The sequence below is a fragment of the Duncaniella muricolitica genome (assembly GCF_910574735.1).
In the GTDB taxonomy this organism is placed as follows: Bacteria; Bacteroidota; Bacteroidia; order Bacteroidales; family Muribaculaceae; genus Duncaniella; species Duncaniella muricolitica.
The window spans coordinates 1-57,671 of sequence record NZ_CAJTCF010000017.1 but is presented as its reverse complement, the minus strand read 5'-3'; the positions used below and the strand labels follow the sequence as shown (position 1 = coordinate 57,671).

40 protein-coding genes, 1 tRNA gene and 1 pseudogene (1 of these 42 running past the window's edge) are annotated in these 57,671 nt (G+C 53.9%); 17 read left to right on the top strand and 25 right to left on the bottom strand.

Annotation, left to right across the window (positions count from 1 at the left end; genetic code table 11):
• Window positions 1–466 carry the 3' portion of a C40 family peptidase gene (locus QGT73_RS05385; RefSeq protein ID WP_280121764.1) on the top strand. It extends 194 nt beyond the left edge of the window, so the window shows 466 of its 660 coding nt (coding positions 195–660); its start codon lies beyond the left edge, outside the window; it ends in the stop codon at window positions 464–466.
• 280 nt (window positions 467–746) lie between these two features.
• Here the strand turns inward: QGT73_RS05385 and QGT73_RS05380 are convergent, their stop codons facing one another.
• The 12 genes from QGT73_RS05380 to QGT73_RS05325 form a co-directional block, all read right to left on the bottom strand.
• Window positions 747–1,886 (bottom strand): glycoside hydrolase family 88/105 protein, encoded by a 1,140-nt coding sequence (locus tag QGT73_RS05380; protein WP_280121763.1) that lies wholly within the window; start codon window positions 1,884–1,886, stop codon window positions 747–749.
• Window positions 1,887–1,900: 14 nt separating this feature from the next.
• Window positions 1,901–4,543, bottom strand: coding sequence for a glycosyl hydrolase (locus QGT73_RS05375; RefSeq protein WP_280121762.1), 2,643 nt, complete (start codon window positions 4,541–4,543; stop codon window positions 1,901–1,903).
• 17 nt (window positions 4,544–4,560) lie between these two features.
• Window positions 4,561–7,686, bottom strand: a complete 3,126-nt coding sequence (locus QGT73_RS05370) for a DUF4450 domain-containing protein (protein WP_280121761.1) — start codon at window positions 7,684–7,686, stop codon at window positions 4,561–4,563.
• A gap of 57 nt (window positions 7,687–7,743) precedes the next feature.
• A complete protein-coding gene (locus QGT73_RS05365) occupies window positions 7,744–9,840 on the bottom strand; it encodes a hypothetical protein (RefSeq protein WP_425278386.1) in 2,097 nt (698 codons plus the stop codon).
• 923 nt (window positions 9,841–10,763) lie between these two features.
• Window positions 10,764–12,341, bottom strand: a complete 1,578-nt coding sequence (locus QGT73_RS05360) for a DUF6377 domain-containing protein (protein WP_280121760.1) — start codon at window positions 12,339–12,341, stop codon at window positions 10,764–10,766.
• Between the two features lie 234 nt (window positions 12,342–12,575).
• Window positions 12,576–18,146, bottom strand: coding sequence for an alpha-2-macroglobulin family protein (locus QGT73_RS05355; protein WP_280121759.1), 5,571 nt, complete (start codon window positions 18,144–18,146; stop codon window positions 12,576–12,578).
• A gap of 172 nt (window positions 18,147–18,318) precedes the next feature.
• Window positions 18,319–18,795, bottom strand: coding sequence for a Spy/CpxP family protein refolding chaperone (locus QGT73_RS05350; protein WP_280121758.1), 477 nt, complete (start codon window positions 18,793–18,795; stop codon window positions 18,319–18,321).
• 19 nt (window positions 18,796–18,814) lie between these two features.
• On the bottom strand, window positions 18,815–19,231 hold the full coding sequence (locus tag QGT73_RS05345) for a hypothetical protein (RefSeq protein ID WP_280121757.1): 417 nt from the start codon (window positions 19,229–19,231) through the stop codon (window positions 18,815–18,817).
• Window positions 19,232–19,282: 51 nt separating this feature from the next.
• A complete protein-coding gene (locus QGT73_RS05340; RefSeq protein WP_280121756.1) occupies window positions 19,283–19,843 on the bottom strand; it encodes an RNA polymerase sigma factor in 561 nt (186 codons plus the stop codon).
• Window positions 19,844–20,076: 233 nt separating this feature from the next.
• The gene (locus tag QGT73_RS05335; RefSeq protein WP_280121755.1) at window positions 20,077–20,583 is read right to left on the bottom strand and encodes an NUDIX hydrolase; all 507 of its coding nucleotides are present in this window, start codon (window positions 20,581–20,583) and stop codon (window positions 20,077–20,079) included.
• The gene (locus QGT73_RS05330; RefSeq protein WP_280121754.1) at window positions 20,580–21,878 is read right to left on the bottom strand and encodes a pectinesterase family protein; all 1,299 of its coding nucleotides are present in this window, start codon (window positions 21,876–21,878) and stop codon (window positions 20,580–20,582) included. The genes QGT73_RS05335 and QGT73_RS05330 overlap by 4 nt, the downstream gene beginning before the upstream one ends.
• 115 nt (window positions 21,879–21,993) lie before the next feature.
• Window positions 21,994–22,066, bottom strand: a tRNA-Glu gene (locus tag QGT73_RS05325).
• Between the two features lie 263 nt (window positions 22,067–22,329).
• On the opposite strand from QGT73_RS05325, the gene QGT73_RS05320 reads away from it, so the two are divergent.
• From QGT73_RS05320 to QGT73_RS05280, 9 genes are all read left to right on the top strand, one after another.
• Window positions 22,330–24,585, top strand: coding sequence for a hypothetical protein (locus QGT73_RS05320; RefSeq protein WP_280121753.1), 2,256 nt, complete (start codon window positions 22,330–22,332; stop codon window positions 24,583–24,585).
• A 216-nt stretch (window positions 24,586–24,801) separates the two neighbouring features.
• Window positions 24,802–25,683: an META domain-containing protein gene (locus tag QGT73_RS05315; RefSeq protein ID WP_280121752.1), complete on the top strand. Its 882-nt coding sequence runs from the start codon at window positions 24,802–24,804 to the stop codon at window positions 25,681–25,683.
• Window positions 25,684–25,696: 13 nt separating this feature from the next.
• Entirely contained in the window at window positions 25,697–26,884 is a 1,188-nt protein-coding gene (locus QGT73_RS05310; RefSeq protein ID WP_280121751.1) for a M24 family metallopeptidase, read from the top strand.
• A gap of 15 nt (window positions 26,885–26,899) precedes the next feature.
• Window positions 26,900–28,342: a CCA tRNA nucleotidyltransferase gene (locus QGT73_RS05305; RefSeq protein WP_280121750.1), complete on the top strand. Its 1,443-nt coding sequence runs from the start codon at window positions 26,900–26,902 to the stop codon at window positions 28,340–28,342.
• A gap of 109 nt (window positions 28,343–28,451) precedes the next feature.
• Window positions 28,452–28,787 (top strand): 6-pyruvoyl trahydropterin synthase family protein, encoded by a 336-nt coding sequence (locus tag QGT73_RS05300; RefSeq protein ID WP_280121749.1) that lies wholly within the window; start codon window positions 28,452–28,454, stop codon window positions 28,785–28,787.
• A complete protein-coding gene (locus tag QGT73_RS05295; protein WP_280121765.1) occupies window positions 28,784–29,350 on the top strand; it encodes a 7-carboxy-7-deazaguanine synthase QueE in 567 nt (188 codons plus the stop codon). Before QGT73_RS05300 ends, QGT73_RS05295 begins: the two co-directional genes overlap by 4 nt.
• Before the next feature lie 7 nt (window positions 29,351–29,357).
• Window positions 29,358–30,890 (top strand): bifunctional metallophosphatase/5'-nucleotidase, encoded by a 1,533-nt coding sequence (locus tag QGT73_RS05290; protein ID WP_280121748.1) that lies wholly within the window; start codon window positions 29,358–29,360, stop codon window positions 30,888–30,890.
• Between the two features lie 19 nt (window positions 30,891–30,909).
• On the top strand, window positions 30,910–31,284 hold the full coding sequence (locus tag QGT73_RS05285) for a DMT family protein (protein ID WP_123616396.1): 375 nt from the start codon (window positions 30,910–30,912) through the stop codon (window positions 31,282–31,284).
• A 10-nt stretch (window positions 31,285–31,294) separates the two neighbouring features.
• Entirely contained in the window at window positions 31,295–32,647 is a 1,353-nt protein-coding gene (locus QGT73_RS05280; RefSeq protein WP_280121747.1) for a C10 family peptidase, read from the top strand.
• Window positions 32,648–32,757: 110 nt separating this feature from the next.
• On the opposite strand, the gene QGT73_RS05275 is transcribed toward QGT73_RS05280, so the two are convergent.
• The 13 genes and pseudogenes from QGT73_RS05275 to QGT73_RS05215 form a co-directional block, all read right to left on the bottom strand.
• Window positions 32,758–34,101 carry a glucose-6-phosphate isomerase gene (locus QGT73_RS05275; RefSeq protein ID WP_280121746.1) on the bottom strand — a complete coding sequence of 448 codons (1,344 nt, stop codon included), beginning with the start codon at window positions 34,099–34,101 and terminating at the stop codon, window positions 32,758–32,760.
• A 38-nt stretch (window positions 34,102–34,139) separates the two neighbouring features.
• Window positions 34,140–35,132 (bottom strand): NAD(P)H-dependent glycerol-3-phosphate dehydrogenase, encoded by a 993-nt coding sequence (locus QGT73_RS05270; RefSeq protein ID WP_280121745.1) that lies wholly within the window; start codon window positions 35,130–35,132, stop codon window positions 34,140–34,142.
• Window positions 35,133–35,192: 60 nt separating this feature from the next.
• Window positions 35,193–36,722: pseudogene (gene lysS / locus QGT73_RS05265) on the bottom strand (lysine--tRNA ligase); the annotation flags it as partial.
• 168 nt (window positions 36,723–36,890) lie between these two features.
• Window positions 36,891–37,802 carry a class A beta-lactamase gene (gene bla / locus QGT73_RS05260; protein ID WP_280121744.1) on the bottom strand — a complete coding sequence of 304 codons (912 nt, stop codon included), beginning with the start codon at window positions 37,800–37,802 and terminating at the stop codon, window positions 36,891–36,893.
• A gap of 32 nt (window positions 37,803–37,834) precedes the next feature.
• A complete protein-coding gene (locus tag QGT73_RS05255) occupies window positions 37,835–38,458 on the bottom strand; it encodes a LysE family translocator (RefSeq protein WP_280121743.1) in 624 nt (207 codons plus the stop codon).
• Between the two features lie 111 nt (window positions 38,459–38,569).
• Window positions 38,570–38,935 carry a DUF488 domain-containing protein gene (locus QGT73_RS05250; RefSeq protein WP_280121742.1) on the bottom strand — a complete coding sequence of 122 codons (366 nt, stop codon included), beginning with the start codon at window positions 38,933–38,935 and terminating at the stop codon, window positions 38,570–38,572.
• A 60-nt stretch (window positions 38,936–38,995) separates the two neighbouring features.
• On the bottom strand, window positions 38,996–42,925 hold the full coding sequence (locus tag QGT73_RS05245) for a response regulator (protein ID WP_280121741.1): 3,930 nt from the start codon (window positions 42,923–42,925) through the stop codon (window positions 38,996–38,998).
• A 375-nt stretch (window positions 42,926–43,300) separates the two neighbouring features.
• The gene (gene glyA / locus QGT73_RS05240) at window positions 43,301–44,581 is read right to left on the bottom strand and encodes a serine hydroxymethyltransferase (RefSeq protein ID WP_123616405.1); all 1,281 of its coding nucleotides are present in this window, start codon (window positions 44,579–44,581) and stop codon (window positions 43,301–43,303) included.
• A gap of 77 nt (window positions 44,582–44,658) precedes the next feature.
• Window positions 44,659–45,225 (bottom strand): flavin reductase family protein, encoded by a 567-nt coding sequence (locus QGT73_RS05235; protein WP_280121740.1) that lies wholly within the window; start codon window positions 45,223–45,225, stop codon window positions 44,659–44,661.
• Between the two features lie 25 nt (window positions 45,226–45,250).
• Complete coding sequence (pyrI, locus tag QGT73_RS05230) at window positions 45,251–45,715, bottom strand: aspartate carbamoyltransferase regulatory subunit (RefSeq protein WP_280121739.1); 465 nt, start codon at window positions 45,713–45,715, stop codon at window positions 45,251–45,253.
• A gap of 12 nt (window positions 45,716–45,727) precedes the next feature.
• On the bottom strand, window positions 45,728–46,648 hold the full coding sequence (pyrB, locus tag QGT73_RS05225; protein WP_280121738.1) for an aspartate carbamoyltransferase: 921 nt from the start codon (window positions 46,646–46,648) through the stop codon (window positions 45,728–45,730).
• Between the two features lie 67 nt (window positions 46,649–46,715).
• On the bottom strand, window positions 46,716–47,276 hold the full coding sequence (locus QGT73_RS05220; protein ID WP_280121737.1) for a hypothetical protein: 561 nt from the start codon (window positions 47,274–47,276) through the stop codon (window positions 46,716–46,718).
• On the bottom strand, window positions 47,273–47,776 hold the full coding sequence (locus QGT73_RS05215) for an RNA polymerase sigma factor (protein ID WP_280121736.1): 504 nt from the start codon (window positions 47,774–47,776) through the stop codon (window positions 47,273–47,275). Before QGT73_RS05215 ends, QGT73_RS05220 begins: the two co-directional genes overlap by 4 nt.
• Window positions 47,777–47,923: 147 nt before the next feature.
• Here QGT73_RS05215 and QGT73_RS05210 point away from each other — a divergent pair, with 147 nt between their 5' ends.
• From QGT73_RS05210 to QGT73_RS05180, 7 genes are all read left to right on the top strand, one after another.
• Entirely contained in the window at window positions 47,924–48,853 is a 930-nt protein-coding gene (locus QGT73_RS05210; RefSeq protein WP_280121735.1) for an ABC transporter ATP-binding protein, read from the top strand.
• A 30-nt stretch (window positions 48,854–48,883) separates the two neighbouring features.
• Complete coding sequence (locus QGT73_RS05205) at window positions 48,884–50,197, top strand: ABC transporter permease (protein ID WP_280121734.1); 1,314 nt, start codon at window positions 48,884–48,886, stop codon at window positions 50,195–50,197.
• 116 nt (window positions 50,198–50,313) lie between these two features.
• The gene (gene argS, locus QGT73_RS05200) at window positions 50,314–52,101 is read left to right on the top strand and encodes an arginine--tRNA ligase (RefSeq protein ID WP_280121733.1); all 1,788 of its coding nucleotides are present in this window, start codon (window positions 50,314–50,316) and stop codon (window positions 52,099–52,101) included.
• A gap of 89 nt (window positions 52,102–52,190) precedes the next feature.
• Entirely contained in the window at window positions 52,191–52,916 is a 726-nt protein-coding gene (locus tag QGT73_RS05195) for a Bax inhibitor-1/YccA family protein (RefSeq protein WP_280121732.1), read from the top strand.
• Between the two features lie 78 nt (window positions 52,917–52,994).
• Window positions 52,995–54,191 carry a saccharopine dehydrogenase family protein gene (locus QGT73_RS05190; protein ID WP_123616415.1) on the top strand — a complete coding sequence of 399 codons (1,197 nt, stop codon included), beginning with the start codon at window positions 52,995–52,997 and terminating at the stop codon, window positions 54,189–54,191.
• Window positions 54,192–54,324: 133 nt separating this feature from the next.
• On the top strand, window positions 54,325–56,763 hold the full coding sequence (locus tag QGT73_RS05185; RefSeq protein WP_280121731.1) for a hypothetical protein: 2,439 nt from the start codon (window positions 54,325–54,327) through the stop codon (window positions 56,761–56,763).
• 107 nt (window positions 56,764–56,870) lie between these two features.
• Window positions 56,871–57,422 carry an IS1096 element passenger TnpR family protein gene (locus QGT73_RS05180; protein ID WP_123616417.1) on the top strand — a complete coding sequence of 184 codons (552 nt, stop codon included), beginning with the start codon at window positions 56,871–56,873 and terminating at the stop codon, window positions 57,420–57,422.
• Window positions 57,423–57,671: the final 249 nt, after the last annotated feature.

Below are 57,671 nucleotides of genomic sequence, written 5' to 3'. Positions count from 1 at the left end.
GCGCGAAAACTCACCTTTCGCAACCTTTGAAGGCGAGACAACCGCTTCGGACGATTCGACCGAACTCATCGACAAGATGAAAGATTTCGCAGCCACTTTTCTCGGCACACGTTATCGCCTCGGTGCGGCAGGCCCCAAACAGTTTGACTGCTCGGGATTTGTAGGCTATGTGTTCCGCAACTTCGGATTCAATCTCCACCGCGACTCACGCAGCCAGTATCTCCAGGGCGAACGCGTAGAGAAAGACGAGCTCAAGCCCGGCGACCTCCTCTTCTTTTCAAGCCGCTCAAGCGGCAAAGGCCGCGTAGGCCACGTGGCCATGGTGGTCGATGTCAACGAAGACGGCTCGTGCCGCTTCATCCACGCTTCTTCCTCCAAGAAAGGGGTAGTATACCAGAATTTCCCCGACAACGGCTACTACTCACGCCACTACATCGGAGCCAAACGTATCATCGGTTCCATCTGATCTCACCGACAACAGACATTAATAAAAACATAGAGAGAGTTTTGTAAGATGCTGTGCCAAGCCAGGTACAGCATCTTTTTTATATCTACCTTGAATTAGAGATACAAAAGGAGATACAAAAGTTTCAAAAGGACAAAAGAAACATAAGTTTTTTATTATGTCAATGAGGAGATAACGCAGAGGGAATATATAAAAAGAGCATCGGGCCTTGATGGCTTGATGCTCTTTTTATTCCTGAAACGGGAGCTCAGGTATGTTGTGATTCAGTCTGAGCGGTGTGTTACAATTTGTATACTTCCGAGCCGGCGAGGAGGAAGCAGCCTGTGCCGTAATCGTCAAAGTCGGGCTTGGAATCGTAGGCTACGGGCTGGCCGTCCTTGGGCTCTTTGCCGGTGCCCTGGACATAGCCGAGATAACCGTTGGGGTGCACGGCTTCTTTGGCCATAGCGTTCCACGCCTTGGTTATTACGGGCATGTATTTGTCACGGTCAAGAATGCCGTTGCGCACGCCATATGCCATGCCGTAGACGAAGAGAGCGGTGCCTGTCACTTCCTTGCCGCCGAAATTGGAGGGGTCGTGGAGCGATACGTTCCAGAAGCCGTCCTCACGCTGACATTTCACAAGCGCGGCACACATGTCCTGAAGGTCTTTCTCATACTCTTTGCGGTGGGGGTCATCAGCAGGAATCTCGTCAAGTACTCTCACGAGAGCAGCCACGACCCAACCGTTACCGCGCGACCAATAGCAGTCTTTGCCGTTGGGCTCCTTGTAGGGGGGCACAAAGTCGGCGTCGCGCCACCACAGGCCATCTTTCTTGTTGTAAAGACCGCCGGCGAGGGTGTTGCGGGTCCAGGAATACATCTCGTAGGCTTTCTCGGCATATCGGGGGTCGCCTGTAGTGGCCGAGAGTTTGGCGAGGATAGGCATGCCCATCTGTATGGCGTCAATCCATGTCCAGTCGTCAACCTGAGGAGTGTTAACGAGCATGTTCATTGTCGCCTTGGTCTTGGTGAGCATTTCGGGACGCGGGGTGAGACGATAGAGGTCGATGTAGACCTGTGCGGCGCAATAATTGTCGGCATTGCGGGTGGTGGAGTCATCACGACGCATGCCCCACTTGAAGCCGTCGGCCCACGAGTAGGCATAATCGTAATATCTGTTGTCGGGATATATGGAATGCAGGGCCATCAGTCCCTCGAAATATACCGCACGGGTCCAGATGTTGGCTTCATAGACCTTTTTACGCGAGTAATAGGGTATGCCAAGCAGTGGGTCGGGGTGTTTTTTCAGATAATGGTCATTGACTTTGACAAGAGTGTTGAGAATCTCGGCACGCGGCTGGAGCTCCTCGGCCATCACGGGCATCGCGGTCAGAAAGGCCACCGCAGCGATTAAACATTTGGATAGAATCTTTTTCATATGTATCGATTTTATTATTTGCTGTAATACAATGGTATCAGTCTCACGCTCGAGTTGAGTCCGGAGGGTACTGTGTCCCAGTCGCCGAAACTGAACGACTTGGCGTTGGTGACGCTGGCGATATTGGCATCCTTGAACACCCGCCACACCACGCCTCTGCGCTCATAGTCGGCTATGCGGTTGGCCTGGAGATTGGTCACATCGACCACTATCTCATTTTTGCCGGGACGAAGCAGGTGGCCGACCTCAATCTGCATCGGCACACTCCACACACATCCGGCCTCGCGGCCGTTGACTCTCACCCGCGCGCTTTCTCTCACATCGCCGAGGTCGAGCATCCAGCCGTCGGCCGAGAAAGTGTCGAGCAATTCGACAGTCACGCTGTAACGTCCTGTGCCGGCATTTATGGCGGCGCGGTCATCAGGCAGACGGGTCCAGTCGACAAGCGTATAGGTGGCAAAAGTCCCTTCTATGGGCGGGTCGCTCTTGGGGAAACTTATGCTCCAGCCCGAGGCTATCTCCACCGGCTCACCACGACGCTCAACATAACGCCAAGAATCGGCTTTGACAGGGGTCGGGAAAGTCTTCAGGAGCAACGACTGTCCGGCCTCCATCTGCAGGCGCACGTCGGTATATCCCTTCCCGGCGGCAGGACGGCTCTCGGCCACACCGCGACGGCCGGTCACGGGGTCGAATATCATGACATGGGGGGCATCTGTGGCTATTCTCACCCAGCCGTCTATGACGGTGTCGCGCAACACGGAGAGGAAATAATTATGACCGCCACACTCGTTGACACGGCGGAGCATAGATATACCCTGCTTTCTCAACGGTTCGGGATTAGCGGAAAGCGAAGCTGCGGCCGAAGCCACGTCGGACGTGAATATCACTTTGGCACCGTCGGCGGCCATCTGCCTGAGACGCTCCACTGTCGCGGCGGGCATATGCTCCACTTCGGGCACTATCACGGCCCGGTAGCGGTTGCCGCCGCGCGAGAGCAGCCGTCCGTCGGGTGTGACTGCAAGCGAGTCGACAAGACGGTCGGAGAGATAGTCCACATCATATCCGGCAGCCATTATGTCGGCCACCCATTGCTTGACGTCGGGCATCACGCGGTCCATCTTGTGAATATCAAACATCAGATAGTGTCCGCCACCGCGCCGGGTGATAATCTCCTCGTAAGGGAAATAGAGCAGCACATCGTTGTCGGGCTTGCCGGCACTCATGAAGGCCTGTATGCGCGAGATGTAGGCAAACAGTCCGGAGGCATCCTCCCACAGCGATGCGGTGGGCGACATGTTGATGGCGGCATAGAAAAGCCGACCGGGGAACGGAGCATCCTTGGGCGAATAGGCCGCTCCGTGAAAGTACACGTGGTTGACACCCGAGCAGAGCATCTGGTCAATCTCGGGCTTGCAGCGGGCGAGCGATGTGCGGAAATGCTCGGTGAGCCAGGTCAGGGTCTCGGCCGACGTAAGCGGCTTGCCGGCCAGATGTGCGGCCGAGGAGGCAAATTTCAGCACCGAGGGGGCCGCGTCGCTGGGACGTGTAGGTCCGGAGTCGGGGAGGCCGGGTATGTCAAAGGCTGTCTGGCCGAACGATTCGCACTCGGGGATGTCGACCATGGCATAGAGGTCTATGATATTGGCCGGCGAGCCGTGAGACTGATTGCGTATGCGCGCGCCGTGAGAGTGAGCCCAGTCAGTCCACACGCGGGTGAAGTTCTCCTCGAGTATGCGCGCGAGGGTCATACGGTAGTCGTGCAACAGTTTGGCTCTGCGGGGGCTCTCGCCGTTGTCGCCGAGCAGGTCGGCTATGCACAGCTCGAGTCGGTAGCCGTGTTCTTTATTGAACTCCTCAAGCAGTCCGTCGCTCCAGTCAGAACCGTAAACCTCGTATGAATCGTTGAAAAAAGTGTTGGGCATCATCCACTCACGGCCGGCAAAAGCCCGGTCGAAACGGTCGAGATAATGCTTGACGGCCACACTGTCGTAATGATTGACCACGAGCCCCACTCCACCCGGAGCGGCACGCTTCACTTTCTGATAGGTGCGGCCCGAGAAGATGGCATAGACTGTCCAGTCGGCACCCTTGGGTGCTTTCCACTTGAGAGTGCCTTTCTTGACTTTGCCCGAAATATCAAGCGAACGCGAGGCCGAGACGGCCACCACACGCTGGAGTGTCGCGTCGGGCTGCTTGTCGGGACGATCGAGTGTCACCTCGAGTGTAGAGCCCGGGGCCACACTCCACTTACGGGTAACGAGTTTGCGCGCGCTGTGTTCGGGAGTGACTTCGGGGCCACCGAAGGGCCAGCCGGTGCCGTTGTTCATGTCGACCTGCAGACCCAGACGCGCAGCCTCGCTCACGGTGTGGCCGAGCATGTCCATCCAACGGTCTGACAAGTAGGGTATATCGTTGGCCTCGTTGTTTTTCACCCCATAGATAGGGGTAATCTCGACTCCGCCAAGGCCCTGCCTGGCAAACTCCTCGAGATTATAAGTGATGCCGGTCGAGTCGACCGCGCTGCCATGCCACCACCATCTCACAAACGGGCGATTCTCGACCGTCTCGGGATACCAGTCCACGAGAGGAGAGGTGGCCGACAACTGGCTCGCGCCGAGCAGAGCGGCGGCATATGTCAAATGTCTAAGTTTCATTCCTGAAAAATTTTCGTTTACGGTCTTTGCAGACTCACGCTCATGATTCCGGCCACGACGTCGTGAGAGATTGTCTCAAACTCAAGTCGGTCGAGGGTCTTGGCCGGATCCACGGGGATGTCGAGCAGCACGCCGGCACCACCGGGAATATTGCGGTCATAGGGTCCCTTGAGCTTGAGTTTCTCGCCGAGATTGCGCGACACTTCGCCCGAACGCAGATGCACACGATAGGGAAGCGAGGCTCCGGCCGGCTGAGCGAAAGCATAGCGGTCGGTGTAGAAATCCTGCTCTATCGGAGCCCAGTTGACGGGATTGACCAGAGGCACCGTGTCGGACGAGCCGTCGGCGTAACGCACCGTGAGACGGGCGTTCTCCATGCCCCACTGCATATGGTTGGTGCTTCCGGCCATGAGCATATAGAGATGAGAGGCGTTTCCGTTCAACGGGATTACCGCAGAAGTCGGATAGTTGTCCCAAAGGGTCGTAAATAGCACATTGTGTCCTTCGGCCGGCATGGCAAACGGGATGTCGAGCAGATTGACGCGGCCATTGCCCTGCTGCGAGAGCTGACGCAGATTGTAGTCATCGACTACAGCGGTGAGCTTGGGGTGACACCATTCGCCGATGCCCTGCACGGGTATCTGAAGAGTGGTCACTTCGGGACGGGGCGAAAGATATTCGTTGCCGAAGATGTCGGTCACGGAGGCATTGTAAAGAGAGGTAAGGTCGAGGGGCTCGCATTTTGCAGGCTCGACAGCCTCAAAGTCGCCGGTGCGGGCTATGGCCTGTGATATGGCTGAATTGTCGGCCGAAGCCAAGCCGTTGTCGGCCGGCTGCCACCATCGCAGCAATCCTGATGCCATCTCGGTGAAACACACCGGACCTTCGCGGCGCACAGCACCGGTAGGCACGGCCGTACGCGAGGCTGAGCGATGTATTCTGACACTCGTCTTATCGCTGCCGACAGGCAGTGTGACGGTGACACGCGGCTCACCGATAGAATTTTCGGTCACTTCCCACCGGGCCGGATTGCCGTTGACAGTGACACCGCTCAGTCCAAGAGCCGGGACGGTAAGAGTCACCTCGGCATCGGCGTAATTGCGCGGCTCTATAATATATGTGTCCACATCACCTTCGCGACTGAAGCTGTAGGCCACGTCGGCCGTAGCAAACGAAGCATGGGCCCAAGAGGAGGGGAATCCGGGACGAATGCTCAGGCTGCGCTGTCGGGCAAGCATGTCGGGCGACAGTCCATACAGACCTTCGGTTACAGCTCGGCTCCATACACCTATAGGGTCGGCAAAATCGCGATAACACTCGCCGCGGGCCGCGTCATAGGAACTTATCTGGCCAAAGTTGAGAGGCGAGGCTCCGGTGTACATATTGTCAATCACCACACCCTTCATCAGCCGGTAGGCATCGTCGGAACGGCCGGCCTGCCAATAGGCAAGAGCGGTGTGCATGACTTCGGCTATCGCCACATTATTTATACTCCAGGAGTAAGGCTTCCAGTTGGTGGTCGATATTGTGTAGAGCGAGTCGCTGCCATTGACAGGCAGGCGTGGAATCTCGCGGTCGACATAGCGTGTGGCCGCGTAACGCTTAAACTCATCACCCACGCGCGAGTCGATGGCATGATAGACTGTCCACACCGCGGGATAGGGATGCAGACGCTCATGACCGCCAAGGTCGCGGTATTCGGCCCAGCAACCCTTGTCGGACATCCACAGGGTCGAATCGATGGCAGCATATATGGCAGCGGCCTCGGTCTCATAGGGGGTGGCATCCTCACCTATGGCACGCGCCACCCGCGCAGCCATGAGATTGGCAAAATAGTTGTAGGCCGACGAGTGGGTCACCGCACCTCCGCTATAATAGAGCGCGTCGCTGGCCCATATGCAGCAATAGGCATCATACAGGTGGTCGCCGTCAGGGTCGAAATTGAGTTTTTCCCAAGCGAGATGACGCTTGAGCACGGGGAAGAGTCGGCGCATGGACACAGTGTCGCCTGTGTGCATGAAGTGACGCAACATCGCATCAGCATACACCATGTTCATGTCATAGTGAGACATCTCGGTCTTTTTGCCGGGACGACGGCATATGTAGCCGTTGCTGTACATGGGTGTGCCCCACTTCTTCTCGGCACGGGCCATGTTCTGGCTCTTATCCTGGCGGGGATGAGTGAGCGAAGCCGGGATGTCGGTAATCTGATTGTCGGCATATGTGTCGAAATGGGTCAGCGCGCGGTCATGCCATCCCAGAGCATCACCACAATAGGCTCCGCGCCAGCCGAGATGAGGTGTGCGCCAGCCTATCGAACCGTGAAGCCACGCATTGCCGCTCCAGATGCCGTCGGCGGCCACGGCAAGCGCGCCACCTACGGGATTAAGCCACGGGTCGGGAGTGGAAATCTCAAGCGATGACGCCAGCTCGGCACGCTCACGCTCAGCACTGGCCATGAGGAGGTCAAGCGACTCGTCGGACGGCTTGTCGGAGGGAAAGTAGGCCACGATGCAACTCTTGACGGGACGGAGTGTAATCTCACCTTTATATATATTACCGGACGTAATCACACTCTTGGAAGCGGGTATGACAAGACACACGGTCCTGCGCTCTTTCTTGCCGTATTCGACCGACAGGCGGTCACCTTTGATTGAAAGGATATTGCCGTCGCAATATTCCGGTTTCAGGTCGAAGCAGTCGGGAGCATCCACTCCGAGGTCACCCTCGCGATAGAACTTTCGGCCGCTGACACCGCCAAAGGTCACAGGCACACCGACGGTATGTCCGGTGGTGTTAGTGATGCGCCACAACGCAGCGTCGGTCGATCGAAGCACCTGAGCCTCAATCTCCACCCCACCCTGCGTGTAATCCATGCGACCGGGGGTATAGACGGCCCGACAATCGCCCTCGGGAAGAGAGAACTCAAGGTGGCCTCCCATAGTGGGAAGATATATTCCAAACACCGGAGTGTCGCTACACTCCATTCTGAAACCGCTGTGCGCTCCATACAGGGCACGGTTGTAACGGGCCGAACCGTTGACACACACAGCCGACAGGCCTTCAGGCTCATAATGGGTGGCTGCCCCGGTCTGCATCGTCATGCAGCCCAGCACAGCAGCCAGACATAAGATTCTAAACATTATTTGCTGCCTTATAATATTTTTGTTTTTACTGATATTGTCGTGACTTATGCATAATTAAGGCATAGGCTTGATGCCTTCCCAGCGCACGTCCCATGTGCCGTCCTTGGGGAAACCGGGGTTCTTGACCTTGCATCCGTCCCAGCCGGCTGTCATGAGGGCGATGGTGGTCAGCAGACCGCCGTTGCCGGGAAGATAGCAACGCAGACGGTTGTCCTGGAAGTTGTGGCCGTTGGGCAGATAGGTGTTGGTGCGCTTGTCCATGAGCAGGGCGTTGACCGCCTTCTCGGGCTCGCCGAGTCGGGTAGCACACATAGCTGTGGTAGGATAGTCCCAACCCCAGGTCTTGTCCCAGTTCCAATTGTCATAAATCCAGTCGAAAGTCGAGTTCATTGTATCAAACTCGAGCAGATGAGACTCGGGCAGGATGCCGAGCGCGCCGAGCACAGCCATGTGGTCGGAAGTGAAACGGATGTCCTCATAAGTCTGCGGAGCAGTCTCGGCGGCAAGATAGAGCGAGTCTTTGGCTGCAAGGCGAGAGAGCGATGCAGCTATCTCGTCCCACTTCTGATTGCGGGGCAGGCCGCGACGCTCGCGCCACTTGTTGGCGGTGAGCAAGCCGAAATGCCAGTAGGACAATTCAAAAGGCGGATTGACGGTCTCGGCCGCACGCAGAGTCTCCTGCGCGGGAATCACACCCTTGAGAGTATAACGGTTGTTGTCGGCGTCATATGTTGCAAACGATTCCATGAAGCGGGCGGTCTCTTCGACCTGTCCGGCATATTTCTCTATGACACCGGCCCCGGGATTGGCGCGGTAAAGGAGTTCGGCAAGATAAATGAGGTGAGGCTGCTGCCATATGAGGAAAGAGCCAACCTTGGATGGAGCCTCAATGCCCGAGGGGTCGGTCATCTTCATCCAGCGCACACCTTCAAAGCCCTGACGGCGAGCTATCTCGCGGGCGATAGGCATGACGGTCTCATACCAGGGGAGAGTGCGGGCCAGAAGATTTTCATGACCGTAGAGCGCGAACTGGGCCTGATGCCACCATATCATCTCGAGATGGAATTTTCCAAACCAGGAGTTGTAAGTCAGACCTGTCTCCTGGGGAGGGGTCGAACCGGCACACTGTGTGGCAAGAAGATATTGCGACAACACGACTCTGCGCTCCAGCTCGGCAGCACGGGGGTCGGTGCATTTGCTGAAATCGACCACACCGCCCGAACGCCAGAAATAATCCCAATAACGAGTGGATTCCTTTCTCACATCGGCGGCGGCAGTCACACCGGCAGCCGACTCGGCGGGAGTAAACTCGGCAGTGAAACTCCAGGTGTCGGAAGAGGGACGAAGCACCCACTCGTTGCGGCCTTTGACCTCGGGAGTGACATTACCGGTCCATGACACATTTATATAATAGGAAGTGTCGTCGAGAGTATGACGCAGAAGCGCGCTGTTGGAGCCTGAACGCACCACCTCGGTGATGTGCAGCGAGTCGCGGGTCCAGTCGCAGGCATCATCGGCATGCGCACCTGTAGGATAAGGCATACGGAACACCACCGGGAGATGAGCGGCAGATGTAATCTCGGCCGAAATCATGTCGCGGTCGGGATGACAGGCAGTCATAACCTTGACAGGACGGCCGTCGACCTTGAAGTCGGAGGTTACCGTGCCCGACCACATGTCGAGAGTCTGATCAATGCCGGAAATCTGCGATTTCTTCACTCCGTCAAAACCAATGATGCCCAGATGCAGACGATGAGGATTGACACGATACCAGTCAGAGGCATTCTTGCCGCGCTCGGGCTCCTTGAGCTGGGTCGAGTACAACTCGGGGTGGCCGTGGCCGAAGTCATATGATTTCAAAGTCTCCTCATGACGCAGATTGTCGGGATTGGGGAATGAATGCCATCCCCACTGGCTCTGAGTGCCGAGGGGTACACCATTGCGATATAGTTCGGGGAAAGTCTGGAGGCCTGTCACATCGACCGTATAAGCAAACTCACCGTTGCCGACTGTAAGCGATGCGAGAGTATCGACAGTCACCACGTGAGGATTGTTACGTTTCACAAGGGCCTCACGGTCGATTGTGTCGGAAAAAGCACTGATTGATGAGCACAAGACCATGGCTCCAAGAATCATTGAAGTTTTTTGCATGTGTTATTTCTGATTTAAGGAATATTTGTGCAAAATTACAAAAAATACCGCAATTTACGGTCAGATCGGACAATATAAATGAAAAACAGGGCATCTCTCTCGAGCGACCCTGTCTGTTGAATTTTCCTATGTACCTTATAATTTAACCTATCATCTTCTATATATTCCTATGAAATAGAAAGAAATCTAACTGATTAAAATTTTACACGCCTCAAAATTAACCAAAATTGCGATATATCGTCAGATATAAATGTAACTTACAATATACATCTCAGTTAAATCACTTATATCACATTGATTTCAAGCATAATGCACAATAGCATTACTAATGTAAATCAAAGCAAAAATATAAATACATAAACCGATTTTATTTCAAATCACATGCACGAAATGTTATATAAATTTGTGTATTTACTACAATAACCAACGGTAACAGAGACCATTATAAGTGTCAAGCTGAAGTCCGGAATGCAAGCACAACATATCGGCCCGACACTATCCTCCGGACATTACGCCGACCTACTCGGCTGCCTCATCCAAATGCATGCTACATATAATGACAAAAAAAGAGCTACCATCATCTCGAGGGCGGCTCCTGACAGAATCTAACGTTGTGAAAATTCTTAAACCTAACGAAAAACTAATCTATTACCTTATCGTTGTCTTTCTTACCTTAAAATCACCTATCAGATAGCGATACAATCTCTAAATCTATCTAAAAATGGTGTCTGAATATTATCTCTTGTTCTTTATTTATAACGCAAAGTTAAGGGGTTATTTCGCTCGAAACAACCCCCTGCAATTCGCATCAAAGAAAATCTAAGGATTTACAAAATTTTACCACTTGATATTTAAGTAGTTATACATATAAGCAGTATTATAAAATATAAATACTTATCAAAACCATATACCATGCTTTAGGCTTATACAGCACCTATTTTACGTGCATCTTCCTCAAATGTAGTGCGATTGATGGCGCGGGTACGGAGCTTGTTGCGATAGGTGTAGATAGTGTTGGTCGATATGCCGAGGAAGCGGGCTATTATCGAGGCATCCTCGATGCCGAGACGGCTGAGCGCAAGCACTCGCAACTCGGTGGTCAGCACCTTGGGCGAAGGGGTGACTATCTGCTTGTCGGGCTGGAGGAGCTTGTTGACATCGGCTATATAATCGGGGAAAATATGAAGCAACGCATCGTCAAAGACATCATAGAACTTGTGACGCTGTTCCTCGATAATCCTGCCCGACTTGATGTAGGCAAGCAGTTCTTCGGTCTGGCCGGCTGTAATCTTTCGTTTACTCATGCGGTTGTAATCCTCCAGACTCTCGATATAGCTCGAACAAAGGTTCATAAATTCCGCTATATATGTATCTTTGGCCAGATTGGCGCGTGCCAGACGCGACTCCACCCGGCGCAGATGTTTCACCTCGCGACGCTTGTTGGCTATCATCTTGGCCACGACAAGCAGGAGCGCGACAAGTATCACGACGAGCCCCACAAGTAATGACACGCGCTGGTGTTTCTCCCGGTTCTGAGCATTGGACACATCCATGAATGCCTCGTTAAGACGGGTGAGGTTAAACTTCATGTCGCCCTTTACGGCATTTTCCAACGACACGGTGAGATAGTTATAGGCACGTGTGGTGTCACCGAGACGGTAAAGTAGCTCACCAAGCCGCAAGAGGGCCACTTCATCAAGATTAGCCATCTTTGTATCATACATGGCCCCCATTGCATAGTTGCGTATGGCTTCCTCATTGTTTCCGCCCAACATATGACATTCACCCAAAAGGGTATGTGAGACCTCCTTTATGCTATCACCGGCCGAAGGATTGTCGATGATCTTGCGGAGACTTATTATCATATCGGCATAGCGTCGGTCGGCAAACTTGTCCAACGCATCACAGAAATGATAGGTCGCGACTTCGGGAGAGAGATATGAAAGTTCCTTTTCGACACTTTCCTTACCACGTTTTATATAATAGTTGAGTTTGTTGTCCTCTTCCATATATAATGCACCCATGGTATAATACACTACAAGCGACACGTAATGAAACCGCTGTTCGAGACCGGGCCGGATGCCGTTATCCTCTACGTGCTTCAGTCCTGAAAGACAATAAAGCAACTGGCCGCGCTTGAAGTAGGCATGAGAAAGCTCAATGATGAATTTCTGAGCGTAGCACGAATCGCCCAACTCGCGGCTCAGATCAAGCCCCGACTCCAGCACACTGACAGCAGTATCGGCCGACAATCCAGTCCACAGACGTCCGCACTCGTAATAAAGCGGGAGTTTATCGCTGTCATCGGCCGACATATCGATGAGCGACTTTACTGAATCAGCCTTTGCTTTGCGGAGATTGTAGTAGTATTCACGTTTTTCGACTATGTCATCAAGTTTAGACAACAAAGCGCGGCTATCCAAGTCTTTATCGGCAGCCGAAACAGTGTGCCCCATCGCGCATACAAACACCAGGGCAAACAGAGTGAAAGCGGTTTTCATGTGAGGAAGAGGTTGACGTGTAAATGGTTTGAGAGAGGGGAAGGACAGGTTACTAAAAAAATGATGCATTTTGAGATTACTGACTTACGTTAAGCTAAGCTTTTTAATGTACTATTTTTTCGCTCTGTCCGGCAAATTTAGCAATAAAAAACGGTCTCCAAAAATATTTTGGAGACCGTTTTGTGTTAAATTAAATTAACCTGTCGGGATGTAGATGCCCGACAGGTTAACTGTTTATTCATTAGCTATTACCGCATGACCGGCCGAGCCGGCTGAATAGCGTGGGGCATACTGGCTCTGCACAGAGGCTATGCCTGAAGTGTATGAACCGGCATTATTGACCCACACGTCATAGGAGAGCACATATGTACCCTTGGGCAGACGGTCGATGAATATGCGTGTCGACGAGTCGCGGTTCTCGCGATAGAAACGCAAGCCCTCGGCATAGACCGGAGCCGGGAGCTGGTCGACAGGCTCCAGACATGCGGGACGGTCATCGATAATGGCCACATAGTCCATATCGGCATCGACCTTGAGAGTGAGGCGGATGGTGACACGCTCGCCTACTTTCATGGAGTCGGGTATAGATTTCTCGATTGACAGTTCGGGGCAGGAGTAGGCCCTGACATCGGTCATATCGCTCTCATAACGGCAATACACGGCACCCCAGGCGGGCGAGTCAGACGACTTACGGACAGTCAGCTCCTTGCCTGAGACCTCCTTGGCCGGAAGCGAAACCTCAAACTCGCCTGTCAGACGCTCATATCCCTCAGGACGTATGCGTTTGCCGCCAATCTTCAGTTCAGCTCCTTTGGCCTCGGTGACCCAGCGGCCGGAGGTGGTGAGCACAGCCGCCACTACATCGGTAGCCGCGGAGGAGGAGCCCCAGTTCTGCGCTCCTTTCTGAATGATAAGCCACTGCCGCAGCAGGTCGATGTCGGCACATCCGGGCTCAATCATATGGAATGTCTCAAGTATGAGAGCCGTGATGCCGAGTTTGTCCATAGCCCCGTACCAGGCGTTGTCAAGAGAGGGGAAATACATGCCCTTGCCGGGACTTGTGACTCCAAACTGGCGTATTGACTCAAGGATGCTTCCGGCCACAGTGCGATAATTGTGGCGATAGAGCACCTGCGCGTCGACAGCCTTGACCGCGAGGGGGGCAGACTTCCATCCGGCGAGAATCTTCTGCGTGACTGCGTTGACTATCCGGCTGTCGGGTGCGCCGTATGCAGCCCGGGCAAACATGTCGTGAAGATATACATAGGACGTATAGTCACCGTCGGGATATTTACGGAAATCTTTCAGCGTCATCTTCGTGTCGTGCTCAAGCGCGCTTTGAAGCATCTTTTTCAGCGCGCTGTTATCGGGCATAAATCCGAGCTGCACGAGACGGCCCATGTGAGCAAGCACTCTGCGGGTTGCCCATTCGGAATAGTCGGGATAGCCGGCACACCAGCTCCATCCACCCTCCTTGCATGAGAGGCGCGAGAGCAGGGCGATGTTGTCTCTGATGGTCTTGTCGATGGTCTTACGGTCAAAGAGCAGTGACAGACGCGTCATGCGCTCGGTGTCGTTGCGGGCATCGAGCATCCACGGAGTGGCATTGAGCAGCACAGTCTTCAACTCCTCGTTGCGCTCAAGCATGGAGGTGAGCATCTCGGAAGAACCGTCTCCCCCACTCCACTCTTTCAGGGCCTCGGCTATGGCCGGATTGTCGCGCAACAGGCCCGAGGCCACCGCGGCCGAGAATATGGCACGGGCAGCGTCGGGAGCCGTAGACGACTCATTCTGAAGCAATCCGGGGAGAGCCGTGACCACATACCACACGGGGTTTTCACAAAATTGAAGTGTGACATGTCCGTCATAAGGCATCGAAGGCATCGAGGCCTTATATTCGCTCTGCGATGGGTCGATATAGAAAGGTATGGTCTCGATGACCGGTGTCACCGACGGAAGCACAGGGATAAGGGCCTGCTCGCCGTCGGCAAACGCTGATGTGGACGACTTGACACGATAACCCACCATAGTCATGCCCGACGGCACTGTCAGTGTTGTCTCAACTACTGCGCTGCCATGCGGAGCGATGGTGTCGGGACGATGGAGCGTCAGGATGGTGCTGCCGTCGGTGGGGTTGAATATCTCGACATCGGTCATCACATGCTGCACTTCGGCGGTGGCGTTCATGACCGAAGCCCTGATCACAGCGACATCACCCGTGCGCAGGAAGCGGGGAAGATTAGGCTGCACCATAATATCCTTGGAGGCCACGACATCGCGTGAGAAATTGGCCGAGAGGAGTGAGTCGGTAAACGCGAGCGCGCGGAATCCCCAGGTAGTATTGGCATCGGGCACGGTAAATTTCAGTTCGAGACGGCCTTCGCTGTCTGTGACAAGCGAGGGGCGGAAGAATGCGAGCGGCACATTTGAATCACGATATGTAAAGGCAGGAGCATTCTCACGGGCGGCACCTCCTTCGGAATCGGCCACCGGCATCGCCTCAGCAGCAGCCTCTTCCACAGTAATCACCTCCTTGTGCTCACGCACCAATCCATTGACCGCACCGGTGAGCATGGGAGCATCGCCCATGTCGGCAACCATGTCACATTCGGCCATCTCGACAGCTCCCATAGCTCTTGACATCTTCATGCTGCGTAGTCCCCAGCCTCCGTTGAGATAGGATGACAGCGGACGGCCGTATGTATCAAACGACGGGACTTCCAATGAGGGACATCTCAGAGTACGACCCGAGCCGACAGGAATACTTATATAGAAATTGCTGCTACCGGCAATGTCAGACGTATTGCATCTGAGCCTGGGCTGATAGCCCTTGGTGAAATGCAGATTCCAATCAGAGCGGGCTATGGCGTCGAGCGCGGTGTTGTACATATCGGCTATCACGGCAGCCTCGCGACCGTCGCCACGAGTGTCGACTATACGGAATGTCCATGTCTCGTCACCACCGGGAACAGTGCGGTCGCGGAACGACTCGGCCACAATCTTCAGTCCCGGGCCGCTGTCGGCCCTGGTCACCGTAATGTCGCGGCTCTCCGTGCGGTAACCGCCTGTAGCCATGATAGTAAGAGTAGCCTTGTCAATACCCTTGGGCAGACGTACGTCGAGACGGTTGAAACCCTTGCGGGCCTCGACCCAACGGCGGCTCACGACACTGTCGGGCGTCCACACAGTCGCAAGCACATGAGTGTCACAGCCGGCAGCATAGAGCCACGAGCCTTCACCGCTGCGGCCATCAACCTTGAGCGACCAGTCGGGCGACCACAACAGTTCGTCTTTGACAGGCGACTCTGTGGCCGAGGGGTTGTAAAGTATGAGCTGGCGGCGGAGTGTATCGGCGTCGGCACATGTTATCACGACATTATACACACCCTGGGCGAGAGCCGAGACGTGCATATCGTCGCGGCCGCGTATGTCTCTGACAGCCACGACCACCGAATCGGCCCGCTGTATCGAGAGAATGGCGGAGCGGCCGACGACAGAATCCTCATAATTAACCACCCTTACATTGACAGGCATACGGCCTTTGGACAAATCGAAGTTCGCGGGAATATCAGCCTTGATGATGTAACGCTCGGAGCGGCCAAACGACACACTGCCGGTCTGAGTCTCGCCGGCCGAGGAGAGTACCGACACAGCGGCCGTATAATAGCCTGCGGGGATAGGCGAGGAGGCAAACACGCTATCGGGGACCACTATCTCGTAACGGCCCGAAGCATCGGTGCGCGCTTTAGCCGCATAGACATCATAGCTCGACGAGGGATACCACCAGCGCGGACGCTCGGACACACTGAGGTCCATCGAGACCTCTGCATCGGCAAGCGGGAAGCCGGCATAGGTCTCGACCTTGCCGCGAAGTGTCACACATCCAGGCGCGGGAGCGTCCTGCTCGACACGAGGGGCCGACACCATGAATGTCGGAAGTTTATAGTCGGAAACCTCAAATCCAAGCCCCCCACGGCCGTCGACATTAATCTGAAAACGACCTGTAAGACCGTCAGCCGGCAGAGCAAACTCACCCGTAGCGCGTCCGAAGCGGTCGGTGGTCACATCGAGCGTATCGACGGCCACAGAATTGGCGTCATAGAGCACCGCCTTGACCTGACGGCCGGCGTAAGGCCGGCTGAGACCACCTTTATATTCATAGCACACAGCCACCCAGCGGGCCGTGTCGCCAAGATGATAGACGGGAAGAGAAGTGTATCCGTTGACAGCCATAATCCACTTGTCGGGTCGGTCGTAGTTATAGCCGTAGATGTGCAGCGGAAGGGCATACCTGTCCGTTCCCTTTGACGCAACTATCACTCCCCTGCTGTCGGTAACCACTACGGAACCCTCGGCGTCGGTCACGCCCACCTTGCGGGTCACACTGCCCTTGCTGTAAGGAGCTGTGTTGACACTGACGGTCACATCGGGGAGAGGCGCACCGGTCTCGGCATCGACAGCCCATACGGTGCGGTCAAGAAAACTCGTGGCACACAAGGCTATGCCGGTGACATGAATCTTACGGACATCCCGGCGTCGGATTGTATTACCGGCCACTACAGGCACGGCTACGTAAGTGCCGGGGCGATCGAAGCTATATGTCACACTGCGCGTCACATCAAAAGGCACTCGCTCGCCGCTCACCTCGACAGGGAGCGAGGCCACACGGCGCGCACCGGCCATGCCGGAAGTGAATGTGAAGTCGAAGTCTGTCACCGGGGATGACGATACGTCATATATATCAACGGTCAGACGGTCGACATTGGTCAGATGCATCTTCAGCTCCACCTCGCGCCCGGGTCCCGTGACAATGGGTGAGGTGAGCGACACCTCCCGCTCCTTCATCTGATTGAGTCTACCGAGCAGACAGTCCTTGCGCCAATAGGCCGGACAATCTTTGAGAAACGCGATAATGTAATCATACAATTCGCGCCTGTAGCTGACTCCATAGACGGGTACTTCAAGAAGTATATCGCCTGCATATTGAGTGGCAGGCTTGCCGGCCGAGGTGAGATATGAGCGGTAAAGTTCCATCAAAGGCGACTGCATGTAGCCGTCGGAGGAAAAATAGCGCGACTCAGGTCTGCGCCTCACCTCATAGACAAGACGGCCGAGGCGGGCATTGACTCCGGGAGCCGAGTCGACCGACGAGGAGGCTATCAACAGGTCGTAAAGCGACAATACCCGCCCGATGGACACATCACCCCAGTCGGTCATCATGTCGATGGCCCGCGTGATGACAAAATTATAAAGCGTGGGATAATACACTGTGGTGTAATGGTTCTGGCTCACTGCACTCTTATAGGAGGCAAGAGGCACGGCACGCAGGGCAGCACTGTCGGTCAGCGCGCTGTCGACAAGACTGCTTATAGTGTGACGAAACTGCTGTCCGCTCCACTCGGTGTAGTCGGCCGGAAGCGGGAAAAGCGGAGCGGTGCGCCGGTCATACTTCCATCTCGATGACTGATATACATTATTATATAGCTCAGCCTCGAGAGTCAGGAGCATGGCGCGGAGCACAGGGTCAGAGCTCACACCGACCACCGAGTCGACCAGAGCCAGACTCGCCGTAAGATTGTCGGCCGAGACCGAGCTTCGGGCCAATGTATAGTCGAGCAGACTGCGCAACACACCCTCGCTATTGCCGGCGGCAAGGGCCGTAGCAAGATTTTTACGGGACTGAGTGCTCACGGTCTCCGGATAGGCAAAGTCGGGAGTCTTTACCTTACGGGCTGTCTGAGCGACCGCGACACCTGCCCACAGCAATAAAGCCGTGACTGTCAAATATCTGAAGATTCTCAGCATAATAGATATAGGATAGGTTAGTATATTATTGAAACGACGGAGTCTTTTACCTGCCTGAATCACAAAAGGACAAAAGCTTCAAAAAGAATATCGCTTTTTTGAAACTTTTGTCCTTTCGTATCTTCCTGCAAATATCAGGTAATTGTGATACAACTATATCAATGTGCAGGATTTATTTTTTATGCCTGTTTTTGTTTTGCTTCTCGGTATGTTTTTTCATCAGTTCGCGTGAGAAATCCCTCTCGGCTTTTTTAAGTTTAAGCAACTGTCGCGGGCTTAGCACGGTCTTGAACTCCTTAAAATATTTAATCTCGATCTGAGCCTCTTTGGCCTTGAGTTCAAACTGGGCCTCGGCCGCCTTCTCACACTCGAGGTCAGTGGCGGCGTCACCTTTCTTTCTCACCTCGCGTTCCATACGCATGGTCTGGCCGGAAATCTTTCGGATTTCGCTCTCCATGCGGTTATAAATGGGTAAAAACTTAGTCTTCTGCTCTTCGGAAAGCTCGAGTTTGCGCGAAATATAATCGTTCTTATACTGCTGCATCTCTTTCATCCACACCTGACGCTCACGGTCAGTGGGCTTCTGTGCCGTCATGGCGATAGGGAGCAGCAATAGCGCGATAAGGATAAATAATAGCTTCTTTATCATAGTTTTGCGTGATATTTCGTTACAATTCGACCTGAATATTGTCGTCATACTCTCCGGGGGTGAACCCTGTTTCATAGAGCGCGTCCATCAGCTCATACTCGCTCACATCGCCCTGAGTCATGACATAGTCGCTCACAAAATAGTCATTGCCCACGGCGGCGGCAAGCACGGGATTGGAGTCAAACGACAGACCGCTCGTGTCGGGGCGCATGAGGTCAAACATCTTCATCATGCACCACACACCCATAAACATGGCTGCGAGATAGACATACGGACGCACCTTCTGCCAGAAACTGCGAGGCATCACGCGCTGAGCGGGCTTCTCCCACTCGCGCTCAGGCAACGAGGCCGCCATACGGGCTGCGAAATCGTCGAAATACCCGTCCGGCACGGTCATACCGTCATTGCGGTTCACTTTTTCGAGTATATCTTTCATTTCCTGTGTCTTTTAATTATATATCTTTTGACTCCCTTTGTATGCAATGGTTTAGTCATAGGAGGAGAAAAATTGCTCAATTTTTTTCACGGCAAGGTGATAGGACGCTTTAAGCGCGCCGACGGAGGTGCCGAGAATCTCCGACATCTGCTCGTATTTCATGTCGTCATAGTAACGCATATTAAACACAAGCCGCTGTTTTTCAGGCAATCCGGCTATCGCCTCGCGCAACAATTGGGCGAGGCGGTCACCGTCGATATCCTTGTCGGCCTCAATGAGATTGACCAGATGAGACTCCTCGTCGTCAATCGACAGGCCTTGACGCTTGCGCTCGCGCTCCAGATGCGAGAGGCTCTCGTTGACCGCAATCTTGTAGAGCCAGGTCGAGAGCTTGGCGTCGCCACGAAAATTCTCGATATTCTGCCAGGCCTTGAGAAATGTATTCTGCAGCAGGTCGTTGGCATCGTCATGGCTCTGCACCATACGGCGAATCTGACGATACAGAGGCTCGGTATAGAGCTTTATCATATCGCAAAAAGCCGCACGGCAGGTCGAGGGGTCCCTCAGCCGCTCCACAAGCTCTATGTCGTCAAGTGATTTTTCAGTAGCCATCCGTGAGTGATATTCATGTTTAGTGAGCAAATTTAGGTATAATTATCCACACTCACCACACAGTTTTTAATAATAGATGTTAAGATTAACGGGATACAAAAGTTTCAAAAGGACAAAAGAAACATAAGTTTTTATTAAACACCCTCTGAGACCGGAGTAAATTATTTTTACCTTTTAGTCTTTGTGTAAAAAAACTTATGTTTCTTTTGTCCTTTTGAAACTTTTGTATCTTCTTACTCGAAGAGCATCATATATTCCCGCTCGAAGTTGGGCGTGAACACCTCGCGCCCCATCGATGAGAGTATCTCTTCGCGACTCCAGAATCGTCCGCCGTCAAGCTCGTCGGTAGGCGCGGGGGCGCGGTCGCTCACGAGCATGTAGGCATTGACCAGTTCGCGCTCGCGGTCGCTCTCAAACACATAGCGTCGCAACAGTCTTGCGTCGCCGGCCTCAATCTCCAGGCCAAGCTCCTCGCGAGTCTCACGCACGAGCGCGTCGGTCACCTCCTCGCCATAATCCACATGGCCACCGACAGCAGTGTCCCATTTGCCCGGCTGTATGTCCTTCCACTCAGGGCGTCGTTGCAGATAGAGGCGTCCGTCGGCATCAAACAGATGAAGATGCACTACGGGGTGAAGCAGCATGCTCCCGCCGTGACACTCTCCGCGTGTGGCCCGCCCTATGACATTGCCCTCGGTGTCGACAAGCGGAAAGAGTTCCAGACTGTTGTCACTGTTCATTTTGCAGCCTCTACCGCGGCTCCGAGACCGCCCATCTGATTGGCCGCACGTACCGACCATCGGTCAGTCTTGGCAGCCTTACCTATATTATATGTGGTATCGACGGTAAAGTCGACCACCTTGCCGTTGCGGCATATGGCATAGAGCAGAGCGTCGTCGCTGCCGGTCCAGGAGAGACGGCCTTTGACAAGACGTACATCTCTGACAGGGGTAGCATCGCCGGTGAGCAGAACGGGGTCCCACTCGCCGAGCACATTGGCGCGGGTATACACGGCAGCCTCGGCGTCGGAAAGCACGGCATGGTTGAGATGTGTCTTGCCATCCCTGTCGGTGTAAAGCGAGCGACGTCCGTTGAGATCCACTGCTTCGCCCGAGACGAGACGGGTGCCATGCTCGGCAAATATCGCCGGCCAGCCGCCACTCATGTCGGCCCATCCGTTATATCCGCCTTTGTCCTTCGTGATGGGAGCAGTGTCGACCTTGGTGTCAATCCATATGGCGCGGGGAGTGCCCTTGCCCCAGGGACGGCCGAGGTAATAGGTGACGTCGGGGGTCTCGCTCTTGATGTAGCAGCCGAGCATCACGTAGCCGAAATTGCGCGGCACGGAGGGCACGGCGAGATAGCCGCCCTTGCCACACTGCTGAAAGGTGACGCCGTCATAGACTACGTCGCCCTTGCCGCAGATGTAATCGGTGCGGCCGCGTATGACTCCGCCGTCAAAGTAAAAACGGCCTTGCTGGTTATTGCTGACATAGGTGTCCTGATAGCCCCAGATGCAGATATTTTTGGCTACCGTGAGGTCCGAGCGGTCATGGAGCACGATGTTTCGGCCTGTGTGGTCGGCCATGCCGCTGCGCATGGTGAGGTCCTGGAGATAGGTGCGTGTGGCAGGGCTCTCGATAATGAGCACATCGCCGCGGCCTATGCCTTCGAGGGGGTTGGCTTTGCCGAAACCGTTGTCCCACGTAGCCTCGGGCACAGTGTTGGTGAGCACGGTAAGGTCACGATCCTCCCCTATTATAGAAGTGTTGGGGGCTTTGAGATAGGAGCGGGCGTCGCCATACTCCTTGCCGTCGCCGCCGGTGGTGGTGCCTTCGGTGGGTATCACATAGTCGCCTTGCATTATGAATATTCGGAAACGTGCGGTGGTGTCCTCGCGATTGTTGGCCGCATCGAGGGCCTGACGAAACGAGCCGTCACGCGGCACTACGAAATCATACAGTTGCTTTGATTGCGTACGGCCCGTCAGACCGAGCGTCACTGCGACAAGCAGAAAAAGTAATAATCGTTTCATGATATTGTGAGATGTAATAATGATGGCGCGATTGACTACGACTGTTTTATTGCCCCACACATGGGATAATAAAAATGAAAGCCGGACTCTCCGTAGAATCCGGCTTTCGGGCTTGTAGCGAATCCGGGATTCGAACCCGGGTTTCCGCCGTGAGAGGGCGGCGTGCTAGGCCTCTACACTAAATCGCCATTCAGTGGGCTCTTCGTTCGAGACTCATCGTTTAGGAGTGGTGTCCCTCAGAATTGCGATGCAAAGTTATGGACTTTTTCCATACCGTGCAAGAGTTCGTGTCTATTTTAACACTATTTTAACGTTTAAACGCCTTTTTCGGCACTTTTTCGGCACTGTTCATCACTTTTCCTTATTTAATTATTGTATTTATTGGGATTAATTGTTACTTTTGCCGAGATTACATGTGAAAGACACAACAACTACACACAAAAAAAATATCATGAAAGGAAATCTACTCAGTAGCTTACTGTTTGCATCATGCATGCTCGTCCCGGGCATAGCCATGTCGCAGCAACGTGAGGCGTTTCCCGGAGCCGAGGGCTACGGACGCTACACGACAGGAGGACGCGGTGGCGCAGTGTATCATGTCACCAATCTCAATGACTCGGGCGAAGGTTCATTCCGCTGGGCTTGTGAACAGAAAGGTCCCCGCACCATCGTATTTGACGTCGACGGTACAATTCATCTTAAAAGCGAACTCAAGCTGCGCAACGGCAATGTGACCATAGCTGGCCAGACAGCACCCGGCGACGGTGTATGTATAGCGGAATATCAGTTTACCATCTCGGCCGACAACGTGATCATACGCTTCATGCGTTTCCGTCCGGGCAACAAGAATATCACAGAGGAGATGGCCAACAGCGGAGCCTGCGACGGCTGGGACGGTCTCGGAGCCATCGACCAGAAGGACATCATCGTCGACCACTGCTCGGTGAGCTGGAGCATCGACGAGTGTCTCTCATTTGTAGGCTGCTCGCGCACCACCGTACAGTGGTGTATCGTAAGCCAGAGCCTCGTGAAAGGCCACAGCAAGCTCAATCACGGCTATGGCGGCAACTGGGGCGGACGCAAGGCTTCATATCACCACAACCTGCTTGCCCACCACACTTCGCGTGCTCCGCGCCTCGGCCCGCGCCCGACCACTCAGCTCAAAGAGCAGATGGACATGCGCAACAACGTCATATATAACTATAGCGGCGAGGAATGTTACGGAGGCGAGGGTATGAAGGTCAATATCGTCAATAACTTATATATCCCCGGCCCCGGCAATGCCTACTGGACAAAGAACAAACAAAAACGTATCGCCGCCGTAGGAGTGCGTAACAACAAATATGTTACTGACTATCCCGCCTATGCTCCCGCTCTTCACCTCATAGGCAAATATTACGTAGACGGCAATTACAATATCAGTCATCCCGACATATATAAAGACAACTGGACTGATGGTATCTACTCACAAATTACATGGAGCGACTGGGATGACCTTGCCAACACCGCGGCCAAGCAGGCCGAGATAAAAAAGGAAATCAAGTCCGAGACTCCCATCGAGTATGTCTACACCACCACTCACAATTATGCCGACACTTGGAACAATGTGACCAACTATGCCGGTGCATCACTAAGACGCGACGAGCTCGACAAGACCATAGCCTCCGAGGCAAAGAACAAATACCGCCAATATGACTCACCGGCATCGACAGGCAGCGGACTCGACAAAGGTTTCATCAACACCCAGACCGATGTCAAAGGCCTCACCGGCGGTGACGGCTGGCCCAAGCTCAATGCCGGCACAGCCAAGACTGACACAGACGGCGACGGTATACCCGACGAGTGGGAAAAGGCAAACGGCCTCAATCCCAACGATCCCACCGACGGTGCCAAAATCACAGCCGACGGTTACTCCAACCTCGAGCACTATATCAACTCGCTCGTGCAGGATATCGTAGACAAGGGCAACGCCGGCACTTCGGCCAAGATGCTCAACGGCACACGCACCACTGCCGACGCTGCCGTGCAACTCCCCGCCTATGACCCCAACTATGTGCCCGAGCCCGATCCGGACGATGTAGTCACCCCCGATCCGGGCGATGAGGAAGAAGTCGGCAATTCATGGACCGCCAACGGAACCGAACCCGCCAACAAAACTGTAGTGCGTGAAAACATCACCGCAGAGTTCCTTGACAACACTTCAAAAGGCTCACAGGCAGGAATAGGTGAATGGGATTTCTCCAACGCGAAGGATGTCCGCGGCGATCAGAACGGCCTGGAAATCAAATTCAGCCCCAACGTACCCGGCACGCTCAAAATCGTGTTTGCAGCCGCAGTGGCAAACAACAAGTCCATCAACATGTTTGTCAACGGTGACACAAAAACCACACTTGACGCCACTCTGTCGGACGGCACCACCGTAGTCAAGTCAGGCTCATTTGCGCCCAACGGTGTTGACGCAGATGACTACATCACCTATGAGCTTGAAGCCGGAAAGACTTACAATTACTATACCGCCGGCACCAAGTGGCGCATCCGCAGCTTTGAGTTCACCCCCGGTGATCTCTCGGGCATCGAGGACATCATCACCGACTCGGAGACCTCGACCGGCAACGGCAAGATCTACAATCTGATGGGTATCGAAGTCAAGGGCAATCTCACTCCCGGCATCTATATCCGCGACGGTAAGAAATTCCTTGTGAAATAACATAAGGGAAATCTGATACAAAAGTCTCAGAAGGACAAAAGATACAACAGTTTTTTATTTCAGAATACCCCTGTGCGTATGTCTGAAATAAAAAACTTTTGTATCTTTTGTCCTTTTGAAACATTTGTATCTCTTTTTTGAGTAATTTTGCAGATTATATGCACAAACGCCCTCCGGGGACGTTATAATTCTATAATCATCATATAAACGAAAATTATGAAACTGACACATTTTATACCCGCGTTAGCTATTATGGCACTCACAACCACCGGCTGCGGCTCGCTCCGCAACTCCTCCAAGGCCGACAAGACCCCCGACAGCGTCCCCGCCACCAAGGTCGAGGCCGTAGAGGTCACACCCATAAGCGATATACTCAAGACATTTGACGGCGAATGGTCAATCGTAGAAGTCAATGGCGAAAACGTAGTGGTCAATGGCGAAAACCATCCCAAACTCACATTTACCATCAACGAGGCCACCCCGGGAATGGTCAGCGTCATCGGATATAACGGCTGCAACTATCTCAACGGAGCCTGGAACATCAAAGGCTCGAAGATAGTGCCCGCAGGCGAACTTATCTCGACAATGAAAGCATGTGACAACGCCCCCTATGAGTATGCCGTCAACCAGGCACTCAACCAGGCCGAGTCATATCAGTTTACCGACCCCTCCAATATGGTGCTGCTGTCATCGACATCCACACCACTCATGAAGCTGCGTCGTCATAACCTCGCGTTTCTCAACGGAGCATGGCGCGTGACTGAAATCGAGGGAGCCGCCATCTCGGCCAACGTCAGAATCGTCATTGACGTGGACGAGCACAAGATCCATGGCAACGCCGGATGTAACGTACTCAACGGCGACATCATCGTCAATCTCGACAAAGGCAACGGCATAGAGTTCAAAAATCTTGCCACCTCGCGCATGATGTGTCCCGACATCGCGACCGAACAGGCATTTCTGCTCGCCCTCGAGAGCGTTGACAACGCCACCAAAGGCTCCTCACCCGACACCACTCTGCTCAAAAACGCCGCAGGCCAGACCATTATCTCGCTCAAACGACTCTCGGCTGCCGAAATAGCTGACATCGACGAATAATCCGACCCGCATAATGAAAAATATCCAGGAATCACGCCTGATACTCTGGCCCGAAGACGAATACAACCTGCGTCTCGACCATATACGCAACAGAATGGCCTCAGCCTCAGTGGAGGCCATTCTGCTCAGCGACAACGCCAACATCTATTACCTCACCGGCCGTGTCTATGCCGGATATGCCTACGTTCCGCTCAAAGGGATGCCGGTATTTTTCATACGCCGTCCGGTGGAGCTGGAGGGCGACGGCATAGTGTATATACGAAAACCCGAGGATATCACAGGTTCGATAGGCATGAGCACGCCCGACTCGATAGGTATCGAACTCGACGTGCTCCCCTACTCCACCGTCACACGTCTGATGAAGTTGTTTCCCGGCTCTGAACTGAAAAACGCCTCGGCCGTCATGCGCGAAGTGAGAGCAGTAAAGCCCCCCATGGCTCTCAGGATGCTGCGCGAGTCGGGTGCGAAACAGACACGCGTGTACAAGCGCATACCCGGACTCTTTCAGGAGGGCATGAGCGACTATGACCTTCAGGTGGCCATAGAGCACATGAGCCGCATGCAGGGATGTCTGGGGCAATTCCGCATCAGCGGCGACTCCATGGAGCTGTATATGGGCAACATACTCGCCGGCGACAACGCCGACGCCCCGTCGCCTTATGACTTTGCCATGGGGGGTGCCGGCATGGACCCTTCGCTCCCTGTAGGTGCCAACGGCACTCTCATCAAGCCGGGCACCACCGTGATGGTCGACATCAACGGAAACTATAACGGATATATGACCGACATGACCAGAGTGTTCACGCTCGGCGACATCGACCCGCTCGCCAAGCGCGCCCATCAGTGCTCCATAGACATCCATCGCGCACTATGCGACATGATGCGTCCCGGGACTGAGGCCAAAAGCCTGTGGAACAAAGCCGACGAAATAGTCGAGGCCGCCGGACTCAAGCCCTACTACATGGGCCACCGCCAGCACGCCGGCTTCATAGGCCACGGCGTGGGCATCGAGATTAACGAGCTGCCGGTCATAGCCCCGCGCAGCCGCGACATATTGCAGCAACATAACGTGATAGCACTCGAGCCTAAATTTGTTATACCCCACACAGGTGCCGTAGGCATCGAGAACACCTATATAGTACACGCCGACCACGTGGAGTGCATCACGACCGCCCCCGAGGAGATGCTTCCTCTCGACTGACAGAGCAACAGACCAATGATAATAAACCAGTTAGATAAAGTACTTACAAAAATAGACTCCCCGCTGTTCCACGCCATAGGCGAGGCCGCCGACTCGATCGGACGGCCTTGTTATGCCGTAGGAGGCTGTGTGCGCGACCTCTTTCTCGAACGCCCCTCCAAGGATATAGACTTTGTGACCGTCGGCAGTGGCATTGAGCTTGCCGAAGTCGTGGCACAACGCCTCGGCCGAGGCACCCACCTGACGGTGTTTCGCAACTTCGGCACAGCCCAGGTCAAGCGCAAAGACATGGAGCTGGAGTTTGTGGGCGCACGCAAGGAATCATATCAGCGCGACTCGCGCAAACCCATAGTGGAGGACGGCACTCTCGAGGAAGACCTCTCACGCCGCGACTTCACAGTCAACGCCCTGGCCCTACGGGTCAATCGCGAGGGTTTCGGACAGCTCATAGACCTCTTCGGCGGACTCGACGACATGCGGGCCCGTCTGCTGCGCACTCCGCTCGACCCCGACATAACATTCAGCGACGACCCGCTGCGCATGATGAGGGCCATACGGTTTGCCACACAACTGCAGTTTGAGATATTTCCCGAGACCTTCGAGGCCATACGCCGCAACGCCGAGCGCATACGCATCATCTCGCGCGAGCGCATTGTGGACGAGCTGATGAAAATCATGAAGTCGCCCCGCCCCTCGACAGGCTGGCAACTGCTGCTTGACAGCGGACTGCTGCAACTCATATTTCCCGAACTTGCAGCCATGAAGGGGGTCGACACCGTGAAAGGACGCGGACACAAGGACAATTTCAGCCACACCCTCGAGGTACTCGACAATGTGGCTGTAAAGAGCGACAATGTGTGGCTGCGCTGGGGCGCGCTGATGCATGACATAGCCAAGCCCGTCACCAAGCGTTGGGACGACAAGATGGGATGGACTTTCCACAACCATAATTTTGTAGGCTCCAAGATGGTGCCGCGCATATTCCGCCACATGCGTCTGCCGCAGGACCAGAAGATGAAATATGTAGCCAAACTTGTGGAGCTGCACATGCGTCCCATAGCACTGGTAGAGGACGAGGTGACCGACTCGGCCGTGAGACGTCTCATCAACGACGCCGGCGAGGATCTGGAGGACCTCATGACACTATGCGAGGCCGACATCACGTCGAAAAACCGCGAGAAGGTGAAGCGTCTGCTCAACAACTTTGCCCTCGTGCGCGAGAAGATAGCCGACCTCAATGTGCGCGACGAGATACGCAATCTCCAACCTCCGGTGGACGGTAATGAAATAATGCAGATATTCGGCATAACCGGCGGCCCCGTAATCGGTGTCATCAAGAGCACGATCAAAAACGCGATACTCGACGGCATCATCGCACCTAACGACCGCGAGGCGGCCATCGAGCTTATGTACAAAATCGCCGCCGAACAAGGGCTCACCCCAGTTAAGGACTTGTAAAGTTGAAAGTTTAGAGGTGAAAGTTTATACATAGCATGGCGGATTCTCATCACTGATTCATCTCTAAACTTCCGACAAATCTATGCATAAACTCTAAACTTTAAAAGAAATGTACTATATAACCAAAACCTTCGAGGTGGCCGGATGTCACCGTCTCAAACTGTCATATCAGAGCAAGTGCAGCAATCTGCACGGACACAACTGGATTGTGACTGTCCACTGTAAGTCGCGCGAACTTAACGCCGACGGCATGGTGGCCGATTTCTCACATATCAAGGAACGTATCACAAGCTATCTCGACCACGGAAATTTCAACGAGCTACTACCCTTTAACCCCACAGCCGAAAACATAGCCCGCTGGATATGCGACCAGATTGACACCTGCTGGCGCGTGGACGTAAAAGAGAGCGAGGGCAATATAGCTTCATATGTAAAAGAGGACTGATGAAAGTCAACGAACTATTCTATTCACTTCAGGGCGAGGGTTTCCATACGGGCACCCCTGCGGTGTTTCTGCGCCTGAGCGGATGCAATCTCCGTTGCGGATTCTGCGACACGGATCACTTTGCAGGCTCCGAAATGGCCGAGGGCGAGATACTCGAACGCGTGCTGCGTTTCCCCTCGCGCCACATAGTCATCACCGGCGGCGAACCGTCGCTACAGCTCACCGACTCGCTGGTGGAGATACTCCACAACGCCGGATTTTTCATACAGGTGGAGACCAACGGCACCAATCCGCTGCCCGAGGATGTCGACTGGGTAACATGCTCTCCTAAAGATGGTGGTACGGTGCGGCTCAAGCGCATCGATGAGCTCAAAGTGGTCTACACCGGGCAGGATGTCGAGAAGATAGCCAACTCCCACGCGGCCATGCACTACTTTCTCCAGCCCTGCTCATCGCCCGACTATGAGGGTGGCAGCAACATAGCCGACACAATAGCCTATATACTCGACAATCCACACTGGCGTCTATCGCTCCAGACACATAAACTAATCAACATACAGTAATCTCACAATGAAACTCGATAGATTTCTGATAGCAGGTGCCGTTGTGGCATGCCTTGGACTGTCAAGCGCGTGCAACAGCAATCAAAACACCGATTCGGACCACCTGGTGATACTCCACACCAACGACACCCACTCGTCCATCGACCCCGACCTGCGCGACAACGGCGGCATAGCCCGACGCAAGGTCATAATCGACAGCGTTAGAGCCGAACATGCCAATGTGATGCTTGTCGATGCCGGTGACGCCGTGCAGGGCTCGCTATATTTCACCATATTCGGCGGCGAGGTCGAACGCGCTCTTATGAACGAGATGGGCTACGACATACGCATACTCGGCAACCACGAGTTTGACCGCGGTATGGACGGACTCGCCAAGGAGTGGTCGCAGGTCAACAGCACCCGTCTCAGCACCAACTATGACCTCTCGGGCACCGCGCTCGAAGACCTTTTTGTGCCGACGGTAATGAAAGAAGTGTCGGGTCATAAAATTGGATTTATCGGTCTCAACCTCAACCCTACCGGCATCATAGCTGAGGAAAACTGCACAGGAGTGAAGTATCTCGATGCTCTCGAGAAAGCCAACGAGGCCGCCGCACAACTGCGCAAGGAGGGTGCCGAGATGGTGATAGCCGTCAGCCACCTCGGGTATGACGTCACACAGGGAGTGTCGGACACCGACATCGCCAAAGGCAGCAAGGATATTGACATCATCATAGGAGGCCACTCCCACACAGCCATCGACCCCTCCGATCCTGCGTCGCCGCAATGGCGCATAGCCAATCTCGAGGGTGATACAGTGACTGTGGTCCAGACCGGCTCACGCGGATCGGCTGTGGGTGAACTCGACATCAACCTTGCCACCAAGACTGTATCACCTCGGCTGATCAAGGTCGACAACCGTCTGAACTCGCGCATCGACACACGCTTTGCTGCACTCATCAAGCCCTATCGTGTGAAAGTCGACTCTCTGCGCGCCTATCGGATAGGCGAGAGCCCCAACGAGTTTGAGCGCGCATCGACCCGCATGCTCAACCTGTTCAGCGACTTTGTGCGCATGCGCGGTGCCGAGATTTGCGGCAAACCTGTAGACCTCTCTATCATGAACAAGGGAGGCATACGCAACTCCATCACTTCCGGACCGGTGACCAAAGGTGAAATTATCGACATAGCTCCGTTTGAAAACCGTATCGTGGTGCTCGATATTCTCGGCTCGGACCTGCTCGAAAACATCGGCATCATGTCGGGTCAGGAAGGCCAGGGCGTGAGTTCAAACGTAAAGGTGCTTTATGACCCGTCCACCCACAAGCTCAACAGTGTTACTATAGACGGACGCCCCATTGATCCGACCCGACATTACCGTCTCGCCACCATCGACTATCTTGCCGCCGGAAACGACTATATGACTCCGCTCAAACGCGCCGTGACCCTCGCCAAAAGCAAAGAGATACTCTATGAGGCTCTCATCGGCTACATCGAGGCCGGCCGTCTCGACTCTATCCTCGCCAATCCCGACGACACCCCACGCATGACATCTTTCTGAGAAACTAAAAAACAATGAAATGAACGGATGGCTTACTGTCGGACTCCTCGTCGTGTCCAACATATTCATGACATTCGCATGGTATGGCCAGCTCAAGCTCCAGCAGATGAAGGTCATAACCTCGGCAACTCCACTCATAACAGTAATATTGCTGTCATGGGGTATAGCACTGTTTGAATACTGCTTCATGGTGCCGGCAAACCGCTACGGATTCCACGAAAACGGCGGAGCATTCTCACTACTGCAACTCAAAGTGATACAGGAGGTAATCTCTCTGATGATATTTACAGTATTCACCATACTGTTTTTTCGCGGTGAGGCCCTTCACTGGAACCATTTCCTGGCCTTCTGCCTCCTTATAATCGCTGTCTACCTCGTATTTATGGACAATTGACACCCCACATATGAAAAAGCATATCTTACTCATAGGCTCACTCCTCACAGCCCTTTCAATGACAGCCACCCGCCCCACATCGGTGACACCGCTTATCACCACCGAATGGGGCCAGACGTCACCCTATAATGACATGTGTCCGGAATATGCCACAGGCAAACGATGCAAGACGAGCTGTGTAGCCACTGCCATGGCCCAGATAATGCGTTATCACAAATATCCGACCAATGGGGTGGGCTCGAAATCACTCAAATGGAGCTACGGCCAGCTATCGGCAAAACTTACAGCCGATTTCGGAGCCACCACCTATCGCTGGGAGGAAATGCTCGATAATTACCGCGGTGAATACACACAGGCTCAGGCCGAGGCTGTAGCCACCATAATGTATCACTGTGGCATAGCGGCCGATGCGGAATACACGCCCGACAGCGGCGCGTTTATAGACGATGCGTTCCGAGCCGCAGTCGACCATTTCAGCTATTCGTCCGAATCGGTATTGGCCGACCGCGAATATTTTGACGATGCGACATGGACAGAACTCGTGTTTGATGCCATTGCAGACGGGTTTCCTGTATACTACGGAGGATATACAGACTACTATCTCGGACACGCATTCGTTATCGACGGCTATGACTCCAACGGCAAGGCCCATGTCAACTGGGGATTCGGAGCTGGAGGAGGCTATTATGACATGTCGTCGCTCGGCAGCTATGTCTACGGACAATCAGCCATGATTTTCTATCCTCTTGGCCGTCCCGGACAGATGCAGTCGTGGATGGTATGCTCGGAGGGTGTAAGTTCTCCAGAAAGCTATGTGACACTCGGTGATAAAAACTCATCTTTAACAGTCAAAACCGATATAAAAAACTTCACAGGCAACGCCCCCGCCGTTACTTTCGGACTAAGGCTCAGCGACGCCGCCGGCAATGTCACCTATGCCGAGGGCGAGACACTATCTCTGCCCGACAACCGCTATGTGTCATTGCCGTCATTCACTGTTCCGGCCGAGGCTTTTATGTATGAAGGGACTTTTGAAGCTGTCCCGGTCTATCGCACATCGGCTGACTCTGAGTGGATTCCTGTCAAAATGCTGCGCAAGGATGCCAAATCGGCAATCCATATTACAGTCTCTAAAATGAGCGGACTTGAGACTGTAACGGACAAAGACACCACAATAGATGTATTGACCATAGGCAATACTCTCGCACTCGCCCCCTCGGCCACTCATGAAGCAAATGTCTATGACATGAACGGCTCGCATATCGCCACACTGACACAAGCCTCACCAGTCACTCCCGCTCTTGTTGCCGGTGTCTATATCATCACCGCCGACAGCCGCTCAGTGAAGATGAGGATAAAATAAACAGACATCTAAAGATATAAAAGGACAAAAGATTCAATAGGAACAAAAGTTTTTAGATTGTTATAAACTTTTGTTCCTATTGAATCTTTTGTCCTTTTATATCCTTTAGATTATTTCAGACGTGACTGGATAGCTTCTGTCTCTTTTTCATAGCCGGGCTTCTGGAGAAGGGCAAACATGTTGCGCTTGTAGGCCTCGACACCAGGCTGATTGAAAGGATTGACATCGAGTATATATCCACTGATGCCGCAAGCCTTCTCGAAGAAATAGATAAGCTGGCCGAGATATTTCTCGCGGAGAGCGGGGATAGTGATGAGCATGTTGGGCACACCGCCGTCAACGTGGGCTATGCGTGTGCCGAGCTCGGCCATCTTGTTGACCTCGTCGATATGCTTGCCGGCGATATAGTTAAGACCGTCAAGGTTGGCCTCGTCAGAGGGGATGAGCTTCTCATGCTTCTGCTCGAGCACCGAGATAACGGTCTCGAAGATAATGCGCTCGCCCTCCTGTATCCACTGGCCCATGGAGTGAAGATCGGTGGAGTTGTCGACTGCTGCGGGGAAGATGCCCTTGCCGTCCTTGCCCTCGCTCTCGCCGTAGAGCTGCTTCCACCATTCTCCGAAGTAGTGGAGCTTGGGATTGTAGTTGACAAGTATCTCCACCTTCTTGCCGGCATTGTAGAGCGCGTTGCGGGTAACGGCATAGAGATAGGCGGGGTTCTGGTCGTTGGCCTCTGATGTGGCTTTCTCCATCTCGGCCGCACCGTCAATGAGCGCGCGGATGTCATATCCGGCCACAGCAATTGGAAGCAGACCTACGGGGGTGAGCACAGAGAAACGGCCACCTACATTGTCGGCAATCACAAATGTCTTGTAACCCTCCTCTGTGGCGAGGCTGCGGAGAGCACCGCGCTGGGCGTCGGTGATGGCAACGATGCGCTTGCGGGCCTCCTCGACTCCGAGCTGACGCTCGAGCTGCTCCTTGAGCAGACGGAATGCGATAGCGGGCTCGGTAGTGGTGCCGCTCTTGGAAATTACGATGATACCGAAACGCTTATCCTTGAGATAATCCTGGAGCTCATACATATAGTCCTCACCGATATTCTGACCAGCGAAGAGCACTTTGGGCTCGCCCTGCACACCGGGACGATATGCAGCGAAGCTGTCGCTCAGAGCCTCGATTACAGCCTTGGCTCCGAGATAGCTACCGCCGATGCCGATGGCAACCACAGTGTCGCAGGTAGCGCGAAGCTGGTCGGCGCATGCGATGATGTCGTCAAGAAGAGCCTCGGTGGTGTCGGTGGGAAGGTTTACCCAGCCGAGGAAATCATTGCCGGCTCCTGTGCCGTTGAGCACCTTGTCAAGAGCTTCAGTAGCTTTGCCGTCAAGGCTGTTGATATCCTCGCGGCTTACGGTCGAGAGGACATCCTTAATGTCGACGTTGATAGTTTTCATGTTTTTATATTTTTTAGAGTAACATTTTTCGATTTGTGTCATATAAACCATTTGCCGAGAGCTCGCATCGAACGCTCGGCGTTGGCGTGACGGTAGAGTATGTCATAAACGGCATCGAGGATAGGCATCTCCACACAATACTGCTTGTTGATTTCCTTGATACACTTGGCTCCGTAATATCCCTCGGCCGTCTGTTCCATCTCCATGCGGGCGGTCGACACCGAGTAGCCCTTGCCAATGATGGAACCGAAGTTATGGTTGCGCGAGAACCGCGAGTAGGCAGTCACGAGCAGGTCACCGAGATAGACCGAGTCGCATATGCAGCGCGGACGCGGACACACCTCGTCGACAAAGCGTTCCATCTCCCTGATGGCGTTGCTCACGAGCATTGCCAGAAAATTGTCCCCGCCCTTCATGCCGTGGATTATGCCCGAAGCTATTGAATAGACATTCTTGAGCACAGCGGCATACTCGATACCTTCGACATCGCTCGAGGGTATGGTGCGTGTGGTCGGCGAGTTGAGACATTTGCCAAACTCCTCGGCCAGCGACACGTCATGGCATCCTACAGTCAGGAAGCTGGGACGATCAAGAGCCACCTCTTCGGCATGACACGGACCGCCGATGACGAGCATCTTCTCGGGATTGACCTCGAAACGTCGGGCCATGTAGTCCGACACAATCTCATTGTCACCGGGCACGATGCCCTTGACAGCCGATATGACGGTCTTGGAGGATATATCTACCGTAATCTTGTCGACATGCGTCTTGAAATAGGGCGAGGGCATGACGAGAAGCAATGCGTCGGCCTGAGAGCAGACATAGTTGATGTCGCTCGAAAACTCTATGCGCTTCACGTCAAACTCCACATCGGTCAGATAGGCCGGATTGTGGCCTATGCGCTTGAAGTCCTCGATACGGTCATCTCGGCGCATATACCAGAGAATGGAGTCACAGTTGCGCAACAGGAGTTTGGCCAAAGCCGTAGCCCAGCTTCCGCCACCCATCACTGCTATTTTATTAAAACTCATTCTTTAGCGGTTGAGTTCATACTATTCGGCCGGCTGAGCCTCCGGTGCGTTGTCAGCAGCCGCGGCCGATGCCTGAGCCGGTTTCTTTTCGGGACGCATCTGAGGGAAGAACAAAACTTCCTGTATGGTTGTTTGCCCGGTCATAAGCATTACGAGACGGTCCATGCCTATGCCCATGCCTGAGGTCGGGGGCATGCCATACTCGAGAGCACGTATGAAGTCCTTGTCAATAATCATAGCCTCGTCATCGCCCTTCTCGGCAAGACGCATCTGGTCAACGAAACGTTCATACTGGTCAATCGGGTCGTTGAGCTCCGAGTAAGCGTTGGCCAGCTCCTTGCCGTTGACCATAAGTTCGAAACGCTCGGTCAGCTCGGGATTGTTGCGGTGACGCTTGGTCAGAGGTGACATCTCGATGGGATAGTCAATGATGAAAGTGGGCTGGATATAGTTGCCTTCACACTTCTCGCCGAAGATTTCGTCAATGAGCTTGCCTTTGCCCATCGACTCGTCAACCTCGATGCCGAGCTCCTTGGCGGTCTTGCGCAGAGCCTCCTCGTCCATGCCGGTGATATCCACGCCGGTAAAGTCCTTGATGGCCTGGGCCATGGTGACACGCGGGAAGGGAGCCTTGAAGCTGATGACATTGTCGCCGACTTTAACCTCGGTGGTGCCGTTGACGTCGAGACAGATTTTCTCGAGCATCTTTTCGGTAAACGACATCATCCAGTTGTAGTCCTTATAGGCCACGTATATCTCCATGCAGGTAAACTCGGGGTTGTGAGTGCGGTCCATGCCTTCGTTGCGGAAGTTTTTGGAGAACTCATACACACCCTCAAATCCGCCCACAATCAGACGCTTGAGATAAAGCTCGTCGGCGATACGCAGATAGAGTGGTATGTCGAGAGCGTTGTGATGAGTGATGAACGGACGGGCTGCCGCTCCGCCGGGTATCGACTGGAGAATGGGAGTCTCGACCTCCATATAGCCGGCCGAGTTGAAATACTCGCGCATGGAGTTGTAGACCTTGGTGCGCTTAATGAAGATTTCCTTCACGCCCTCGTTGACCACAAGGTCGACATAGCGGCGGCGATAGCGCAGCTCGGGATCGTCAAAGGAGTCATATACCACACCGTCCTTGACCTTTACGACGGGGAGCGGACGGAGCGACTTGCCGAGAACGGTCAGCTCGGTGGCATGCACCGAGATTTCGCCGGTCTTGGTGCGAAACACGTGGCCCTTCACACCGACAAAGTCACCTATGTCGAGCAGCTTCTTGAACACTACGTTATAGAGGTCCTTGTCCTCGCCGGGGCATATCTCGTCGCGGCTGATGTATACCTGTATACGGCCACACGAGTCCTGAAGCTCCATAAAGGAGGCTTTGCCCATGATACGGCGGCCCATCACACGACCGGCCACAGCCACTTCGCGAGCGGGGGCGTCGTCTTTAAAATTTTCTTTGATTTCAACCGAATAGCCGCTCACGGGGTATTCGGCTGCGGGATAAGGCTCTATGCCACGACGGCGCATCTCCTCGAGACTTGCGCGACGTATAGTTTCCTGTTCACTGAGCTGTGGTGCGTTCATATATACTTACTTAATGTATGTATGGTGAGATTTTTGGTATTTTTTTAACAAATGTATCTGCAAATTTACGGATTTTTTTCTCTGCATGACAACAAAATGGCCCCAAAAGTTGGAGCCATGTGTTAAATACTACTAAACTTTGCGCATCTCGCAACGTTTTTCGACACTCTATTTCTGACGCGCGACCCGCTCATACACCATGCGGGATATTTCAGCAATCATTGCTGATGTTGACTGTATGTCATACGATGAGTCAGAGATGAATACGGCTATCGAGTAGACATGACGGCCATCCGGCGTATGCACATAACCGACATCGTTTATGGCCTGTGGACGCCCGTCGGGGTTGATATCGCCCGTGCCGGTCTTATGTCCGAGAAGCGCGCCGGCCTCACTGAGCGGTGGCAGGAGACGGTCGGTGCCGGTGGCGCATGTCTCCATAAGACGCTTGATTTCGGCTGTCAGCGTGTCATTATCCGCGGCATCAAACCGCGAGAGCAGCGCAGCCATAGCAAGCGGCGTGCATGAGTTGTCACGACAGCGGGCTGTGTCGGCATGCATCTCGGCCTCGCTCCAGCGGATGTCGATATCATCGACCCCGAGCGAACGAATGTATGATTCAACCCGACCGGCCCCTCCGGCACGTTTCAGCAATATGTCGGAAGCATTGTTGTCGCTCATCTGCAAAGTGTAGGCCAGCAGTTCGCGGAGAGAGATACTGACAGTGTCAATATCGGCATAACGGTCGGTCATGGGACTGTACGTGTCACGATGAAGCTCGGCGGCAACTACGGTGCACGAGTCGTCAAATGCCGTCCCGCCGGCACGGCAGACGTCGGCCAAAGCAAGTGAAATCGGAAACTTATAGACGGACATCATCGGAAACCGCTGATGTCCGTTGACCTCGACGGTGTCACGGCCGTCGACAATCACACCTATGCCTATGCCGGCATCCTTGTCGCTGACATATTCCTGCAACTCACGCTGCAGATCGGCATAAGTATCATTGTGTGAGTTCCTGCGTCCGGAGCATGATGAAAGCAGCAGCACTATGGCCGCCAAGGGGAGTAAGATTTTCATTGAGGGAATAAATATGATAAATGGAACAACGGTTACTTCACCAGCAGTTCGCCGAGTGCCGTGATCAGTCCTATCGCTCCCATTATCATGATGATTCCGGCCAAGATGCGGTTGATGAGCCACATGGAGCGGAGGTTGAAATGACCGCGCACTTTGTTGACAAACCATGTGACGCCAAACCACCACAACACTGCTCCGGCAAATATCGACACATATCCGGCCACATAATGATAGGCCTCAAACTCGGGAGCAAGGAAGCTGAACCGGGCGAAGAGTCCGATAATAAAGAAAAGTATCAGAGGATTGGAGAATGTGAACAGAAATCCCGACCCGAAGTCCTTCCAGTAGCCCTTGGACTGCACGCCCTTTGACTGAAGCGAGCGTGACGGATTGGCTCCGAACAGATAGCCCGCATAGACCAGCAGCACCACCGAGCCTATGAGCTGGAGGAGACTCTGGTTGGTCTCGATAAAATCAGTTACAAACGACAGTCCGAGACCTGTGAGCAGGCAATAGAACAGGTCGCTGACCCCTGCACCCACACCTGTGAAGAACGCCGGCCAGCGTCCGCGGTTGAGTGTGCGCTGGATACACAGCATCCCTATCGGTCCCATTGGGGCCGACACAAGAATCCCTATCAGGATTCCACGCATCATTATGACAGGAAGATGTATCACAACAATTTGCAAAGGTACAAAATCCATCAATAGGATGCAAAAAAAGAATCAGAGCCTAACAAAAAATAATAATAGCAACGGTAAAATCCTTCAGGATTTCAAATGTTGGTCCGATATGGCCTGCCGCACCACTACAGCATTGTTATGCAACTCGTCATGAGAGGAATACAGGAGCGTCACATCGTGATGTGACGTAATGAGATTGCAGAGCGATGCAAAGGCCGGATTGGTGCTCAGTTCCGCGGCATAACGACGCTGAAATTCAGGCCAGCGGGCGGCACTGTCGGCATGAAACCATTCACGGAGCGGGGTTGACGGTGCTATGTTTTTGTCCCAATAGTCGTAATGAAATGTCTCGTGCGAGAGTCCGCGCGGCCACAGACGGTCGATGTACACCCGATAGCCGTCCGATGCCGAAGCCGGCTCATATGCGCGCTTGATATGTATGATTGCCATGATATATATACATTTAATTATATAATCACAACAATCCATAACGTCTTGCGGTTGAATTGCTCAGAGCGATTTCTGGCGATATTCCGAGGGAGTCATGCCGGTCTCTTTCTTAAAACACTTCGTGAAATATTTCGGGTCGGAAAATCCAACTTTAAACGCAATCTCCGAGAAATTCATACGAGTCTTGACTATCAGTTCCTCGGCCCGCTGCATGCGCATACGTCTCAGGAAGTCCGAGGGAGTCATGCCTACAAGAGCCTTGATTTTGCCATAAAAGACTGTGCGGCCAAGATTGACGGCATCGGCCAGTTCCTCGATTTTCAGGCCCTCCTCATCAAGATGGTCGTTGATAAAGGCCATAAGCGTCGCCATCATCTCCTTGTCGGCATCCACCACCTGGGGCGAGTCAAGGCGATATTCCGCCAGCCCTGCTGTGGCCTCTGACGAAACCTCAGCCATCTCTTCAGGCGTCACATCACCCTCATCCGCCGGCAATGGCTCCTGCACAACAGCCGCGACATTGCCGGCTCCAAGCGACTCGAGATAGGACTGCTGGAGCATGTGACGCTGGGCTATGATATTGGCTATGCGCTGACGCAGATAGGTGGCACTGAACGGCTTGGTCACATAGTCATCGATGCCTTCACGGAGTCCGAGCACACGGTCCTGCTCCGAAGCCTTGGCCGAAAGCACTATTATGGGTATATGACTGAGATGCTTGTTGCTCTTGATGTTGCGCACCATGGTGAGTCCGTCCATCTCGGGCATGGTGACGTCGGTGAGTATGAAGTCGGGCTGACGTGCCTCGGCTGTCTCCAGCCCCTCGCGGCCGTTGGAGGCTGACAACACATTATATTGCGACGAGAGGATGTCGGTGAGAAACGAGCGAAGGTCATCGTTGTCCTCCACCACGAGAATCGTATCTCTCGACGGGTCATCGGGCATGTCATTACGACCCGGCTGAGAAGCCTCCGACACGACATTGACACCGGTGTCAGCCGGTGAGGATGTCACATTGGCGGTCATTGCGGTCTCATCGCTTATATACACCCCTTTGTCATGACTCTTGCGCAACATCTCGTCGACAAGCGTTAGCATGCGGCCCGAATTGCGTTCCACCATCTCGAGATGTCCGCGTGCGGTGTCGGAAAGGCTCTCCGAGGCAAGCACCTCCTTGACCGGCGCGCCTATGAGCGTCAGAGGTGTGCGGAGCTTGTGGCTGACATCGGTGTAAAATTCCGACTCCTTATGCCGCAGATCACTGAGCATGGCATTACGTTTGCGCAGGAAGTAAAAGTGCATGGCCGCCCACACGACAAATGTCGCTATCAAGACATAGAGCAATATAGCCCACGGAGTCTCGCTGAAACTCGGCTTGACATATATGTCAATCGCCGACTCATTGTCGAGCCACACGCCGTCGCTGTTGGTGCTCTTGACATGTAGCCGGTGCAGTCCGGGGCCAAGACCGGTGAACTGCACGGTGTTGGAGCCCTGAAGATAGTTCCACTCCTTGTCGTCATCGAGCCTGTAGGCATACTGGAGAAGATATTTATCGGAAAAATCCAATGCCGCGAAACTTATGGCGAGATTGCGCCTGTCGACATCCACGTCGATGCGATCGGTGTTGAGTATATGGTGCTTCTCCGACTCGCCCTGAAACTGCACGCCTGTAAACACTATATTGGGGCTGAAATCGCTCTTGGTGATGTCGTTGGGATGAAACGACACGATGCCGCCCACTGTCGGAAGCCACATGCAGCCCGTAGAGGGTATCAGTTCGGGCAACGCTTCGGTAAACTCCAGATTCTCGCCAAGGTCATTGGGACCGTAGACAGTCATGCTGTCGCGGGCCACGTCATAGAGCACCAGACTCGTCTCGCGCACCACGCAGATGTTGCCGTCGGCATCCTCTATCATGGAGCGTATGCCGCCCCCCTCGGGAGCGTAATATGACATGTGTCTGCCATCGGAGCCACGCGACATCGAGGTAAACTTCAGTCCGTCATGCAGTAGTTCGGTGTCAGTCACACGTTGCATCTCACCGCCCATAGTGGTGACGTAGACAGTGCCGTCACGGGCTGCGAGCACCTGCGTCACATCGTTGGTGCGCATCGAGGTGACATCGCCGCTCACATGATTGGTCTTGAAAAACTTTATCGCCGAGGGCTGCCTCACCGAGTCGCTGAACGTGAGCAGACCGCCGGTAGTCGAGAGCAGCAACACTCCGTCGGGTGTATGGGTGATGCGACGGCTGTTGGCATAGAGGTCGATTGGATAGGAGGTCATGTCGTTGGAAGCATTGATAAAGCGCATGCGGCCGTCGGCCGACTCGTCGACATAGTTAACACCGCCTCCATAGGTGGCTATCCATATGCGGCCCGAAGGGCTCTGGTCCACGTCATAGACATTCTCACTGTTGATGGCATACTTGTCAGTGGCCGAGGGCTCGTAATGTCTCACCCTGCCGTCGGTATCGACCATATAAAGTCCATAGCCCTTGGTGCCTATCCACAGGCGGCCGCGCGAGTCCTGATACATTACATATATGCGTTCGGAAAACTTTACCGGCCTGTCGCTGAGCGACACTTTCTCACCCCGGGCCAGATAGCCCTTGAGACGCCCCTCGGTGTCGAAACATCCTATCACTCCGGTGTGTGAACCGGCGAGCACCGTGCCGTCGGCCAGCGCGACAAGCGAGCGTGTGTCGGCATTCTGCACCAGCGGGAGACGCATCACATTGTAACGTCCGAAATTGATGAGTATGAGGTCATGGGGCGATGTAATCCACATGTTGCACTGCGAGTCGACATAATATTTCTCAATGTCAGGGATGCTTTTGCGGCCAAAACGCGGCGACTCGAGCGGATAAGGCACTATGCGGCGTGCGTTTTCATCGAAATATCCGAATACACCGCCGACAGGCACTACCCACACCACTCCATACTTGTCCTCGACCCAGACGGGCTTGATGCTGCCCGTACACGCATCACCTTCGGGCGAGGATACAAACACCTCGGCCTCGGCCCCGTGAATATCGGTAAGCATCACGCCTGGAGCATCGGAAAACACCCATATGCGTCCCTGAGAATCGACATGTATCTGCCCCACATTGCCACGCGCGATATGTCGCCAGGCGCGCGCCGCCACATTATATACGGCAATGCCGTTGTCGGTGCCGAGCAGAAGATTACGGTCGTCATATCTGACCATACAGTTGACACAGCCCATCCATTGAGGCGAAGGCATAGGCCTGAGCGAGCGGCCCTGGTGACCGTAGGCATAAAGATGACCGTCGGAAGTGGCCATATAGGCCAGTCCGCCGATAGTGCACACGTCGATAAAACGACCCTTCTGCCACACATCTGTGCCATAAAGATGTATGCCCTTGTCAGAGAGCACCCACTCATTGCCGTCGCGGTCATATATGACTTTGTTGACAAGCTTGCTTCCCGAATGGTAGCGCGAGGCATCATACACCTCGAGGCTGTCGGGATTGAGCGGGTCGCACACACTCGCCCTCACGGCGAGAGGAGTGCCGTCACCCGTAATCCACATGTGTCCGGCGGCCGCATAACTGTTACGTCCCAGAAATTCCGAGCCGGTCTTACTGGCTATGATGTCACTGAGATTGGTATATCGGCCGGTGTGCATGTCGAGCACATGAAGCACGCGGTCATAGCTGAACAGCCACACATGTCCGTTGCCATCGGGCTCGACGGTGCGCAGACGATTGGATGAAAGAGTGCCGTTGTCGCCTCCGTCGCGATAGGTGGTAAACTGGTAGCCGTCGTAATAACAGAGTCCGTTCCACGTCGACACCCACAGCAGATTGTCGTGACTCTGGGCAAGACCGGCAATACTGTTGGACGGAAGCCCGTCATGAATGTCAAACGTATGCACCCGGCAATAAGGCTGAGCCCTAAGGTAGACACACGCGACAAATCCCATCAATATGGCTATAATGACTCTATATGACTGTCTTATCATGGATCGGTATCAAATTTTACACCACAAATATACTAAATGTCAATCTTTCCACCTCGGGCAAAAGTGTTAAAATCGACCGTTTTACGGTATTATGATAAATGTTACCCCTATCTTCGAGAATTTTTACCCCCATCACGCATGAACAATTAGCTAACTTTGCACCAGAGAAAGATAACGATATAATTCACGATATCACATACCATGAGAAACGCACAAACAAGATTATGATTTAGGTAGATTACCTAATAGGTAAGGAATAACAAAAGCCCTGTCGCGATGACAGGGCTTTGTTATTTTCTGACAGCCGGAAAATGTGTATAATAAAAAAGTGGAGGAAACGATTTCCCCCACTTTTTTTATTTCCGGAGTTGCTTATCAATATGCAAACATGGGATAGTCGGCCATGGTGGCGTTGACCTTGGCACGGACAGCAGCAATGGTGTCGGCATCGGCGGGAGCACGGAGCACAGTGTCGATCATCTCGGCTATCTGACCCATGAGCGGCTCTTTGGCACCGCGGGTTGTGATGGCCGGTGTGCCGAGACGTATGCCGGAAGTCTGGAAGGGCGAACGGCTGTCAAACGGTACCATGTTCTTATTGGCAGTGATGTCGGCCTCGACAAGAGCCTTCTCAGCCACCTTGCCTGTGAGGTCGGGAAACTTGGTGCGGAGATCTACGAGGATGCAGTGGTTGTCGGTGCCGCCCGACACGATATTGTATCCCATCGAGATGAGAGCGTCGGCCAGGGCTGCGGCGTTCTTCTTGACCTGCATCTGATATTCCTTAAACTCGGGCTGGAGAGCCTCGCCGAATGCCACGGCTTTGGCGGCAATCACGTGTTCGAGCGGGCCGCCCTGCACGCCGGGGAATACGGCAGAGTCGAGCAACGATGACATCATGCGCACAACGCCCTTGGGAGTGGTCTTGCCCCAGGGATTTTCAAAGTCCTTGCCCATCATGATGACGCCGCCACGCGGACCGCGGAGGGTCTTGTGGGTAGTGGTGGTTACGATGTGGGCATACTTGACGGGATTGTCAAGGAGTCCGGCGGCGATGAGACCTGCGGGGTGAGCCATGTCCACAAGGAAGATGGCACCGATTTCATCGGCAAGACGACGCATGCGGGCATAATCCCATTCGCGCGAATAAGCACTCGCACCACCAATAATCAGACGGGGACGCTCGCGACGGGCCACTTCCTCCATCTGCTCGTAGTCTACGAGGCCGGTCTCGGCATTGACATTATACTCGAGAGCCTGGAACATGAGACCCGAGAAGTTGACGGGACTGCCGTGGCTCAGGTGACCGCCGTGGCTCAGATTGAGACCGAGAAATTTGTCACCGGGCTTCAGACATGCCATGAACACGGCCATGTTGGCCTGTGCGCCCGAGTGGGGCTGAACGTTGGCCCACTCTGCGCCAAACATCTGCTTGAGGCGGTCGATAGCGATAAGCTCTGCTTCGTCCACCACTTCGCATCCGCCGTAATAACGGTGGCCGGGATAGCCCTCGGCATACTTGTTGGTGAGGCACGAGCCCATGGCCTGCATCACTTGGTCACTGACGAAATTTTCAGAGGCAATAAGTTCGATGCCTTTCTTCTGACGCTGATGTTCGCGTTCGATGATGTCGAAGATTGCGTTGTCTCTCTTCATAATTATATATTATATTAATGTGGAATGTTGAATGTGGAGCCTGTGTCACTCCACATCCAACATTCCTGTTTTTTTGATTACTGTTTTTTCTTCACACTCCATCCAAACCGTCCTATCGGCTCACCCTGCTCGAAATACTGCCCGTGGGAATAGTTGAGCAGTCCGGCCGAGGCGAGATCAAAAGCTCCGGTGTCGGGATTGATAAGGCTCTCATCAGCAAGCACGTTGACCACATCGGCCACAAACATGTCGTGACTTCCCAGATGTATTATTTCCTTGACTCTGCACTCTATGGCCAGAGGTGACTCATCGATGTAGGGACACGCCACCTTGACCCCTGCTACGGGTGTCAGCCCCGTCTCGTGCCATTTGTCATAGTCGGCCCCCGACCTCACGCCGGCCCAGTCGGTGGCCCGGGCCATCGAGGCGGTGGTGAGATTGATAGTAAACTCCATACTCTCCTTGATGAGCGGATAGGAGTGACGCTCGGGGCGCACCGATATGTAACACATCGGCGGATTGGTGCATATGGTGCCGGTCCATGCCACTGTGAGCATATTGGAATGCTCCATGTTGCCACACGTCACCAACACAGCCGGGAGCGGATAGATCATCGTGCCGGGTTTCCAGGATACCTTCTTCATGGATTGCAAATGAAACGCCTCTCAATCATATTATCTGCGCGTCGCTGCTCTTGACCGTGTGGGAGCAATAGTGACATGCGATGGTCACATCCTCGCGGTCGATTACACTGAAGCGAGTGCGCATAGGCTCGTTGTTGGTGATACACTTGGGGTTGCCACACTTCACGAGTCCGATGATGGTGTCGGGAAGAGTCACGGGAAATTTCTCCACCACCTCATAGTCGCGTATGATGTTGATTACGGCCGAGGGGGCTATGAGAGCGATGCGGTTGAGCGTAGCCTCGGGAAAGAACACATCGGCGACCTTGATGATGCCTTTGTGGCCGAGTTTTTTGCTGTCGAGGTTATTGCCGATGGTCACGGCCGACTTCAGCCGCTCGATGCCAAGGATTTTAACGGTCTTGAACAGGACCTCCGAGGGTATGTGGTCAATCACTGTGCCGTTGCGCAGAGCTGCCACGGCAAGCTCCGCCTTTGATATATTAGTCATAATTTCTGGCTTTTAATCATTAACTTCTATACCGAGCGAACGGCATATCAACGCCTGACGGGCGTAGAGACCGTTGCGGGCCTGCTCGAAATAATATGCTTTGGGATTGTCGTCCACGTCCTGGGCTATCTCATTGACGCGCGGCAGGGGGTGGAGTATGCGCAGATTGTCGCGTGCGTCTGAAAGCATGGCGTTGTTAAGGTTGTAGAGGTCCTTGACACGCTCATACTCCATGATGTCGGCAAAACGCTCGCGCTGCACTCGGGTCATATATATAATGTCGCTCGTATTGATGACATCGGCCGAGAAGTCGGTGTGGTCGGTGTAGCGTATGCCGTTCTCCCGACAGAAGGCCTTGTATTCCTCGGGCATATCAAGCTCCTTGCATGCCACGAAGCGGAATGTGGGGTTGAAATATCTCATCGCCATAATCAGCGAGTGGACCGTGCGGCCATACTTGAGGTCGCCCACAAGAGTGATGGTGAGATTTTCGAGAGTGCCCTGGGTCTTGTAGATGGAGTAGAGGTCGAGCATCGTCTGCGAGGGGTGCTGGTGGGCACCGTCACCGGCATTGATTATGGGTATGTCGGTTACCTCGGTGGCATAGAGGGCCGCTCCCTCAAGGAAATGACGCATCACTATGAGGTCGGCATAATTGCTCACCATCTTGATGGTGTCCTTGAGCGTCTCGCCTTTGGAGGTGGAGGTGTTGGAGGCATCTGAAAATCCTATCACACGTCCGCCAAGACGGTTGACGGCTGTTTCAAAACTGAGTCGCGTGCGGGTTGACGGCTCGAAAAAGAGGGTCGCCACGACTTTACCTTCAAGCAGACGGCGGTTGGGCCGCTCCTCAAACTTTCGGGCCGTGTCAAGCAGACCGAGTATCTCCTCGCGACTTAAGTCGCTTATTGACACAAGACTTTTAGTATTCATTGCAGTGAAATGTGAAGTGCATCGTGAGTTTACCGCAAAGTTACTGCGAATTTTTGACATATCAATGTCAACTTGCGGAAAAATCCTCACCCAATTCCTTCTTAATCTCACGGAGCAGGCGCGAGGCCCGACGGTTGACAAGCAGAGCCACCACACATCCGGCCAGCATGCCGGCGATGCAGACAGGCAGCATCAGTGTCCCGTAACTGCTGGTTACGGTAAAGATAATGTAGAGCATCAGCGGGACACCCATGACAATGCCGGTGACGCGTCTGACAGTGCGGAGCGTCTCGATGCGCAACACTCCGCGCAGAGCGTCGGTGACAGTGGTGCCGGAGAGATCAAGCACGCGAAGATTGTGCATCTGCACCAGGTGCATGACACCCATCACAATAAAGAATATGATCACCTTTACGGCCATTGACGTATGGTCGGGGACAAGCGGAATCATGCACAAGGCTCCGGCCAGACACACGAGTGCCAGGCGACGACTTATGCGCATGAGCCTGTCGCGCAACGTCACGGCTCCACGGCCCGATGTCACCTCGCGCTCCACGGCCCTGACGCCGCTATCGGGAATGTCGACAGCGTTCCACTGTCTTTTCAGCTCGTCTATATCCATAATCATGATTCTTTTTCATTCTGCTCTTTAAGTCGTAGTTTTATCCTGTGGAGGCGGGTCGCCACCGTGTTGCGCGGCAGACCAGTCACACCGGCTATCTCGTCATAACTCTTCTCGTCAAGCCACATTAATATAAGGGCCTTGTCCATCTTGTCGAGGCCGCCTATGAGGCGATACATCTGACGCAGTTCGGCCGGACGGTCGCTGTCATCACTCATGGTGTCGGCCAGCGTGTCAAGGCCCACCTTGCCGCGGTCGTGCTTACCGTTGTGGCGAAAATAGGTCACACAAGTGTTGATGGCCGTGCGGTAGAGCCACGTCGACAGCCGTGAGTCGCCTCTGAATGAGTCGAGTCCCTGCCACAGATTGGCCAGCACCTCCTGATACAGATCCTTGAAATGCTCGTCGCTGTCGGCATACATATAGCACACCTTGCAGAGCATGCGGCGGTTGTCGTTGACAATCGCCATGAATCGAGATTCTTTTTCGGACGCTACGGTGGCCATGCGGTCAGAAGATATGGTGAGGTTATAAACGGATTATTGCTACAATTTTATAATGTTTGACGCTAAAATTACGGAAAAGTTCCGTCAATGTGAAACTTTTTCTATAATTTCGCGTCAGATTATTCATCACTAAAAATTTACAACAGCATGGACATCCTCAGTGTCGAGAATGTGAGCAAAGCCTACTCCTCCCACCTGGCACTTGACGACGTGAGTCTGAGCATACCCGAAGGCACCGTGTATGGACTGCTCGGTCCCAACGGCGCGGGCAAGACCACTCTGATACGCATCATCAACCATATCACCGCTCCCGACAGCGGCCGAGTGCTGCTTGACGGCCATCAGCTCTCCGAAGCCGATGTGCCCAACATCGGTTATCTGCCCGAGGAACGTGGCCTTTACAAGAAGATGAAGGTAGGCGAACAGGCCGTGTTTTTTGCCCGTCTCAAAGGGCTGAGCCGGGCCGACGCCACGCGCGAGCTGAGAAAATGGTTTGAAAAGTTTGACATACTCAACTGGTGGGACAAACGTGTCGAGGAGCTCTCCAAAGGCATGGCCCAGAAGGTGCAGTTCATAGTCACCGTGCTCCACCGTCCGCGGTTGCTGATATTCGACGAACCCTTCTCGGGCTTCGACCCCATCAACGCCGAACTGCTCAAGCGAGAGATACTCGCCCTTCGCGACGAAGGAGCCACCATTATATTCTCGACCCACAACATGTCGTCGGTCGAGGAGATATGCGACAACATCACCCTCATCAACAAAAGCCGCAACATTCTCAGCGGCAATGTCGAAGAGCTGAGACGCAAGTATTTCGACGGTCGTTACGACATCACACTCTCTGACGGCGACCCGGCTGTGCTCACCGAGGCCCTCGCCCCGGTGGCCGACAGTTTTATGACGCTCGACCCCGACACTCAGGGACGTCAACGCCTGTCGCTTCACATAAGCGGCAACGCCTCACTGCGCGATGTCATAGCGATAGCCAACCCGATAGTCTCACTCGCCGGCCTGCAGGAGAGCCGCGCCTCAATGAACGACATATTCATCCGCACAGTCAACGGTGATAGATTTTAGAGTTAAAAGTTTAGAGTTGAAAGTTTAAGCATGTCAAATATAGCTATAATCATCGAACGTGAATACTTGGAGCGTGTCAAGAAAAAGAGCTTCATATTCACCACCATACTTATGCCGGTGCTGATGCTGGCACTCATGGCCCTGCCAGCACTGATAATGACCTATGTCGAGGGCTCGGTGACACAGGTGCTTGTGGTCGACAACAACGGAGCCTTCGCCGACCGTCTGACCGACACCGACGACGTAAAGTTCATCCCGCTCAGCGGTGTGACCACCGACTCGGCTCTCAACCGCAGCGACGCAGATGCCATACTGGTAATCCCTGCCAACATCATATCGTCGCGGCGTGCCTCGCTCCGCCTCGTAAGCAACGGGCCATCGTCGCTCGCCACCGAGTCGGCCATAACCGGCCAGGTCAACAAGATTATCGAAAACGAGCGGCTAAAGCAATATAACATAGCCGACCTTGACCGCATACTCGAGGATGTCAATGCCTCGGTGTCCATCACCACCGTGCGCAACGACCGCGACGACGACGAGCAAGTGATGTCGTCAGGGCTGAGTTACGGCATAGGTGTGGGTATGTCGTTCATACTCTATATGTTTCTGTTAATATATGGCCAGATGGTGATGACATCCATCATCGAGGAGAAAGGCAACAGAGTGCTCGAAGTGGTAGTGTCGTCAGTCAAACCGGCCCAGCTCATGCTCGGCAAAATCATAGGCGTGGCCCTCGTGGCAGTGACCCAGATGGTGCTTTGGGGCATACTGCTGGCCATAATGTCGTCGTGTGTGCTCCCGGCCATCATACCGGCCGACGCCATGGCCGAGGTGGCCGCCGTCCGCGCCGGCAACTTCGAGGCAGTGAGCGACGCCGGCTCCATCGACATGCTCAACGCCCTCGCCGCCGTCACTCAGGTGGGCAATCTCATAGGGCTTATAGCCATCATGACCCTGTTTCTGGTGCTCGGATTTCTCATCTACTCGTCGATATTCGCCTCGATAGGCTCGGCTGTCGACAATATACAGGATGCATCACAGCTCACATCGTTTGCCGTCTTCCCCATCATCTTCGGCATCATCTTTGCCACAGTAGCCGCCGCCGACCCTATGGGCAGCCTCGCGTTCTGGGCGTCCATGTTCCCGCTCACGTCACCGATGGTTATGGTGGCCCGCATCCCCTTCGGCATCCCCGCTTGGGAGATATGGCTCTCGCTCGCCCTGCTTGTCGCCGGATTTATCGGCATGATATGGGTAGCCGGCAAAATCTATCGCGTGGGCATATTCATGTATGGCAAAAAGCCGTCGCTCAAAGAGATAATTCGCTGGATTTCCTATAAATAATGACGGCGGGCATCCATTTTTTGCCCTATCGCTCCGAGATAAGAGGATTTTTGCGTATCTTTGCACCTCTATATATAAGTATATAAAGTAAACACACGTAATAGTAATAATAAGAAATGTCGATTGATAGCATTATCTCCGAGGCCGTGTCAAAGGCTGTAAAAGCTCTTTATGACTGCGAAACTCCGGCCGACAAGATTGTTCCCCAGGCTACTCGCAAGGAGTTTGAGGGCAATGTCACCGTAGTAGTATTTCCTTGGGTAAAAGCCGCCCGCAAAGCTCCCGAAGCCGTCGGAGCCGAGATAGGCGAATGGCTCGCAGCCAATGAGCCGGCCGTTGAGAAATACAACGTAGTGAAAGGTTTTCTCAACATCACCATCTCACCGCGCTTCTGGAACGGTGTGCTCGCCCATATCGCCGACACACCCCGCTATGGTCTGAAAGACGCTGACGAAAATTCACCTCTCGTGATGGTTGAATACTCGTCGCCCAACACCAACAAACCCCTCCACCTGGGCCATATCCGTAACAACCTGCTCGGATTCAGCCTCGCCGAGATACTCAAGGCCTGCGGCAACCGCGTGGTCAAGACCAACATCGTCAACGACCGAGGCATACACATATGCAAGTCGATGCTCGCCTGGCAGAAGTGGGGCGAAGGCGTGACTCCCGAGTCGGCCGGAAAGAAAGGCGACCACCTCATCGGTGACTTCTATGTGCTCTTTGACAAGCATTTCAAGGCCGAGACCAAGGAACTGATGGAGCAAGGCATGACCGAAGACGAGGCCAAGGCCGCATCACCCCTCATGAAAGAGGCCCGCGAGATGCTCGTGAAATGGGAACAGAAAGACCCCGAAATACGTGCCCTCTGGCAGAGAATGAACGAGTGGGTCTACGCCGGTTTTGACGAGACCTACAAGCGCATGGGGGTGGATTTCGACAAGATTTACTACGAGAGCGAGACCTATCTCGAGGGCAAGGACAAGGTGCTCGAAGGACTCGCCGCCGGCAAGATGTATCGCAAGGAGGATGGCTCCGTATGGGCCGACCTCACCGGCGAGGGTCTTGATCACAAGCTCCTGCTCCGCAGCGACGGCACCTCGGTCTACATGACACAGGACATCGGCACAGCCAAGCTCCGCTTTCAGGACTATCCCATCGACAAGATGATTTATGTCGTGGGCAATGAGCAGAACTATCATTTCCAGGTGCTCTCGATACTTCTCGACCGTCTCGGATTCAAGTGGGGCAAAGACCTCGTGCACTTCTCCTACGGCATGGTCGAGCTGCCCGAGGGTAAGATGAAGTCGCGCGAAGGCACCGTGGTGGACGCCGACGACCTTATGGACGACATGGTGTCGACCGCCCGCACAGTGTCGGCCGAACTCGGCAAACTCGACGGACTCTCCGACGAGGAGACAGCCGCCATCAGCGAGATGGTCGGACTGGGCGCGCTCAAATATTTCCTCCTCAAAGTCGACCCCCGCAAAAACATCACCTTCAACCCCAAGGAGACTATCGACTTCAACGGCAATACCGGCCCCTTCATACAGTATACCTACGCCCGCATACGCTCGGTGCTCCGCAAGGCTGCCGACGAGGGCATGACTGTGACCGACTATTCCGAAGTGACTCCGGGCGAACGTGAGATTACGCTCATACAGGCTCTTGCCGACTTCCCCTCGGTAGTTGCCGCCGCCGGACAGAGCTACAGCCCCGCGCTCATAGCCAACTATGTGTATGACCTCGTGAAACTCTACAACCAGTTCTATCACGACTGCTCCATACTCAAGGAGGCCGACACTGCGGTACGCTCGCTCCGTCTCACCCTCAGCGAGCAGACCGCCCGCGTGGTCGAGACCGGCATGAAGCTACTCGGCATCAGCGTACCCGAACGCATGTAATAAAGACGATTGTTTAACATTTGTTGCGATACATACGCTAAACCTTATCTCCCCTTATTTGTCTAACAATTAACCATTCTTTTAAGCAAATGTACAATAACACTCCCACCCCTCCCCCTTACAACGGCGGAGGTTATAACGACTCCACCCAGACAGTGAGTCTTGCATCAGCCGTGATGAAGCGTGTCTATCTCAAGATGACACTTGGCCTGCTCGTGACCGCGTTTCTCTCCATGTTCTGCGCCGGCAGCATGTCATACATGCAGTTCATGGCCTCCAACTCATGGTTCTACTGGGGTCTCTTCATCGCCGAGCTCGTGATTGTGTTCTCCCTCTCGGCCCGTATCAGCAAGATGTCATCGGCCACGGCTACACTGCTCTTCTATGTGTTTGCCGCGCTCAACGGTCTGGCACTCGCACCCATATTTATAGTATATACAGCCACATCAATAGCCAAGACCTTCTTTATCTGCGCCGGCACATTCGGAGCCATGAGCGTCTATGGCTACTTCACCACACAGGATCTCACCAAGTGGGGCAACTTCTTGTTTTACGCGCTCATAGGCCTCATCATCGCCTCGGTGGTCAACATCTTCACCCACAGCGACACTCTCGGATGGATTATCTCATGTGCCGGAGTGCTTATCTTCGTAGGCCTCACCGCATGGGACACACAGAAAATCAAGCAGATGGCACAATACGCGCCCTCAAGCATGGCCGGTCACCTCGCCACTATCGGCGCGCTGAGCCTCTATCTTGACTTTATCAACCTGTTTCTCTATCTGCTCCGTTTCTTCGGAAGCTCACGCGACTAATCATCAATTTCCGCAGACACGACTCCAAGACATACAATGTCTACGCTGAGTCACGTCTGCGGGACTTAACTTTATAATATGGCAAAAGTAGTAATCATCGGAGCCGGCGGCGTTGGTACCGTCGTAGCCCACAAATGCGCCCAGCATCCCGACGTATTCACCGAGATAGTCATAGCTTCACGCACACGTTCCAAGTGTGAGGCTGTGGTCGAGGCTATCGGCAAACCCAATATCAGTGCCGACGTAGTTGATGCTGACAGCGTGCCCCAGCTCGTCGAACTGTTTAACCGCCACAAACCCGCGCTCGTAATCAACGTGGCTCTCCCCTATCAGGACCTCACCATCATGGATGCGTGTCTGATATGCGGAGTCAACTATCTCGACACCGCCAACTATGAGCCCAAGGACGTGGCACACTTCGAGTATTCATGGCAGTGGGCCTACAAGCAGCGTTTCGAGGAAGCCGGCCTCACCGCCATCCTCGGCTGCGGTTTTGACCCGGGAGTATCGGGTGTATTCACAGCCTATGCAGCCAAGCATTATTTCTCCGACATGCAGTATCTCGACATCGTGGACTGCAACGGAGGTGACCACGGCAAGGCTTTCGCCACCAATTTCAACCCCGAAATCAACATCCGCGAGATCACTCAGAACGGCCGCTACTATCAGGACGGCAAATGGGTGACCACCGGCCCGCTCGAAATACACAAGACCCTCACCTATCCCAACATCGGCGAGCGCGACAGCTATCTCCTCTATCACGAAGAGCTTGAGTCGCTGGTCAAGAACTATCCCTCAATCAAGCGTGCCCGTTTCTGGATGACTTTCGGACAGGAATATCTCACTCACCTGCGCGTGATTCAGAACATCGGCATGGCCCGCATCGACGAGGTGGAGTATAACGGTCAGAAAATCGTGCCCCTCCAGTTCCTCAAGGCTGTCCTCCCCAATCCCCAGGACCTCGGAGAGAACTATCACGGCGAGACTTCAATCGGATGTCGCATCTCGGGTCTCGACAAGGAAGGCAAGCCCCTTACCTATTATATATGGAACAACTGCTCGCATGAGGAAGCCTACAAGGAGACCGGCATGCAGGCCGTAAGCTACACCACCGGTGTCCCCGCCATGGTGGGCGCAATGATGTTCCTCACCGGAAAATGGGTAAAACCGGGCGTAAACAACGTCGAGGAGTTTGATCCCGATCCGTTCCTCGCCGAGCTCGCCAAGGACGGTCTGCCCTGGAACGAGAGCTTCAACATCGACCTCGAAGTATAGTTCAGAGAGTTTAGAGTTTAGGACCTAAACCATCTTTTATACGGGAGAACGGTTTCCCCGGGGCATTGAATCCCGTCAGCGAAACCGCTCTCCCGTCTTTATAAATTCAAATGTACACCCGCATCAATCTACCATGCTGAAACACCTGTTGCTTGTCCTTTCGGTCATCTCGGCCTTCACCGCCACAGCATCCCTGCCACAATCGGTCACGCCCGGTCCGGACACACTGTTGCTGACAACTGAAAAATCATCATCGCCATACGTATTCAACGACGCAGTCAAGGCTCTTGAGGCCGTCAATGCCTCAGGCCGCAGCCGCATGACACTTATGGTGGCCCCCTCGGTCTACTGGCTCGACAATCCCGACGACCCGGCTGTGCGCCGTTCGCCCTCGGGCCTCCCCTATGCAGTGGAGATAAAGTGTGACACTCTGTCGATAATCGGACTCGCCGACAATCCGGCCGACGTGGTGTTTGCCGTCAACCGCGGCCAGACCCAGGGAGCCATCGGCAACTTCACCATGCTCCATTTCACCGGCCACAGCCTCACGGTCGAAAACATGACCATGGGCAATTATTGCAACGTAGACCTCGACTATCCGCTCAACCCCTCGCTCAACCGTCAGCGACGTCGTGACGCCATAGTCCAGGCCCAGATAGGCATATGCACCGACACCGACAGACTCTTTGCCCGCAACTGCCGATTTATCAGCCGCCTCAACCTCTGCCCGCTCGTAGGGGCACGACGCTCGCTCTATGACAACTGCTACTTCGAGTGTACAGACGACGCACTGACCGGCTCGGCTGTCTATCTGGGATGTCGTTTCACATTTCACAGCGGCAAACCGTTTTACTCCACCCCCTCGACAGGAGCCATATTTCTCGACTGCGATATCCGTTCGCTCGTCTCGGGCACTCAATATCTCACCAAGGTGCCGGGACCAGTGACCATGATTGACACACGCTTCACAGCCGACAACCCTCTCCAGTTGCGATGGACTCGCGACGCCTCAGCCACGCGCTGCTATCAGAGCGGTGTCACTCTCAACGGCTCGCCCGTAACCATCGATGCCGACCGTCCACAGTTGAGTGCCGACATCTCGACATCTCCGTTGCTCCGGGCCTACAAGATTACCATGCCCGACGGCTCGGTCATATATAACACCCCCAACCTCCTCGGAGGCACCGATGGATGGGACCCACTCGGCATGCGTCCGGCCATAGCCAAGGTCGAAAGCATCCTTGGCGAGTCACTGCTGTCGCTCCCCGTGACTCTGCGGCTCACACCGTCGGCCCGCGCGCTTGCCCCGCAGGACGAAGAACTCACCGTCACCCCCTTACGGCTGCTGTGGGGCGACTACCCCGCTCCGGCACAAGCTGCCGATATGTCATGGTCGGCACCTTCGACCCTCACTCTTCTCTCGGCCGGACAGACACTGACAGCCCGCAGTGCCAATCTGTATCCACGCGAAACCGAGTGCATCATCTCGGCAACAACAGCCTACGGACTGCTCGGAGCCACCGACGTAAAGATAGCCCCATATCTCAAGGATGCCCCGACATTCACATCATCGCCCGCCATCACCAATGTCAAGACTTCACTTCAGGCCGACTATCGACTCTCGGCCGGAGCTGATGATGACAGTTATATAATATGGTATCGCTCCACACGTCCCGATCGCTCCGACTCCACTGCCGTGCGCCACGGCCACGGACTGTCGGCACGCACCTATCCGCTCACTCCAGCCGACAAGGGCTGCTACATCTCGGCCACAATATCGCCGAAACTCTCCGACACTCGTGCAGGTGAACCGGTGACGATACATTTCGACAGCAGTGTGAGCCAGAAGATGGTCGGTCTGCTCAATCTCAAAGAGAACAAACTCAACACTTCATTCGCAGAAATCCCCATCCGCAAAGGCAGTGCCGGCCGTCCCGGCTACTGGCATTTCGACACCTACAAGCCGGCCGACACCTCAGAACACGAATGGACTCCCGATCCTGATAAAAGCTGGTATTACGGACAAGGAGTAGACGCCGCCACAGGCATCGGACTCATCCAGGCCTCGCGTGGCGCGCGCTTATCCTACACCCCCTCGCGCGGCGACTGCCGGAGCATGACGCTCGAAATCATTGCTGAGCCGGCCAAAGGTCCGGGCCAGGGTTTTGGCAGCGCGACCGGCCAATATATGGACATATGCGTCAAGTTTGACCCGGTGACACTCAGCGGCTATGCCCTGCGCATAGAGCGCACCCCCGACTATGACAAGGCTGTCACATTCACACTTGTGCGCTACACCGACGGCTCCGTCACCCCTATAAGCGAACCGGTGGCCACAAGCTGCTACCGCACACCATGTCACATCAAGCTCAACATCAACGACAACAACTTTGTGGCCACGGCAAGCACCGAAGCTCCGGCCGTCACGTCATCCAATCCGGATGTCAAGCCCTATGTGATGCTCTCGGTGCCCGTGGAGACCTCGCGCAACAGCTCGCTGATGATACAGCACACAGGCTCAACAGGCTCGTCGGCAACACTTCTGCGCAATATGAATGTAAACTGGAAATAGGTTGTAGACATATAGACATATAGACATATATTTTTTTCACCAAACTATTTTGGGTTTAAAAAAAAGTTATTACTTTCGCATCATAGAAAAAATAACTACATTCAGATATGATATACAATTTCCGCATAGTTTCCGATGAAGTGGACAACTTCAAGCGCGAAATACAGATTGACGCCGACGCTACATTTCTTGATCTGCGCAATGCCATATGCGACAGCGTAGGCTATGACAAAACACAGTTCAGCTCGTTCTTCATGTGTGACGAAGGATGGGAACGCGAGCAGGAGATATGCCTCGAGGATATGGGCAGCGACTCCTCTCAGGATGTCTACCTGATGGAAGACACCCCTCTGAGCGATTTTATCGAAGACGAAGGCCAGCGACTCGTATGGGTGTTTGACTATCTGACCGACCGCTCGTTCTTCCTTGAAATGAAACGTTCGGTGCCCGGCAAACATCTCATCGACCCACTCTGCTCCATCTCCATGGGCGAAGCCCCCTCACAGTCGGTCGACATGGATGACTTCGATGCTAAAATCGACGCCAAGGCCGCCGCTCAGGCAGCAACCGACCTCGACGACGACTTCTACGGCTCGACCGAGTATAACGAAGACGAGTTTGACGCCGCAGGATTTGACGAAATGACTTTTGACGAATAATATCAATCCAAAAAGAATCAAAATACAAAAGAAACACAAGTCTTGAATGAGATTACATAAGACTTGTGTTTCTTTTGTATTTTGATTTATTACTGTCCGCTAAACCATAAAAAGTCGAGTCCAACTTCTTGAAATATAGAAGTTGGGCTAACTTTTTGTATAGGACAAGCCCCCTTATCAGTTTTCAGTTTCTTCCGGCGGCGATTCAGATGCATCGGCGAGCATTATTTTCAGGTCTGCGTCGGGTTG

What these genes read in the sequence shown, in the direction of transcription:
- QGT73_RS05380 (WP_280121763.1), bottom strand. Translation starts at nt 1,886, where the DNA reads ATGAAAAAGATTCTATCCAAATGTTTAATCGCTGCGGTGGCCTTTCTG.
- QGT73_RS05375 (WP_280121762.1), bottom strand. Translation starts at nt 4,543, where the DNA reads ATGAAACTTAGACATTTGACATATGCCGCCGCTCTGCTCGGCGCGAGC.
- QGT73_RS05370 (WP_280121761.1), bottom strand. Translation starts at nt 7,686, where the DNA reads ATGTTTAGAATCTTATGTCTGGCTGCTGTGCTGGGCTGCATGACGATG.
- QGT73_RS05365 (WP_425278386.1), bottom strand. Translation starts at nt 9,840, where the DNA reads ATGCAAAAAACTTCAATGATTCTTGGAGCCATGGTCTTGTGCTCATCA.
- QGT73_RS05360 (WP_280121760.1), bottom strand. Translation starts at nt 12,341, where the DNA reads ATGAAAACCGCTTTCACTCTGTTTGCCCTGGTGTTTGTATGCGCGATG.
- QGT73_RS05355 (WP_280121759.1), bottom strand. Translation starts at nt 18,146, where the DNA reads ATGCTGAGAATCTTCAGATATTTGACAGTCACGGCTTTATTGCTGTGG.
- QGT73_RS05350 (WP_280121758.1), bottom strand. Translation starts at nt 18,795, where the DNA reads ATGATAAAGAAGCTATTATTTATCCTTATCGCGCTATTGCTGCTCCCT.
- QGT73_RS05345 (WP_280121757.1), bottom strand. Translation starts at nt 19,231, where the DNA reads ATGAAAGATATACTCGAAAAAGTGAACCGCAATGACGGTATGACCGTG.
- QGT73_RS05340 (WP_280121756.1), bottom strand. Translation starts at nt 19,843, where the DNA reads ATGGCTACTGAAAAATCACTTGACGACATAGAGCTTGTGGAGCGGCTG.
- QGT73_RS05335 (WP_280121755.1), bottom strand. Translation starts at nt 20,583, where the DNA reads ATGAACAGTGACAACAGTCTGGAACTCTTTCCGCTTGTCGACACCGAG.
- QGT73_RS05330 (WP_280121754.1), bottom strand. Translation starts at nt 21,878, where the DNA reads ATGAAACGATTATTACTTTTTCTGCTTGTCGCAGTGACGCTCGGTCTG.
- QGT73_RS05320 (WP_280121753.1), top strand. Translation starts at nt 22,330, where the DNA reads ATGAAAGGAAATCTACTCAGTAGCTTACTGTTTGCATCATGCATGCTC.
- QGT73_RS05315 (WP_280121752.1), top strand. Translation starts at nt 24,802, where the DNA reads ATGAAACTGACACATTTTATACCCGCGTTAGCTATTATGGCACTCACA.
- QGT73_RS05310 (WP_280121751.1), top strand. Translation starts at nt 25,697, where the DNA reads ATGAAAAATATCCAGGAATCACGCCTGATACTCTGGCCCGAAGACGAA.
- QGT73_RS05305 (WP_280121750.1), top strand. Translation starts at nt 26,900, where the DNA reads ATGATAATAAACCAGTTAGATAAAGTACTTACAAAAATAGACTCCCCG.
- QGT73_RS05300 (WP_280121749.1), top strand. Translation starts at nt 28,452, where the DNA reads ATGTACTATATAACCAAAACCTTCGAGGTGGCCGGATGTCACCGTCTC.
- QGT73_RS05290 (WP_280121748.1), top strand. Translation starts at nt 29,358, where the DNA reads ATGAAACTCGATAGATTTCTGATAGCAGGTGCCGTTGTGGCATGCCTT.
- QGT73_RS05285 (WP_123616396.1), top strand. Translation starts at nt 30,910, where the DNA reads ATGAACGGATGGCTTACTGTCGGACTCCTCGTCGTGTCCAACATATTC.
- QGT73_RS05280 (WP_280121747.1), top strand. Translation starts at nt 31,295, where the DNA reads ATGAAAAAGCATATCTTACTCATAGGCTCACTCCTCACAGCCCTTTCA.
- QGT73_RS05275 (WP_280121746.1), bottom strand. Translation starts at nt 34,101, where the DNA reads ATGAAAACTATCAACGTCGACATTAAGGATGTCCTCTCGACCGTAAGC.
- QGT73_RS05270 (WP_280121745.1), bottom strand. Translation starts at nt 35,132, where the DNA reads ATGAGTTTTAATAAAATAGCAGTGATGGGTGGCGGAAGCTGGGCTACG.
- bla (WP_280121744.1), bottom strand. Translation starts at nt 37,802, where the DNA reads ATGAAAATCTTACTCCCCTTGGCGGCCATAGTGCTGCTGCTTTCATCA.
- QGT73_RS05255 (WP_280121743.1), bottom strand. Translation starts at nt 38,458, where the DNA reads ATGATGCGTGGAATCCTGATAGGGATTCTTGTGTCGGCCCCAATGGGA.
- QGT73_RS05250 (WP_280121742.1), bottom strand. Translation starts at nt 38,935, where the DNA reads ATGGCAATCATACATATCAAGCGCGCATATGAGCCGGCTTCGGCATCG.
- QGT73_RS05245 (WP_280121741.1), bottom strand. Translation starts at nt 42,925, where the DNA reads ATGATAAGACAGTCATATAGAGTCATTATAGCCATATTGATGGGATTT.
- glyA (WP_123616405.1), bottom strand. Translation starts at nt 44,581, where the DNA reads ATGAAGAGAGACAACGCAATCTTCGACATCATCGAACGCGAACATCAG.
- QGT73_RS05235 (WP_280121740.1), bottom strand. Translation starts at nt 45,225, where the DNA reads ATGAAGAAGGTATCCTGGAAACCCGGCACGATGATCTATCCGCTCCCG.
- pyrI (WP_280121739.1), bottom strand. Translation starts at nt 45,715, where the DNA reads ATGACTAATATATCAAAGGCGGAGCTTGCCGTGGCAGCTCTGCGCAAC.
- pyrB (WP_280121738.1), bottom strand. Translation starts at nt 46,648, where the DNA reads ATGAATACTAAAAGTCTTGTGTCAATAAGCGACTTAAGTCGCGAGGAG.
- QGT73_RS05220 (WP_280121737.1), bottom strand. Translation starts at nt 47,276, where the DNA reads ATGATTATGGATATAGACGAGCTGAAAAGACAGTGGAACGCTGTCGAC.
- QGT73_RS05215 (WP_280121736.1), bottom strand. Translation starts at nt 47,776, where the DNA reads ATGGCCACCGTAGCGTCCGAAAAAGAATCTCGATTCATGGCGATTGTC.
- QGT73_RS05210 (WP_280121735.1), top strand. Translation starts at nt 47,924, where the DNA reads ATGGACATCCTCAGTGTCGAGAATGTGAGCAAAGCCTACTCCTCCCAC.
- QGT73_RS05205 (WP_280121734.1), top strand. Translation starts at nt 48,884, where the DNA reads ATGTCAAATATAGCTATAATCATCGAACGTGAATACTTGGAGCGTGTC.
- argS (WP_280121733.1), top strand. Translation starts at nt 50,314, where the DNA reads ATGTCGATTGATAGCATTATCTCCGAGGCCGTGTCAAAGGCTGTAAAA.
- QGT73_RS05195 (WP_280121732.1), top strand. Translation starts at nt 52,191, where the DNA reads ATGTACAATAACACTCCCACCCCTCCCCCTTACAACGGCGGAGGTTAT.
- QGT73_RS05190 (WP_123616415.1), top strand. Translation starts at nt 52,995, where the DNA reads ATGGCAAAAGTAGTAATCATCGGAGCCGGCGGCGTTGGTACCGTCGTA.
- QGT73_RS05185 (WP_280121731.1), top strand. Translation starts at nt 54,325, where the DNA reads ATGCTGAAACACCTGTTGCTTGTCCTTTCGGTCATCTCGGCCTTCACC.
- QGT73_RS05180 (WP_123616417.1), top strand. Translation starts at nt 56,871, where the DNA reads ATGATATACAATTTCCGCATAGTTTCCGATGAAGTGGACAACTTCAAG.